General features: G+C 71.5%; 53 protein-coding genes and 3 pseudogenes (1 of these 56 running past the window's edge). 21 read left to right on the forward strand and 35 right to left on the reverse strand.

The annotated features are described in order from the left end of the window. Positions 1-101 (forward strand): annotated as a pseudogene (locus AC2A1K_RS29375) (IS982 family transposase); the annotation flags it as partial. A 20-nt stretch (positions 102-121) separates the two neighbouring features. Here the strand turns inward: AC2A1K_RS29375 and map are convergent. Then, entirely contained in the window at positions 122-907 is a 786-nt protein-coding gene (gene map, locus AC2A1K_RS29380; RefSeq protein WP_483899892.1) for a type I methionyl aminopeptidase, read from the reverse strand. Between the two features lie 121 nt (positions 908-1,028). After that, positions 1,029-2,540 (reverse strand): flavin-containing monooxygenase, encoded by a 1,512-nt coding sequence (locus tag AC2A1K_RS29385; protein WP_483899893.1) that lies wholly within the window; start codon positions 2,538-2,540, stop codon positions 1,029-1,031. 46 nt (positions 2,541-2,586) lie between these two features. On the opposite strand from AC2A1K_RS29385, the gene AC2A1K_RS29390 reads away from it, so the two are divergent. From AC2A1K_RS29390 to AC2A1K_RS29400, 3 genes are all read left to right on the forward strand, one after another. Continuing rightward, the gene (locus tag AC2A1K_RS29390; protein WP_483899894.1) at positions 2,587-3,429 is read left to right on the forward strand and encodes a helix-turn-helix domain-containing protein; all 843 of its coding nucleotides are present in this window, start codon (positions 2,587-2,589) and stop codon (positions 3,427-3,429) included. Next, the gene (locus AC2A1K_RS29395; RefSeq protein ID WP_483899895.1) at positions 3,426-3,809 is read left to right on the forward strand and encodes a VOC family protein; all 384 of its coding nucleotides are present in this window, start codon (positions 3,426-3,428) and stop codon (positions 3,807-3,809) included. Before AC2A1K_RS29390 ends, AC2A1K_RS29395 begins: the two co-directional genes overlap by 4 nt. A 213-nt stretch (positions 3,810-4,022) precedes the next feature. Continuing rightward, entirely contained in the window at positions 4,023-4,430 is a 408-nt protein-coding gene (locus AC2A1K_RS29400) for a VOC family protein (RefSeq protein WP_483899896.1), read from the forward strand. Between the two features lie 2 nt (positions 4,431-4,432). On the opposite strand, the gene AC2A1K_RS29405 is transcribed toward AC2A1K_RS29400, so the two are convergent. The 3 genes from AC2A1K_RS29405 to AC2A1K_RS29415 form a co-directional block, all read right to left on the reverse strand. Then, the gene (locus AC2A1K_RS29405) at positions 4,433-4,975 is read right to left on the reverse strand and encodes an amphi-Trp domain-containing protein (RefSeq protein ID WP_483899897.1); all 543 of its coding nucleotides are present in this window, start codon (positions 4,973-4,975) and stop codon (positions 4,433-4,435) included. Positions 4,976-5,067: 92 nt separating this feature from the next. Then, the gene (locus AC2A1K_RS29410; RefSeq protein WP_483899898.1) at positions 5,068-5,202 is read right to left on the reverse strand and encodes a hypothetical protein; all 135 of its coding nucleotides are present in this window, start codon (positions 5,200-5,202) and stop codon (positions 5,068-5,070) included. A 35-nt stretch (positions 5,203-5,237) separates the two neighbouring features. Continuing rightward, a complete protein-coding gene (locus tag AC2A1K_RS29415; RefSeq protein WP_483899899.1) occupies positions 5,238-5,657 on the reverse strand; it encodes a pyridoxamine 5'-phosphate oxidase family protein in 420 nt (139 codons plus the stop codon). A 226-nt stretch (positions 5,658-5,883) separates the two neighbouring features. On the opposite strand from AC2A1K_RS29415, the gene AC2A1K_RS29420 reads away from it, so the two are divergent. From AC2A1K_RS29420 to AC2A1K_RS29445, 6 genes are all read left to right on the forward strand, one after another. Then, on the forward strand, positions 5,884-6,705 hold the full coding sequence (locus tag AC2A1K_RS29420; RefSeq protein WP_483899900.1) for a helix-turn-helix transcriptional regulator: 822 nt from the start codon (positions 5,884-5,886) through the stop codon (positions 6,703-6,705). A 207-nt stretch (positions 6,706-6,912) separates the two neighbouring features. After that, positions 6,913-7,980 (forward strand): homocysteine S-methyltransferase family protein, encoded by a 1,068-nt coding sequence (locus AC2A1K_RS29425; RefSeq protein ID WP_483899901.1) that lies wholly within the window; start codon positions 6,913-6,915, stop codon positions 7,978-7,980. A gap of 71 nt (positions 7,981-8,051) precedes the next feature. Beyond that, complete coding sequence (locus AC2A1K_RS29430) at positions 8,052-8,783, forward strand: TetR family transcriptional regulator (protein WP_483899902.1); 732 nt, start codon at positions 8,052-8,054, stop codon at positions 8,781-8,783. Next, positions 8,780-10,201 (forward strand): hypothetical protein, encoded by a 1,422-nt coding sequence (locus AC2A1K_RS29435; protein WP_483899903.1) that lies wholly within the window; start codon positions 8,780-8,782, stop codon positions 10,199-10,201. The genes AC2A1K_RS29430 and AC2A1K_RS29435 overlap by 4 nt, the downstream gene beginning before the upstream one ends. Positions 10,202-10,228: 27 nt before the next feature. After that, entirely contained in the window at positions 10,229-11,428 is a 1,200-nt protein-coding gene (gene serA, locus AC2A1K_RS29440; protein ID WP_483899904.1) for a phosphoglycerate dehydrogenase, read from the forward strand. A gap of 157 nt (positions 11,429-11,585) precedes the next feature. Next, a complete protein-coding gene (locus tag AC2A1K_RS29445; RefSeq protein WP_483899905.1) occupies positions 11,586-11,795 on the forward strand; it encodes an alpha/beta hydrolase in 210 nt (69 codons plus the stop codon). 114 nt (positions 11,796-11,909) lie between these two features. On the opposite strand, the gene AC2A1K_RS29450 is transcribed toward AC2A1K_RS29445, so the two are convergent. Next, the gene (locus tag AC2A1K_RS29450; protein WP_483899906.1) at positions 11,910-12,110 is read right to left on the reverse strand and encodes a hypothetical protein; all 201 of its coding nucleotides are present in this window, start codon (positions 12,108-12,110) and stop codon (positions 11,910-11,912) included. An 86-nt stretch (positions 12,111-12,196) separates the two neighbouring features. Continuing rightward, positions 12,197-14,947, reverse strand: a complete 2,751-nt coding sequence (locus tag AC2A1K_RS29455) for a winged helix-turn-helix domain-containing protein (RefSeq protein ID WP_483899907.1) — start codon at positions 14,945-14,947, stop codon at positions 12,197-12,199. Between the two features lie 376 nt (positions 14,948-15,323). Between AC2A1K_RS29455 and AC2A1K_RS29460 the strand changes: the two genes are divergently transcribed. The 3 genes from AC2A1K_RS29460 to AC2A1K_RS29470 all read left to right on the forward strand — a co-directional run bounded on the left by AC2A1K_RS29460 (position 15,324) and on the right by AC2A1K_RS29470 (position 18,943). After that, positions 15,324-16,490: an AI-2E family transporter gene (locus AC2A1K_RS29460; RefSeq protein ID WP_483899908.1), complete on the forward strand. Its 1,167-nt coding sequence runs from the start codon at positions 15,324-15,326 to the stop codon at positions 16,488-16,490. Beyond that, positions 16,483-16,725, forward strand: coding sequence for a LapA family protein (locus AC2A1K_RS29465; protein WP_483899909.1), 243 nt, complete (start codon positions 16,483-16,485; stop codon positions 16,723-16,725). Before AC2A1K_RS29460 ends, AC2A1K_RS29465 begins: the two co-directional genes overlap by 8 nt. A gap of 304 nt (positions 16,726-17,029) precedes the next feature. Then, on the forward strand, positions 17,030-18,943 hold the full coding sequence (locus AC2A1K_RS29470; RefSeq protein ID WP_483899910.1) for an alkyl/aryl-sulfatase: 1,914 nt from the start codon (positions 17,030-17,032) through the stop codon (positions 18,941-18,943). A 147-nt stretch (positions 18,944-19,090) separates the two neighbouring features. Here the strand turns inward: AC2A1K_RS29470 and AC2A1K_RS29475 are convergent, their stop codons facing one another. Beyond that, positions 19,091-20,152 carry an alcohol dehydrogenase catalytic domain-containing protein gene (locus AC2A1K_RS29475; RefSeq protein ID WP_483899911.1) on the reverse strand — a complete coding sequence of 354 codons (1,062 nt, stop codon included), beginning with the start codon at positions 20,150-20,152 and terminating at the stop codon, positions 19,091-19,093. Positions 20,153-20,162: 10 nt separating this feature from the next. Next, positions 20,163-21,335: a serine hydrolase domain-containing protein gene (locus tag AC2A1K_RS29480; RefSeq protein ID WP_483899912.1), complete on the reverse strand. Its 1,173-nt coding sequence runs from the start codon at positions 21,333-21,335 to the stop codon at positions 20,163-20,165. A 144-nt stretch (positions 21,336-21,479) separates the two neighbouring features. Between AC2A1K_RS29480 and AC2A1K_RS29485 the strand changes: the two genes are divergently transcribed. After that, entirely contained in the window at positions 21,480-23,117 is a 1,638-nt protein-coding gene (locus AC2A1K_RS29485) for a flavin-containing monooxygenase (RefSeq protein WP_483899913.1), read from the forward strand. A gap of 51 nt (positions 23,118-23,168) precedes the next feature. On the opposite strand, the gene AC2A1K_RS29490 is transcribed toward AC2A1K_RS29485, so the two are convergent. The 5 genes from AC2A1K_RS29490 to AC2A1K_RS29510 all read right to left on the reverse strand — a co-directional run bounded on the left by AC2A1K_RS29490 (position 23,169) and on the right by AC2A1K_RS29510 (position 31,410). Next, entirely contained in the window at positions 23,169-25,883 is a 2,715-nt protein-coding gene (locus AC2A1K_RS29490; RefSeq protein ID WP_483899914.1) for a helix-turn-helix transcriptional regulator, read from the reverse strand. A 366-nt stretch (positions 25,884-26,249) separates the two neighbouring features. Further along, on the reverse strand, positions 26,250-27,440 hold the full coding sequence (locus AC2A1K_RS29495; RefSeq protein ID WP_483899915.1) for an acyl-CoA dehydrogenase family protein: 1,191 nt from the start codon (positions 27,438-27,440) through the stop codon (positions 26,250-26,252). Between the two features lie 67 nt (positions 27,441-27,507). Beyond that, positions 27,508-28,599 (reverse strand): SDR family oxidoreductase, encoded by a 1,092-nt coding sequence (locus AC2A1K_RS29500; protein ID WP_483899916.1) that lies wholly within the window; start codon positions 28,597-28,599, stop codon positions 27,508-27,510. A 182-nt stretch (positions 28,600-28,781) separates the two neighbouring features. Further along, positions 28,782-30,437 carry a class I adenylate-forming enzyme family protein gene (locus tag AC2A1K_RS29505; RefSeq protein WP_483899917.1) on the reverse strand — a complete coding sequence of 552 codons (1,656 nt, stop codon included), beginning with the start codon at positions 30,435-30,437 and terminating at the stop codon, positions 28,782-28,784. Positions 30,438-30,447: 10 nt separating this feature from the next. Beyond that, positions 30,448-31,410, reverse strand: coding sequence for a cyclase family protein (locus tag AC2A1K_RS29510; protein WP_483899918.1), 963 nt, complete (start codon positions 31,408-31,410; stop codon positions 30,448-30,450). 163 nt (positions 31,411-31,573) lie between these two features. Here AC2A1K_RS29510 and AC2A1K_RS29515 point away from each other — a divergent pair, with 163 nt between their 5' ends. Then, positions 31,574-32,497, forward strand: a complete 924-nt coding sequence (locus tag AC2A1K_RS29515) for a TetR-type transcription factor C-terminal domain-containing protein (RefSeq protein ID WP_483899919.1) — start codon at positions 31,574-31,576, stop codon at positions 32,495-32,497. Positions 32,498-32,626: 129 nt separating this feature from the next. Here the strand turns inward: AC2A1K_RS29515 and AC2A1K_RS29520 are convergent, their stop codons facing one another. From AC2A1K_RS29520 to AC2A1K_RS29550, 7 genes are all read right to left on the reverse strand, one after another. Beyond that, on the reverse strand, positions 32,627-33,751 hold the full coding sequence (locus AC2A1K_RS29520; RefSeq protein WP_483899920.1) for a hypothetical protein: 1,125 nt from the start codon (positions 33,749-33,751) through the stop codon (positions 32,627-32,629). Next, a complete protein-coding gene (locus AC2A1K_RS29525; RefSeq protein WP_483899921.1) occupies positions 33,744-34,922 on the reverse strand; it encodes a homogentisate 1,2-dioxygenase in 1,179 nt (392 codons plus the stop codon). The genes AC2A1K_RS29520 and AC2A1K_RS29525 overlap by 8 nt, the downstream gene beginning before the upstream one ends. Position 34,923: 1 nt before the next feature. Next, complete coding sequence (locus tag AC2A1K_RS29530) at positions 34,924-35,460, reverse strand: cupin domain-containing protein (RefSeq protein WP_483899922.1); 537 nt, start codon at positions 35,458-35,460, stop codon at positions 34,924-34,926. Continuing rightward, a complete protein-coding gene (locus AC2A1K_RS29535; RefSeq protein WP_483899923.1) occupies positions 35,453-36,493 on the reverse strand; it encodes an LLM class flavin-dependent oxidoreductase in 1,041 nt (346 codons plus the stop codon). The genes AC2A1K_RS29530 and AC2A1K_RS29535 overlap by 8 nt, the downstream gene beginning before the upstream one ends. A 99-nt stretch (positions 36,494-36,592) precedes the next feature. Further along, a complete protein-coding gene (locus tag AC2A1K_RS29540; protein ID WP_483899924.1) occupies positions 36,593-37,846 on the reverse strand; it encodes an NAD(P)/FAD-dependent oxidoreductase in 1,254 nt (417 codons plus the stop codon). After that, a complete protein-coding gene (locus tag AC2A1K_RS29545) occupies positions 37,843-38,163 on the reverse strand; it encodes a 2Fe-2S iron-sulfur cluster-binding protein (protein ID WP_483899925.1) in 321 nt (106 codons plus the stop codon). Before AC2A1K_RS29545 ends, AC2A1K_RS29540 begins: the two co-directional genes overlap by 4 nt. Further along, positions 38,163-39,341, reverse strand: coding sequence for a cytochrome P450 (locus AC2A1K_RS29550; protein ID WP_483899926.1), 1,179 nt, complete (start codon positions 39,339-39,341; stop codon positions 38,163-38,165). Before AC2A1K_RS29550 ends, AC2A1K_RS29545 begins: the two co-directional genes overlap by 1 nt. A gap of 119 nt (positions 39,342-39,460) precedes the next feature. Between AC2A1K_RS29550 and AC2A1K_RS29555 the strand changes: the two genes are divergently transcribed. The 4 genes and pseudogenes from AC2A1K_RS29555 to AC2A1K_RS29570 all read left to right on the forward strand — a co-directional run bounded on the left by AC2A1K_RS29555 (position 39,461) and on the right by AC2A1K_RS29570 (position 42,638). Then, positions 39,461-40,351 carry a LysR family transcriptional regulator gene (locus AC2A1K_RS29555; RefSeq protein ID WP_483899927.1) on the forward strand — a complete coding sequence of 297 codons (891 nt, stop codon included), beginning with the start codon at positions 39,461-39,463 and terminating at the stop codon, positions 40,349-40,351. Between the two features lie 216 nt (positions 40,352-40,567). Beyond that, entirely contained in the window at positions 40,568-41,173 is a 606-nt protein-coding gene (locus AC2A1K_RS29560; protein ID WP_483899928.1) for a TetR/AcrR family transcriptional regulator, read from the forward strand. A gap of 104 nt (positions 41,174-41,277) precedes the next feature. Continuing rightward, a pseudogene (locus tag AC2A1K_RS29565) lies at positions 41,278-41,802 on the forward strand (flavin monoamine oxidase family protein); the annotation flags it as partial. A 110-nt stretch (positions 41,803-41,912) separates the two neighbouring features. Next, a complete protein-coding gene (locus AC2A1K_RS29570) occupies positions 41,913-42,638 on the forward strand; it encodes a flavin monoamine oxidase family protein (RefSeq protein WP_483899946.1) in 726 nt (241 codons plus the stop codon). A 495-nt stretch (positions 42,639-43,133) separates the two neighbouring features. Here the strand turns inward: AC2A1K_RS29570 and AC2A1K_RS29575 are convergent, their stop codons facing one another. Continuing rightward, positions 43,134-43,508 (reverse strand): EthD domain-containing protein, encoded by a 375-nt coding sequence (locus AC2A1K_RS29575; RefSeq protein ID WP_483899929.1) that lies wholly within the window; start codon positions 43,506-43,508, stop codon positions 43,134-43,136. A 137-nt stretch (positions 43,509-43,645) separates the two neighbouring features. Between AC2A1K_RS29575 and AC2A1K_RS29580 the strand changes: the two genes are divergently transcribed. Further along, on the forward strand, positions 43,646-44,413 hold the full coding sequence (locus tag AC2A1K_RS29580) for an SDR family NAD(P)-dependent oxidoreductase (RefSeq protein WP_483899930.1): 768 nt from the start codon (positions 43,646-43,648) through the stop codon (positions 44,411-44,413). Here AC2A1K_RS29580 and AC2A1K_RS29585 read toward each other — a convergent pair. The 7 genes from AC2A1K_RS29585 to AC2A1K_RS29615 form a co-directional block, all read right to left on the reverse strand. Next, positions 44,383-45,897: a class I adenylate-forming enzyme family protein gene (locus tag AC2A1K_RS29585; protein WP_483899931.1), complete on the reverse strand. Its 1,515-nt coding sequence runs from the start codon at positions 45,895-45,897 to the stop codon at positions 44,383-44,385. The genes AC2A1K_RS29580 and AC2A1K_RS29585 overlap by 31 nt on opposite strands. Further along, the gene (locus AC2A1K_RS29590; protein ID WP_483899932.1) at positions 45,894-46,232 is read right to left on the reverse strand and encodes an EthD family reductase; all 339 of its coding nucleotides are present in this window, start codon (positions 46,230-46,232) and stop codon (positions 45,894-45,896) included. The genes AC2A1K_RS29585 and AC2A1K_RS29590 overlap by 4 nt, the downstream gene beginning before the upstream one ends. A 19-nt stretch (positions 46,233-46,251) precedes the next feature. Further along, positions 46,252-46,605 carry a nuclear transport factor 2 family protein gene (locus AC2A1K_RS29595; protein WP_483899933.1) on the reverse strand — a complete coding sequence of 118 codons (354 nt, stop codon included), beginning with the start codon at positions 46,603-46,605 and terminating at the stop codon, positions 46,252-46,254. 19 nt (positions 46,606-46,624) lie between these two features. Then, positions 46,625-47,254: a TetR/AcrR family transcriptional regulator gene (locus AC2A1K_RS29600; protein ID WP_483899934.1), complete on the reverse strand. Its 630-nt coding sequence runs from the start codon at positions 47,252-47,254 to the stop codon at positions 46,625-46,627. A 102-nt stretch (positions 47,255-47,356) separates the two neighbouring features. Continuing rightward, positions 47,357-48,127 carry an SDR family NAD(P)-dependent oxidoreductase gene (locus AC2A1K_RS29605; RefSeq protein ID WP_483899935.1) on the reverse strand — a complete coding sequence of 257 codons (771 nt, stop codon included), beginning with the start codon at positions 48,125-48,127 and terminating at the stop codon, positions 47,357-47,359. Then, a complete protein-coding gene (locus AC2A1K_RS29610; protein WP_483899936.1) occupies positions 48,124-49,167 on the reverse strand; it encodes a phosphotransferase family protein in 1,044 nt (347 codons plus the stop codon). The genes AC2A1K_RS29605 and AC2A1K_RS29610 overlap by 4 nt, the downstream gene beginning before the upstream one ends. A 37-nt stretch (positions 49,168-49,204) precedes the next feature. Beyond that, positions 49,205-49,990, reverse strand: a complete 786-nt coding sequence (locus AC2A1K_RS29615; RefSeq protein WP_483899937.1) for an enoyl-CoA hydratase/isomerase family protein — start codon at positions 49,988-49,990, stop codon at positions 49,205-49,207. 112 nt (positions 49,991-50,102) lie between these two features. On the opposite strand from AC2A1K_RS29615, the gene AC2A1K_RS29620 reads away from it, so the two are divergent. Beyond that, the gene (locus AC2A1K_RS29620) at positions 50,103-51,131 is read left to right on the forward strand and encodes an alcohol dehydrogenase catalytic domain-containing protein (RefSeq protein WP_483899938.1); all 1,029 of its coding nucleotides are present in this window, start codon (positions 50,103-50,105) and stop codon (positions 51,129-51,131) included. A 77-nt stretch (positions 51,132-51,208) separates the two neighbouring features. Here the strand turns inward: AC2A1K_RS29620 and AC2A1K_RS29625 are convergent. From AC2A1K_RS29625 to AC2A1K_RS29650, 6 genes and pseudogenes are all read right to left on the reverse strand, one after another. Then, positions 51,209-51,421 (reverse strand): annotated as a pseudogene (locus tag AC2A1K_RS29625) (hypothetical protein); the annotation flags it as partial. Positions 51,422-51,452: 31 nt separating this feature from the next. After that, the gene (locus AC2A1K_RS29630) at positions 51,453-51,806 is read right to left on the reverse strand and encodes a putative quinol monooxygenase (RefSeq protein WP_483899939.1); all 354 of its coding nucleotides are present in this window, start codon (positions 51,804-51,806) and stop codon (positions 51,453-51,455) included. A 56-nt stretch (positions 51,807-51,862) separates the two neighbouring features. Next, positions 51,863-53,413: an aldehyde dehydrogenase gene (locus AC2A1K_RS29635; RefSeq protein ID WP_483899940.1), complete on the reverse strand. Its 1,551-nt coding sequence runs from the start codon at positions 53,411-53,413 to the stop codon at positions 51,863-51,865. Positions 53,414-53,424: 11 nt separating this feature from the next. Beyond that, positions 53,425-54,696: a cytochrome P450 gene (locus AC2A1K_RS29640; RefSeq protein WP_483899941.1), complete on the reverse strand. Its 1,272-nt coding sequence runs from the start codon at positions 54,694-54,696 to the stop codon at positions 53,425-53,427. Positions 54,697-54,851: 155 nt separating this feature from the next. Then, positions 54,852-55,271, reverse strand: a complete 420-nt coding sequence (locus tag AC2A1K_RS29645; protein ID WP_483899942.1) for a nuclear transport factor 2 family protein — start codon at positions 55,269-55,271, stop codon at positions 54,852-54,854. A gap of 25 nt (positions 55,272-55,296) precedes the next feature. Further along, positions 55,297-56,036: the 3' portion of an acyl-CoA dehydrogenase family protein gene (locus tag AC2A1K_RS29650; RefSeq protein WP_483899943.1), read on the reverse strand. It continues 376 nt past the right edge of the window; only the last 740 of its 1,116 coding nucleotides appear in the window; the start codon falls outside the window, past its right edge — the gene reads right to left on this strand; the stop codon is at positions 55,297-55,299.

Genomic DNA, 56,036 nt, shown 5'->3' on the forward strand with positions numbered 1-56,036 from the left:
CACGCGTCGCCCAACGCCTCCTGGCCATGACCGCCGCCATCTGGCACAACCGAGCCACCGGCCAGCCCCTGACCCGATCACTGATCGCCTACGACCACTGATCGGGTTCGGACTTACTCGTCTAGGGCAGCGTGAGGATCCGCGGGCCGTCCTCGGTGATCGCGACGGTGTGCTCGGCGTGCGCCGCGCGGCTGCCGTCGGCGGTCCGCAGGGTCCACCCGTCGTCGTCGTGGACGTAGTCGTCACCGCCGCCGGCGTGCAGCATCGGCTCGATCGCGATGACCATGCCGGCCCGCAGCTTCATGCCCCGCCCGGCGCGGCCCTCGTTCGGCACGTGCGGCGACTCGTGCATGGCGCGCCCGATCCCGTGGCCGCCGTGGTCGGCGAGCATTCCGTACCCCGCCGCCCGCGCGACGCCACTGATCGCGGCACCCAGGTCGCCGAGCCGTGCGCCCGGCCGCGCGGTGGCGATTCCGGCCTCCAGCGAGCGCTCGGTGGTGGCGATCAGGTCCAGATCCGCCGGGTCGGGCTCGGCACCGACGACGGCGCTGAACGCCGCGTCGCCGCACCACCCGTCGAGGAACGCGCCGCAGTCGATGCTCAGCAGGTCGCCCTCGGCGAGCCGGTACGGCCCGGGGATCGCGTGCACCACCGCGTCGTTCACGCTCGCGCAGATGACGCCCGGGAACGGCGACGGCGCGAAGTGCGGGTGGTAGTCGAGGAACGCGGGCACGGCGCCGGCGTCGGTCATGACGTCGTGGGCGACGCCGTCGAGCTCCTTCAGCGACACGCCCGGGGCCGCGGCGGCGCGGACGGCGTCGAGGCAGCGGGCGACCACCCGGCCCGCCTCCCGCATGGCGTCCACCTCGCCGGAGGTCTTGAGCTCGATCTCGGCACGGCGCAACATGCCCCGACCCTAGACACCGCGTCCCTGACCACCGGAAATGACACCGGTGTAGTTCGTCCCCAGTGTGGACAAGGGCTGTGGACCGGTCGGTCGCGGCCAGGAGATCGCCCAGCAGATGCGACTACTTCCGGGTGGGGTGGAAGTCGTACTCCGTGGGGTCGAGCTGGGACACCGCACGGACGTACTGCTCCATGTACTTCGGCCAGTTGGCGACGATGCGGCCGGACTCGTCGCGATACCAGGAGTCGCACTGCGTCCAGGCCGTGCCCTCGAACTCGGCCTGCAGGCTCCGGTCGAACGCCTGCTCCACGTCACGCCGCACCTCCAGCGCCGCCGCCTCCCGCCGCACGGTCTCCTCGAGGGCCTGTCGCACGTAGGCGACCTGCGCCTCGAGGAACACGATGATCGAGCCGCCCGAGGTGTTGGTGTTCGGCCCGTAGAGGACGAACAGCGACGGGAACCCCGGCACGGTCATCCCCAGGTGGGCGTGGGCGCCGTCGCCCCACTCCTCCTGCAGCGTCCGCCCCTCCCGGCCGACGACGGCCATGGGGAACATGAACTCGGTCGTCTTGAACCCGGTGCCCCAGATCAGGACGTCGGCGGGGTGGTGGCGGCCGTCCTCGGTGCGCACGCCGTCCGCCTCGATGCCGGTGACCCGGTCGGTGACGAGCTCGACGTTCTCGCGCTCCAGCGCAGGCAGGTAGTGCGAGCTGAACAGGATGCGCTTGCACCCGAACGTGTAGTCCGGCCAGGCCTTGCGTCGCACCTCCGGGTCGCGCAGCTGGCGGCGCATGAACAGCGTCGAGTAGAGCCGCCCGAGGCGCCCGACCGTGTTCGGGTGCCGGATCATGATCGTCAGGGACTCGAGGTAGCCCTTGAGGACGAAGCGCCGGGCGCGCACGACGCCCGGGAAGACGCGGAACAGCTGCCGCAGCACCGGCGGGTAGTACCGGTTCCTGCGTGGGAAGAACCAGTTGCCGCTGCGCTGGAAGATCGTCATCTTCCCGACCTCGGGCGCGATCGCCGGCACGAACTGCACCGCGCTCGCCCCGGTGCCCACCACGGCGACGCGCTTGCCGTCCAGGGCGACGTCGTGGTCCCAGCGCGCGGAGTGCATCTGGGGGCCGGCGAAGTCGTCGGCACCCGGGATCGACGGGATCGCCGGGGTGTTCAGCTGGCCGGTCGCCAGGACGACGGCGTCGGCATGCCAGCTCCGGCCGTCCTCGGCGCCGACGGTCCACGTCATCGTGGTCTCGTCGAGCCGGACGGCCGAGACGCGCACCGAGGGCACGAAGGCCTCCCCCAGCCCGTACTCCTTGGCGACGCCCTGGAGGTAGGAGAGGATCTCCGGCTGCGGCGAGCAGAGCCGCGACCAGTCGCTGCGCTGGGCGAACGAGAACGAGTACAGGTGGCTCGGGACGTCGCAGGCCGAACCCGGGTAGTTGTTGTAGTACCAGGTGCCGCCGACCTCGGGCGCACTGTCGAGGATCACCACGTCGGTGATCCCGTGGCTGCGCAGCTCGATGGCCGCGGCGATCCCGCCGAAGCCCGCGCCCACGACCACCACGCGCCGCGTCGACGGTCCCGCTCCGCTGCGCTGCGTGTCCGTGTCCGTCCTGTTACGTGCCGTCACGGGCCGGACGGTATCCGCTCCGCGCCCCTTTTGGCAGGCTGCCAACGTGGCCCCCACCCCTGCTCTGCACCGGGATCGGGCGCTGGCGGGCCCGGTGCTCCGCTATCAGGCCTACGACGAGGTCTCCCCGTCGGCGCCGCTGCGCCGCCGCGAGGCGCCCCACGGCGCCTGCACGTTGATCCTCTCCTGGGCCGATCCACTGGAGACGGCCGGCCCCGGTGGCCGGACCCGCGCCGCGGCGTTCCTCGCGGGCATGCACGACGAAGCGGTCCTCACGGCGTTCGCCGGCCACCAGCAGGGCATCCAGGTCGACCTCACCCCGCTCGGCGTCCTGCGGTTGCTCGACCGGCCGACGTCGACGCTGACCAACGCCGTCACGCCGCTCGACACCCTCGACGTGCCGGCCCTCGCCGCCCTGCCCGAGCGTCTCGCGCACACGCCCACGTGGGCGGACCGCCGCGCGCTGGTCGACGCGACGCTCGCCGGTCTCCTCGACCGGTCGCGCACCCGCCCCGATCCCGAGGTCGCCCACGCCTGGCGGCGGCTGACGCGGGCGCGCGGGCGGGTGGCGGTGTCGACGCTCGCCGAGGAGACCGGCTGGAGCCGCCGGCACCTGCTCACCCGCTTCCGGGGTCAGGTCGGGCTCGCGCCGACGACCGCCGGGCGCGTGCTGCGCTTCCGGCAGGCCGCGATGCTGCTCGCCGCCGGGGACGGGGGCGGCATCGCCGACGTCGCCGCCGCCTGCGGCTTCGCCGACCACTCGCACCTCGTCCGCGAGTTCCGCGACCTCGCCGGGTGCACGCCGACCCGCTACGTGCGGGAACGGCTGGACGGGTTCCCGGACGTCCAAGACTCGGGCGGCGGCACGCTCCTAACCTCGCCGCCATGAGCGTCTACCCCACCCTGCGCTACCGCGACCCCGCCGCCGCGATCGCCTTCCTCCGCGACGCGCTCGGCTTCACCGTCGCCGCCGCCCACCGCGACGACACCGGCACGATCCAGCACGCCGAGCTCGTCCAGAACGGCGGCGCCGTGCTGGTCGGGGCCCACCGTGAGGGCGACCGTTTCGCCACGGGGCGGGCCGTCATCTACGTCGCCGTCGACGACGTGGACTCCCACCACGGCCGAGCGGTCGCCGCCGGGGTCACGATCATCCAGGGTCTGACCGACCAGGACTACGGCTCGCGGGAGTACGCCACGGTCGACGCCGAGGACAACGTGTGGAGCTTCGGCACGTATCGCCCCACCACGCGGGGTCAGGCACCCTGACCGTCACGCGGTCCAGGCCGGCGCCACCGGCTCGCGTCCCGGCCCCGAGGCGGTGTCGTGGCCCGGTCCGGTGACCACGGCCTTCGCGCCCGCGGCGGCCCGGTTCGTCTCGTCGTGAGCCGGAGAGGGCCCGTCAGGTGGCTTCCGCGCGTCGGTACCGGGGTCTAGCTTCACGCCCGTCGGGGCCCGACTCGTCGATCCACGGAGCATCACATGGGCGTCACGCTGAACCCGTACCTGCACTTCGACGGCGAGGCGGTGGACGCCATCGCCTTCTACGCCGAGGTCCTCGGCGGCACCACCAACGTCACGACGCTCGCGCAGATGGGCATGGAGGGTCCGGACGCGGACAAGGTCATGCACGGCCAGCTCGAGACCGACAGCGGCATCACGCTGATGGTCTCGGACATGCCGCCCGGGGAGACGCGGCAGCGCGGCAACGACATCACGATCTCGCTCTCCGGCGACGACGAGCCGACGCTGCGCGGATGGTTCGAGAAGCTGTCCGCGAGCGGCACGGTCGGGACACCGCTGGAGAAGCAGATGTGGGGCGACCTCTACGGCGACTGCACCGACCGGTTCGGCATCCGCTGGCTGGTGAACATCGCCGGCTCGGGCTGACCTCAGTCGCCGGTCGACGGGGAGCCCGCCGCCTTCGCGGTCTTCGCCGGTGCCTTCGACGCGGCCTTGGTGGTCCTGGCCGGCGCCTTCGTGGCGGGCTTCGTCGCGGGCTTCACGGTCGACGTCACGGCCCCAGTCGTCTCGGTCGCCGTGTCGGTCGCCGCATCGGCGGTGTCCGCCACCGTGTCGGTCGCCGTGTCGGTCGCCGTGTCGGTCGCCGTGTCGGTCGCCGTGGAGACCACCTCATCGACGACGTCTCCCCCGTCGTCCTCGCCGTCGTCCTCCTCGCCGTCCTCGCCGTCCTCGTCCTTCGCCTTGCCGCGGGTCGACCACGACAGCTCGAGCTCGAGCTCCACCTCGTCGCCGTCGATCTCCACCTCGATCTCGACGTCGATGTCGTCGGCGAGCGGCAGCGTCAGCACCGGGCCGGACAGCGACAGCTCCGCCGACCCGCCCTCGCGGATGGCGTCGGCGAGGTCGGCGAGCCAGTCCGCGACCTCCTCGCGCGACAACGTCAACTCGTGCTCGACCTTGACCTCACCCATCGCGCCGTCCCTCCGTCGGGACGCGGCCGGTGCCGCGCCTGCCCACGTCCACCTTTCCAGGAAACGGATGATCCGGACGTCACGCGACGGACTCAGGACAGCAGGCCGCCCTCGAGGACGGCGGTCGTGACCGGCGCCGCCGCATCGGCTTCGGCATGGCGACCGAGCGACATCGGCCGGCTCGCCGGCGACGGCTCGTCCCACGTCCACGGCTCGACGATCACCATCGACGGTGGCACCACGTCGGTGGACCCGAGCTGATTCACAGGGACATGCGCGTCACCCGCCGCGGGTGCAGCACGATCCGGCGCAGGTTCTCCTCCTTCGCGTACAGCTCGACCAGCTCGCGGTGCTCGGGCGTCGTGAGGTCGTCCCAGTAGCGCTCGGCGAGCCGCAGGGCGAGGTCGGCCGCGCCGTACTCGTGCACGGTCACGTCCGCCTCGACCGAGACCCAGGCCTCCGTCTCGGTCGCCGGGGCGACGACGACGAGCGAGGCCCGCGGGTCGGCCGCCAGGCGGCGGACCTTGAGCGCGTCCGCCATCGAGAACAGCTGCAGGTCGTCCTCGGGCGTCCTCTCGAACCACACCGGGCGGGGCGCCGGAAGGCGCTCACGGCCGGGCGGGATCGTCAGCAACCCGTGCAGCGGACGGTCGAGCAGGGCACGGTCGACGTCGGTGAACATCGGGTCCTCCCGTTCCGGGGTCGGTTCCAGGTACCGGGCGCGTGTCGACGAACGGGCCGCTCGGGCCCGGCGGCAGCGCGGCACCGCGGCGGTCCGGCGGCCCGACCTGCCGTTTCCGCCAGCACGGTGACATCCTCGGCCACGCCGTCCACGGTGTCCGGATCCGAGGGCGAATGCCCATCCGCGCGGCTCCACGGCACCTACGCGAGCGTCTAACCTCGAGCGCGTGGAGACCGTCGACGGACTGCTCGGCCCGGTCCACGTCGGCGAGCCGGAGTTCGCCGTCGAGCAGCTCGGGAAGGGGCCGGCGTTCGTCGCGAGCGGCCACCGATGGGGCCTGGTCGCGGTCGCCCGCGGGCGGGTCCGCCTGCTGGGCACGACGCTCACCCCCGGGGACGCCGTCCTGACCCGCGGCCGCGGCGACCTCCCCGCCGACGGCCTGGACGAGGACACGGCGCTGCTGGTCACCCGGTTCGCCCTGCACGGCACCGGCAACCGCATGCTCGCGCTACCCGACGACGTCGTGGTCTCCGCGGACTCCGAGTTCTGCCGCCTGCTGATCGAGCGGCTCGCCGACCAGTTCTGCGCCTCCCCCGACAGCGACGTCGTCTCCGTGCGCCTGCTGGACTGGCTGGTCACCTGCACCGTGCGCGACGTGCTCACCGCGGCGGCACCGGCCGGGACGGTCACCGACCCCGACGTGTCCGCGGCCCTGGCCGCCGTCCACGAGGACCCCGCGCGGGCCTGGACCGTCGAGGGTCTCGCGCGCCACACGGGCGTGGGCCGCGCGGCGTTCGCCCGCCGGTTCCGCGAGGCCGTCGGCACCTCGCCGCTGTCCTACGTCCGCGAGCACCGCCTCGACGTCGCCGAACGCGTGCTGATCACCGAACCCGACGTCACCGTCGCCGCCGTCGCCCGCCGTGTCGGCTACGCGAACCCCTTCAGCTTCAGCGCCGCCTTCCGACGCCACCGGGGCCTCACCCCGAGCGAGGTCCGCCACCGACCCTCGGCGTCGAGGGACGGTGGCGGAGCGCTGGTCGCGGACTGATCAGCCGCCTGCGCAGGAGTCGGCGCAGGAGTCGGCGCAGGAGTCGGCGCAGGGGTCGGCGCGGTTCGCGACCTGGCGGCGCGAGGGAGAGCCCCAGCCCCATAAGGCCGGCCTTCTGGGATCAGTGGCGGATCGCATCGATGGAGCGAGGTCGACTCCACGGCCAGCCGTGATCCTGGTGATGTCCGTCACGAGAGCGAGGCCGCCATGACCAGTCCGCAGCCGCTGCCGGCGTACTCCCGCGACCGTCTGCGCGAGCGACTCGCGGCCGGACCCGTCGTGTGCGGCGAGGGCTATCTGTTCGAGCTCGAGCGGCGCGGCTACCTGCAGGCCGGGGCGTTCGTGCCGGAGGTGGTCCTGGAGCATCCCGAGGAGGTCGCGGCGCTGCACCGGCAGTTCGTGCACGCCGGGTCCGACGTCGTCGAGGCGTTCACGTACTACGCGCACCGCGAGAAGCTGCGCGTGATCGGCAAGGACGGGATCCTCGAACCGCTCAACCGGCAGGCGCTCGAGATCGCCCGCGGGGTCGCCGACACCACGGGCACGCTGCTGGCGGGCAACATCTGCAACACCGGCGTGTACGACCCGGCCGACCCGGCGACGCACGCCGCGGTGCGCGAGATGTTCACCGAGCAGGTGGGCTGGGCTGCGGAGGCCGGCGCCGACTTCGTCATCGGTGAGACGTTCCGCTATCTCGGGGAGGCCCGCCTCGCCCTCGAGGTGATCCGCGCCGCGGACCTGCCCTCGGTGATCCTGCTCGTGGCCGGCGCCGAGCCGGTGACCCGCGACGGCGTGGACATCACCGAGGCGTGCCGCGAGCTCGCCGGGCTCGGCGCCGACGTCGTCGGACTCAACTGCGTGCGCGGCCCGGCCACGATGCTGCCGCTGCTGGGGCCGATCGCGGCCGCGGTGGACGTCCCGGTGGCCGCCCTGCCGGTGCCCTACCGCACGACGCCGGAGCAGCCGACGTTCCACGCGCTGCGGGACCCGGGTCCGACGCCGCTGCCCGAGGACCTGCCCTTCCCGACCGCGCTCGACCCGTTCACGTGCCACCGCTACGAGATCGCCGACTTCACCCGCCGGGCGCGCGCCGCGGGCGTGCGCTACTTCGGCCTGTGCTGCGGCGCCGCCCCGCACCACCTGCGGGCGATGGCCGAGACGCTGGGGCGCACCCCGCCGGCGAGCCGGTACTCGCCGGACATGTCCAAGCACGTCTACCTCGGCGCCGACACCCGGCTGCGGGCGGCCGACCAGGCGTACCGCAACTTGTTGTAGCCCGTTGCACAGGCGCTAACGTGACTCGATTCCAGTGGCTTCACCGACCAGGCCACGGGGAGGTGAGTGCCGTGAGCGCGACAGTCACGAACTGGTGGGACGTCCCCGTCGTCGGCTGGTCCGACGCGGGGTCGTCTCCCCAGAAGCGGGGCCGCGCCACCCGCCACACCCTGCTGCTCGAGGCGGCGCGCGCGTTCGACGAGCGCGGGTACGACGCCGCCTCCCTCTCGGACATCCTCGCGGCGTCCGGGCGCACCAAGGGCGCCATGTACTTCCACTTCCGCTCCAAGGAGCAGATGGCGATCGACCTCGTGACGGAGGTCGTCGACTCGTGGGAGCAGGTCCGCGCGACGATCGCGGCGCGCGGGCTCGACCCGCTGCGCACGCTCCTGGTCGAGACCGACGCCTACGTCAGCCGGTGGACCCACGACGTCGTGGTGCGGGGCGGGAGCCGGGCGATGTCGGGCACGGCGCACCTCGCCGAGCTGCACCGCGCCTGGTACGGCGACTGGGCGCGCTCGACCGCCGCGCAGCTGCGCGCCGCGCTCGAGCAGGGCCTCCTGCGCCCCGCGACCGACCCCGACCGGGTGAGCAGGCTCGTGGTCGCCGCCTCCTGCGGCCACCGCTCGTTCGCCGAGACCGTCATCGGGTCGCCCACGCACTTCGAGCGGATGACCGACACCTGGCTCGGGATCCTGCCGATCGTCGCGACCGACGCGTGGCTCGTCGACGTCCTCGAGTCGGACTGGGAGAAGCGCCCGGCCCCCGACGTGGCCGCCTTCGCGCGGGTCCGGGGGTCGTGAGCCGGCTCGTCCGTGCGTGGCCCGCGGCGTGGGGCGCGCTGCTCGGCGCGGTGCTCTTCCTCGTCGCCCGGCACGCGATGCCCGACGACGCGCTCATCTCCCTGTCGTTCGCGCGGAACCTCGCCGAGCACGGCCAGTGGGCGCTCACGTCGGGCATCGAGTCGAACACCGCGACCTCGCCGCTCAACATCGGCCTGCTCGCCGGCCTGCACCTGCTCACCGGGCACCGCGCCGTCGTCGCGGCCGGGCTGCTGCTGTGCCTGTGCCTCGCGGTCACCGCGACGTGGCTGCACCGGCTGGGCGGGCCGACGGCGGGGCTGCTCGGGCCGGCGCTGCTCGCGACGTCACCGGTGCTCACCTCGGCGGTCGGACTCGAGTCGTTCCTGTGCGCGGCCGTGCTCGTGGGGGTGCTGCGCTACGGCAGCGAGGGACGCTGGGTGGTGACGGGCGTCCTCGTCGGGGCCTCGTTCCTCGCCCGCCCGGATCTGGTCATCTCCGCCGTGGTCGCCGTCGGTTTCCTCGGCGTCGCGGCGCACCGCCGGCTGTTCCTGGCCCTGCCGCTCGGCGCGCTGGTCGCCCTGCCCTGGGTGCTCTTCTCGTGGTGGCACTTCGGGTCGGCGTGGGCGCACTCGGTCGCGGTGAAGTGGGCGCACGGCGCCTGGAGCGGCTGGACCCTGACGATGCCGGGCTACTGGTGGCCGCGGTTCGGATGGGCGGCGATCGCCGTCGCCGTGACCCTCGCGCTGGGCGTCCTGTCCGTGGTGATCGCCGTGCACCGCCGCCGGTGGCCGCCGGTCGCTCTCGGGCTCGGCGGCGCGGCGCACCTCGGGGCGCTGGCGAGCACCGAGACCCCACCGATCGAGTACTACCTGACGCCGGCGGTGGCCGGCCTCGGACTGGCGCTCGTCCTGGTCGTCGCGCAGTCCCCGCCGATCGCGGCGGTGGTGCCGGGCCTCCTCGTGGCCGGGTGCGTCGCGGGCTCGGTGGTCCACGGCACTCTGTGGTCCGACGGTCTCGCGCCGATGCGGCAGAACATGGCGACCGCCGCCGAGTACGCCGCGATCGCCCGCGACCTGCCCACCGACGGGGTCGTGCTGAGCAACGAGATCGGCTCGCTCGCCTTCTACTGCCAGGACCGGGGCTGCACCGTGGTCGACCCGGTGCTCTCGGACCCGGGCCGTGTCGACGCCTCGATCGCGCGGTGGCGCGCCTTCCACCCGTCGTTCGAGTTGAACTACCGGCACTACGCGGCTCCCCCGCCGACCCCGGTGCGCTATCGGCTGGAGGTCGGGCTCCCCGAGCCGGGCCCGGAGCGCTGGCCGGTGACCCGCACGCCCACCCGGCACGGATGGGCGCAGCTCGTCGCCGAGCCGGACCCGATCGGGACCGCGATGGGCGAGGTCGCCGCGCACGGGTGAGGCGCCGGGCGCCTACGCTTCCCCGGCGTGAAGGCCCTGCTCCTGGAGAACATCCATCCGGCCGCCGCCGAGGCGTTCCGCGCCGAGGGTGTCGAGGTCGACCTGCGCTCGGCTTCGATGAGCGGACCCGAGCTCGCCGACGCGCTGTCGGGGGTCTCCCTGCTGGGGATCCGGTCCAACACCACGATCACGCCCGAGGTGCTCGAGGCCGGCAAGGACCTCCTCGCGGTGGGGTGCTTCTGTATCGGCACCAACCAGGTCGACCTCCCCGCCGCGACCGAGCGCGGCGTCGCGGTGTTCAACGCGCCGTTCTCGAACACGCGCAGCGTCGTCGAGCTGGTGCTCGGCGAGATCATCGCGCTGGTCCGCCGGCTGCCGGAGAAGACCCAGCGGATGCACGAGGGCATCTGGGACAAGTCGGCCCGCGGCAGCCACGAGTTCCGCGGGCGGACCCTGGGCATCGTCGGCTACGGCAACATCGGCACCCAGCTGTCCAACATCGCCGAGGCGGTGGGCCTGCGTGTGATCTTCTACGACACCGCCGACCGCCTGGCCCACGGCAACGCCCGGCGCGTCGACTCGCTCGAGCAGCTGCTGGGCGAGGCCGACGTCGTGAGCCTGCACGTCGACGGCAGGCCCGGGAACGCAGGGCTCTTCGGTGCCGAGCAGTTCGCGCTGATGAAGCCGCGCTCGATCTTCATCAACGCCTCGCGCGGGATGGTGATCGACGACGACGCGCTGCGGGAGAACATCCTGTCCGGCCATCTCGCCGGCGCCGCGATCGACGTCTTCCCGATCGAGCCCAAGGCGCAGGGCGACACCTTCGAGTCCCCGCTGCGCGGGCTCGACAACGTCATCCTCACCCCGCACGTCGGCGGCTCCACCCAGGAGGCGCAGGAGGAGATCGGAAACTTCGTCTCCACGAAGCTGCTGAGCTTCGTCGCCACCGGTGTCACCGCCCTGTCGGTGAACCTCCCAGAGGTCGCACTGCCCACGGCACCGAGCTCCTTCCGGATGGGCTACCTGCACACGAACAGCCCGGGCGTCCTGGCCGGGATCAACCAGCTCCTGCTCGACAGCGGCGTGAACCTGGTGAGCCAGGCCCTGTCCACGCGCGGCGAGCGCGGCTACGTCCTGACCGACACCGAGGCCCCGGTCCCCGAGGAGGCGCTCGCCGAACTGCGCCGCTCGTCCCACACCGTCTGGCTGCGGACCTGGGGGCCGTGAGGCCGCAGGACGACCGCTCGGTTCGCCGCCCTGGTCGAGGAGGCCGGTGTCCTGCGTCCCGACCGCCCGCACGAGCTCCTGATCGGTGACGACCTCGTCGTCCTGTCGACGGCCCTGGGGTTCGTCGGCGAGCCGGTGCGGGCGGCGGCCGCCCTCGGTGAGGCCTACTACGGCCGACGTCCTGCGCGACGAGGGCGTGAAGTACGCCAACAAGCTGCGCGAGGCCGGCAACGACGTCACCTCCCTGCGCGTGCTGGGAATGGTCCACGACTTCCTGCTCCTCGACAGCCTCCGCACCACCGAGGCCGCGAACGTGGCGAGAAAGCTCTCGATCGACTTCCTCCGCGACGCCCTGCCCGCGACCTGACCTCGCCACCTCATCCGCAGCACCCGACGCGACCCCCCGGCTCGTCCGCCCGACGACGATCACCGAGAGGGCGGCGACGGCCTGGGCGGTGACCCGGATGCACCAAGGGACGGCTCAGTCGGGCAGCCGGTGCATGTCGACGACCTCGAGCCCGAGGTCGCTGAAGCGGGCCAGGAGCCCGTCGATGTGGGCCCGGTCGGTCACCGGCCCGAAGAGCGTCGTGCCGAGGCTGGGGGCCGAGGAGCGCTCGAGCTCGGGAAACGCGGCGAGCGCGGTCTCGGACATCCGTTGGACGACGGTGAACTCGTAGCGCATCGGGCCTCCTCCCGCGGTCCGGCGGTGTCCGGCCAGTCTGGGCAGGACTGGCGGCACCGCACGTCGCCCTTCTCGGGTGAGACGGCTCAGAGCAGGCTCATCCTCCGGGCCGTGAGGACGGCGTCGCGGCGGGTGTTGACTCCGAGCTTGCGATAGAGCGAGCGCAGGTGGCTCTTGACGGTGTTCACGCTCAGGGTGTGCTGCTCGGCGATGCCCTCGGTGGTGAGCATCGACGGGAGGTCGCGGAGCAGTTCGATCTCTCGCCCGGTCAGCGGCGCGACGAGCTCGGCCGGGCGCGTGAGGGCCCGCTCCACCGATGCATCGGTGGCGGTGCGCAGCTGCCACTGGCGGGCGGCGTGCCACGCGACGAGCACCTCGTTGAGGAAGTGCTCTCGCCGGCCGGCGCGGCCGATGAGCGCGACGAGCAGGTCGCGGACGGGTGTGCCCATGTCGTAGAACGCCCGCTTCACCCCGGTGCGCTCGCCCTCGTCGAGCGCCGCGAGCAGGGCCCGATGAGCCGCGTCGGGCCGCTTCGCCTCGGTGGCCAGAAGGGCCTCCATCAGCCAGGCGGTGATGCGTGTCGTCACGACCAGAGCAGGCCGCTCGCCCGAGAGCACGGGGGCGATGGCGGCGGCGGCTCGTGGCGGCCGGCTCTCGATCATGGTGAGCGCGGACAGGACCGCGGCGTCACCGTGGTCGGGAAGGGCGGCGTCCACCCGGCGGACGACCGCGGCGGCGTGGTCGCGCTCGCCGAGCTCGAGGGACATGCGGACCTCCCCGAGCGCGGCGAAAGCGACGAGGCCTGGGGACGGCTGCCCGCCCTCGGGGATGTCGTCCCAGAGCCACCGCAGCCGGCGGAGGGCCTGCGCGCGTTCGGGCAGGCGATCGAAGGCGATCACGGCCTCGCCCGAGCGGGCGACGGCCTCGACCTCGGGCGACACTCCGCCTCCCTGCAGCAGAGCCAGCGAGACGGCCGCCTGCTGAGCGGCGTCCTCGACGTCGAGCATGAGGTGGGCGGACCATGCGGCGAGCATGTGCGCGTAGGCCAGGCGCGGCGACGACCCCCACCCGCGCTCGCGGGCGAAGGCGATGGCCTGCTCGGCCCAGGCGCGGGAGGAGCCGATCTCGCTGAGGCCCGCCGCGGAGCCGGCGAGCTGGTTGAGGCAGTCGAGCGCGAGATGATCGAGACCCTGGTGCCGAGCCAGGGCGAGCGCGGCCTCGAGGTCCTCGCGGGCGTCGCCGTAGTGGCCGGCCGCGATGCGGACCGCAGCCCGGTTGGCGAGCATGAGCAGCTCGAGATAGACCCCGCCGGGCTCGGCGGACACGCTGCTCAGCCCGACCGCGGCCGAGGCCTGGATGGCACCCGGAATGTCGCCGTGCAGGCGGGCACGGCTGGTTTCGGCGAGCTCGAGCAGTTGTCGTGTGCGGCCGGTCAGTGCCTCCGGGCTCGCCGCACGGAAGCGGGCCAGAGCCTGGTCGCCGCCGACGAGGTCGCCGTCCTCGAGAGCGACGATCGCGACGATGAGCAGGACCTCGAGGTCGGCGAGCACGGTCGGCGAGCATCGAGCGAGGAGCCCGCGGAGCCGGTGCCCACCCCCGGTGAGCAACAGTTGCAGGCCGTGGCGTGTGAGGAGCGGGGCGACCTGGTCGTCGGCCGCTGCGGCGACGGCGTGCTCCAGCGCCGAGCCCGGGTCGCCGGCGTCGGCGAACCATGCGGCGGCCTGCTGGTGCCGGCCCCGCACGGCGAGCAGGTCCCGGCGTCGCAGCTCGGCCTGGAGGTAGGTGCGCAGCAGGGAGTGGAGGCGATACCAGTCCCCGGCCCCACCGAGGCGCTGCACCAGGGCGTTGGCGTGTTCGAGACGCTCCAGAACCGCGCCGGCGTCGGTACGCCCGGAGAGCCGGACGGCGAGCTCGGCGGAGAGCTCCTCGGCCACGCAGACATCGAGCAGGAACCGGACCACGTCGTCGGGGAGCCGCTGCAGGATCTCGGCGACGAGGTAGTCGGCGACCCCGCGGTCGTCCCCGGCGAACCGCGCCACGAACTCCGCGGGGGAGTCCTGCTCGCCCAGCGCGATGATCGCCAGGCGGGTGGCGGCCGGCCAGCCCTCGGTCCGCTGCCACAGCGTGAACAGGACGTCGTCGCAGAGCGCGATGCCCTGACGTTCGACCACCGCCCGCATCTCGGCGGGATCGAAACGCAGGGCCTCGGCTCGAATCTCGATCAGCCGGCCGTCGAGCTTGAGTCGGTGCAGCGGCCGCCCGAGGTCTCGACGCGTGCCGAGGACCACGCGGAGGTTGGTCGGCAGCGACTCGAGCAGATCCGCCAGCGTGGCTTGCGCTTCACCGTCGGGAAGCTCGTGCAGATCGTCGAGGACCAGGGTGATCGCGATCTCGAGGTCGTCGACGGCCTCGACGACCTCTGCCATGAACGCCGGCTCGGCGGTCCGGGGCGGCTCGAGCGTCTCGAAGACGTTCGGGCGATCCGCCTCGTCGAGGTCACGGTGGTGGCGGTGGGCGGCAGTTCCGAGCGCGGCGAGCACGGCGGTCCACCACCGCGGCAGGTCCGCGTCGTGGCGGTCGCACGAGACCCACGCGACGAGCTGTCCGGTGTCACGCAGCGCACGCGCGTACTGGGCGAGCAGTGTGGACTTGCCATACCCGGCGGGGGCACACACCTCGACGACCATCGGCGATTCGTCGGGCGCCGATCGGGCCTGCTGGCCGACACCGGGTAGAGACGTCAGGAGCCGGGTGCGAGGAAGACCGATGGACGGAACACGAGGAATGGCGATCTTCGCCCGCGGGATCGGCGTCCGTGAGCCCCGCTGCTGGAGCATAGATCCATCATGGTGGGTGATTCGGCGAGGCACAGCCCGATCTCAGACGATCTCGTTGAGCCGAATGCCCCGTCCATTGATCAGGCGACGATCTGGCGGTCGGCTTTCTCGAATCACCCGGAACGGGTGGCGCCCGGCTCGGCGGCATCGGACAGCGTCTCGACCGCCCCGCACCGGGGCGTCAGCGCAACGCCGAGGGGACCGCAGACGGCGACCTCGACGGTGTGGAAGGACGATTCGCCCGGCGGCGCGGACGCCGGCGGGCTGTCCGTCGAGGATCGAGGAGGTCACCTCACCCGATTCGGAGGGAGCGTCCTTCGGGCGACCAACCGCATCATCCCCGAACGTCTGCGCCGCCGGCCTCGAGGAGAGCACCATGACCGACGTCTCGGCGGCACCGCCGGCCCGTCTACGCCGCATGCCGCTCGAGGACTACGCAGCGATCACCGCGACCGTCCTGCTCGTCCTCGGGCTCGCCGCGGCGATCGTCGTCGCGCGGGGCGCGATCGTGCTGGTGTTCGTGGGCTTCTTCCTCGCCACCGGCATCGAACCGGGGATCCGGTGGTTCGTGGGCCACGGGCTGCGGCGCGGCCTGGCCGTGGTCGTCGTCGTGCTGCTCGTGCTGGTCGTCCTCGTAGGACTGGCCGCGGTACTGATCATCCCGGCCGTCAACGAGATCAGCTACCTGGTCACGGAGCTGCCGGACCGCCTCGCCGCCCTCGGCGAGCGCGTCGGCGGGCCCGGCAGCACCCTCGGTGCCGCGCTGGCCGACCCGAGCGGCCACCAGCAGCTCCAGCAGTCGCTGTCCGGGCTCGGCGCCCTGGTCGCGGCCGGGGCCGCCGCCGTCTTCAGCGTCCTCGGGACGCTGTTCGGCGGCGTGTTCGCGACCGTCACCGTGCTCGCGCTGCTCGTCTACTTCTCGCTGGCCATGCCCCGCATCCGGGCCGGTATGGACCGCCTGCTCGCCCGCGACGACCGCATCGCCGCCGCCGAGGCCGCGCTGGGCCGCATCGGTGGCTACGTCTCCGGCCAGCTGGTCGTCTCCGGGATCGCCGGGCTCGCCGCCTTCGTGTTCTTCCTGCTCGTCGGCATCCCCTATCCCGCACTGCTGGCCGTCGTGGTCGCCGTCCTCGACGCCATCCCTCAGATCGGCGCGACCCTGGCCTCGTTCGTCGCCGTCGCCGCGGCGCTCACGGTCAGCTTCCCCCTCGCGGTCGGGACACTGATCTACTTCGTGATCTATCAGGGCGTCGAGAACTACCTCATCGCACCGCGGGTGTTCTCCCAAGCCATCGAGCTCTCCCCCGTCGGCGCCTTCGTCGCCATCCTCATCGGCGGCGCCGCCGCCGGGCTGCTCGGCGCCATGACCGCTCTCCCCCTGACCGCCGCCGGCAAGGTCGTCATCCGCCACGTCCTGTCCGAACGGGCCCGGCGCAACGGGCGGGCCGTGTCCGCCCGCACCGCGGACCGCACGGGCACTGGCGACCACGACCGTGACCGTGACCGTGACGACCACATCGACCAGGAGACCGGCCATGCCTGACGCTTCACCCCGGAAGACCCCGAGCGCGAGCGGCGGCCCCGCTGGGCTGAACCCACGATGGATCGTCGGGGGCGTGCTGCTCGTCCTGGCCCTGGTCTTCATTCTGGAGAACCGGGACCCGGTCGGCATCCGGCTGCTCATCCCGCTGGTGGTCATGCCCCAGTGGGCCGCGCTGACGCTCACACTGGTCATCGGGTTCGTCGTCGGCATGCTGGTGTCGCGCCGCCGCCGGTGAGGCAGTAGTCGTGTGGTTCTGGCCGAAGGGCAGTCGGCTGGAGCGCATCGAGCAGATCCTGCGACGGCTGGACGCGAACCGCCGGGCCGACCGAGGCGACCGCCGGTCCGCCCACTCAGGTGACCTGCCCGCCGGGGCCGCGTCGTGACGGCGGCAGCAGGCCCGCTCGGGGGCGACCGGCCACCAGCGAGTCGATCCACCCGTTGCGGGTGACGCACAGCGCCCACCTCCGCGTGACCCTCGCGGGACGTCATGCCTCGCGTCTGGGCACGCGAGGCACCATCCGCGACAGGACGAGGACACCGTGGCCGACCGAGACGCTCCCAGCGCCCGCCCCGAGATCGTCGCCGCGGCCTCCGCCGCGGAGTCCCGCTATCCCTTCTCCGACACCTCGGACTTCGACGACGTGCGACGAGGCTTTCTCGGAACGATCTCCCCGAGCACGGTCCACGCCGCCGACGGACGGGTCGTCTGGGACAGCGATGCGTGGGCCGAGACCCTCAACCGCCCGCGCCCGGACACCGTCAACCCAAGCCTCTGGCGCCAGGCGCAGCTCACCTCGGTGCACGGACTGTTCGAGGTCACCGACGGCATCTACCAGGTCCGCGGACTGGACCTGTCGAACATGACCATCGTCGAGGGCGACAAGGGCATCATCGTCATCGATCCCCTGCTGACGGCGGAGACGGCGACCGCCGCCATCGGCCTCTACCGCGAGCACCGCGGCGATCGGCCCGTCACCGCCATCATCTACACCCACAGCCACGTCGACCACTTCGGCGGCGTGCGTGGCGTGATCACCGACGACGACGTCGCAAGCGGCCGTGTGCCGATTCTCGCTCCCCGAGGCTTCCTCGAGCACGCCGTCGCCGAGAACGTCTACGCCGGCGCCGCCATGGCCCGCCGCTCGGCCTACATGTACGGCGCGGCCCTGGCCCCGGGAGCGGCCGGTCAGATGGGCGCCGGGCTGGGTATGACCAACTCGACCGGCACGGTCACCCTGATCCCTCCGACCAGAGACGTCACCGACACCGGCCAGGAGGAGATCCTCGACGGCGTCCGGATCGTCTTCCAGGTCACCCCGGGCACCGAGGCTCCCGCCGAGATGAACTTCCTGTTCCCCGAACGTTCCGCGCTGTGCATGGCCGAGAACGCCACCCACAACCTGCACAACCTGCTCACCCTCCGCGGCGCGGTGGTCCGCGACCCCCACGCCTGGGCGCACTACCTCACCGAGGCCATCGACCTGTTCGCCGACCGCACCGACGTCGAGTTCGCGTCCCACCACTGGCCGACGTGGGACCGCGACCGCATCGTGGGCCTGCTCTCCGAGCAGCGCGACCTCTACGCCTACCAGCACGACCAGACCCTCCGGCTGCTCAACAAGGGCTACAACGGCCCCGAGATCGCCGAGGTCCTGGAGATCCCTCCTGCGCTGGAGAAGGCCTGGAACACCCACGGCTACTACGGGTCGATCAGCCACAACGTCAAGGCGATCTACCAGCGCTACATGGGGTGGTTCGACGGCAACCCCGCCCACCTCTGGCAGCACCCGCCCGAAGCCGCCGGGCGCCGCTACGTCGAGGCCATCGGCGGGCCCGACGCCGTGCTCGCCGCCGGCCGGCGCGGATTCGATGCCGGGGACTTCCGGTGGGTCGCCGAGCTCGTCGGCCACCTCGTGTTCGCCGACCCTGACAACGCCGCCGCCCGCGAGCTGGAGGCCGCCGCCCTCCAACAGCTCGGCTTCGGGTCCGAGAACGGCACCTGGCGCAACTTCTACCTGACCGGCGCCTACGAGCTGCGGGTCGCGAGCATCGGCACCCCGCTCTCGACCACCCCGCCTGACATGATCTCGGCCCTCACCATCGGCCAACTCTTCGACAGCATCGCCATCCAGATCGACGGACCGAAAGCCTGGGACCTCCAGCTCGCCATCGACTGGACCCTCACCGGGGCCGGGGAAGCAGGGAAGGACCTGGCCTACCGATCACGTCTGGCCAACGGCGTGCTCACCCACGGAGAAGGCGCCAACCATGACGGCGCGGATGCCCGCATCACCGTCGGCCGAACCGGCCTGCTCGCCCTGCTAGGCGGAACCCCACCGGCGGACCTCGTCACGTCGGGACAGCTCGCGATCGACGGCGACCAGGACTGCCTCACGACCCTGCTGGGCGTCCTCGACCCACCCGACCCCGGCTTCGCCATCGTGACCCCCTGAGGTGACCGACAACCGGGCACGGGACCTCATGGGTGCGGCCGTCGGAGCGGTCCCGCCGCTGGGCATCAGTGTCGCCCTGAGCCCGATCCCCAGCCTGCGCGGGTGGTCCTCGGCGTGCGATCACGATCCTCCGTGCCTCAGAAGGCCTCAGAAGGTGATCAGCGGCTTGATGATGCCGTCGCGTTTGTGGGTCATCATGTCGAACGCCTCCTCGACCTGGTCGATGCCCATGCGGTGGGTCGTCATCGGGGTCGGGTCGATCTTGCCGTTGACCATGAGGCGCATGAGCCGCTCCATGCGCAGCCGCCCGCCGGGGCACAGGTCGGTGACGATCTTCTTGGCCGCCATGCCGAGTCCCCAGGCGTCGAGTGGCATGGTGACCGTCGGGCCGGACTCGCCGTGGTAACCGACGTTGGACAGGGTCCCGCCGGGTCGGGTGGCGTAGAGCGCGGCCTCGAAGGTGACCTGGTGGCCGAGGGCCTCGACCGTCGAGTCGGCCCCGCCGTCGGTCAGTTCGATGATCTGCTCGGCGACGTTGCCCGACGCCGGATCGATCACCACGTCGGCCCCGAAGCGTCGCGACATCTCCTGCCGGCCCGGGATGCCCTCGACGGTGACGACCAGCCCGGCACCGCGCAGCTTGGCCCCGATGGTCGCCGAGAGCCCCACCGCGCCCTGGGCGAAGATGGCGACCGTCCCGCCGACGGGGATGCTGGCGTTCTCGGATCCGACGATGCCGGTCGAGAGCATGTCGCAGGCGTAGACCGCGGCCTCATCGGACAGGCTCTCGGGGATCGGCGCGAGGTTGTAGTCGGCGTCGTTGACGTGGAAGTACTCGGCCATGTTGCCGTCCTTCTGGACGGTGAACCGGTAGCCGCCCAGCGGGCCGCCGCACTGCGAGCTGTAGCCGGCCTGGCAGTTGTCGCAGGTCCCGTCGGGGGTCACGGCGTTGACCGCGACCCGGTCGCCCACCGCCACCGACGTGACGCCCTCGCCGACCTCGTGCACGACGCCGACGCTCTCGTGCCCGAGCAGCCGCCCCTCGGGCACCGGAAGAAGCCCGGCGACGGTGTGCACGTCGGAGGTGCAGATCAGCGCGGCGGTGGTCCTCACGACCGCGTCCCCCGGGCCGGCGGTCGGGACGTCGCGTTCGACCAGCCCGAACTTGCCGGTCCCGAGGATCGCGAGTGCCTTCATGGTGTCGGGCATGGGATCTCCTTCACAGGGCCGAGTAGAGGGCGGCCTCGAAGTCGCCGTAGAGCTGCCAGGCCTCGTCGGCGACGAACGGCAGGGAGTTGGTGTAGATCGACGCGCACACGCCCGTCGCGCGGTCGACGAAGAAGTGCGTGTTGAACAGCCCCGCCCACGCGCCCGTCCAGGCGCGGCGCGCGCCGGGGACGTCGACGGTGTTGAGCAGGAGGCCGTAGCCCCAGGTCCGGCCCTCGCCCACGGTGAAGGTCTGCGTGATGGGCGGGTCGGCGGTCGGGATCGCGGTGGGCACGGTGATCCCGTCGAGTTGGTCGGAGAACGCCGCGTCGACCGTGGCCCGGTCGAGGATCCGGACCCCGTCGAGCTCACCGCCGCGCAGCAGCGCGCGCTCGAAGCGGATGTAGTCCCGCGGGGTCGAGTGCAGGCCGTGGCCGCCGGCCCACCACTGCGGGTCGTCGGGCAGGATGTTGCCCGCGGAGGCCCACGTGCCGTCGTCACCGCGGACGTGCACCGAGGTCTTGGTGGCCTGGCGGCCCTCGTCCAAGGCGAACATGGTCTCTTCCATGCCGAGCGGGCCGGTGATCCCCTCCTTGATCACCACGTCCAGCGTCGTCCCGGCGACCTTCTCGACGACCTTGCCCAGCCAGTCGATGTTGATGCCGTACTCGAACCTCGTGCCCGGGTCGGCCACGAGCGGCGCCTTGAACGCCGCCAGGTCACCGGGCACGACATTGGGCGTGCCGGTGACTTCCTCGTAGCGCTTGATGTCTGCGTTGAAGAACCAGTACGACAGACCGGCTGTGTGGGTCAGAAGGTTCTTGACCGTGGCTTGCGACGCGGGCGCCCGCAGCATCGGGGTGTCGCCGTCGAAGCCGTCAAGCACCTGGAGCTCGCCGAACTCGGGCAGGTAGCTCGCCACGGGCGCGGAGAGGTCGAGCTCGCCGCGCTCGACCTGCTGCAGCGCCGCGGCGGTCGCGATCATCTTGGTCATCGACATGATGCGGAAGTGCGTCGATGTCGAGACCGGCTGCGGTCCGGAGTCGGTGAGACGGCTCCCGGCCGCACCTTCGTAGATGACGCCGTCGGCGTCGGCGGCGATCGCCGCTACATGCGGCACGCCGCCGCTGTCGACCGCGGCCGACAGGACCTTGTCCATCCCTGACCCGTCAATCGTTCTGCCCACGGAGCCTCCCCGGTCGCGATGTCCGTCCCGATCACACCGCCGAAGTGACCCACGTCTCCTACCCCAAAGGGTGGGCGTCTGCGGTCCGGGCGCCCGCAACCTCGCAGGAGCGGAGTTGCATCCCCTGAGGAGAGGACATCGGAGATGACGGCATCGGCCCCCGAGCACCCGACGGAACCGTCAGCGACCCTGGAGGTCGACGCGGTCGTCCTCGGTGCCGGTGTCGCCGGGCTCTACCAGCTCCACCAGCTGCGGGAGCAGGGCTTGCGCGTGCGCGCGTTCGACGCAGCCGGCGACGTCGGTGGGACGTGGTGGTGGAACCGCTACCCGGGCGCTCGGTTCGACTCCGAGGGCTACATCTACCAGTACCTGTTCGACGAGAGCCTCTACAAGGACTGGTCGTGGAGCCAGAAGTTCCCCGGTCAACCGGAGATCGAACGGTGGATGCACTACGTCACCGACCGCCTCGGCCTGCGCGAGGACATCCAGTTCAACACGAGGATCACGGTCGCCAACTACGACGAGGACCGCGGTCGATGGTTGGTGCACACCGACCAGGGCGACGTCGTCGACACCCAGTTCTTCATCTCGTGCGCGGGGATGCTCTCGGCGCCGCTGAAGAACATCCAGGGCACCGACGACTTCCAGGGAGAGCTGGTCTTCAGCTCCTCCTACCCGGCCGAGGGCCTCGATCTGGCCGGCAAGCGCGTCGGCGTGGTCGGGATCGGCGCGACCGGCATCCAGATCATCCAGTCGATCGCTCCCGAGGTCGAGCACCTGACGGTCTTCGCGCGCACCCCGCAGTACGCGCTGCCGATGAAGAACCCGACCTACAGCGAGGAGGACAAGAAGGCCTACAAGGCGCGCTTCGAGGAGCTGCGCGCAACGATCCCGCACACCTTCACCGGGTTCGAGTACGACTTCGAGCACGCCTGGGCCGACTGCACCCCCGGGCAACGAGAAGCGATTCTGGAAGAGATCTACCAGGACGGGTCGCTGAAGCTCTGGCTGGCCGGCTTCGGCGAGATCTTCTTCTCCGAGGAGGTCTCCGAGGTCGTCTCGGAGTTCGTGCGCAAGAAGATGCGCGAACGCCTGCGCCACGACCCGCACCTCGTCGACACCCTGGTGCCGACCGACTACGGGTTCGGCACCCACCGGGTCCCGCTGGAGAACGGGTACCTCGAGGTCTACCACCAGGACAACGTCGAGCTGGTCAACGTCCGCAACAACCCGATCGCGCAGATCACCGAGACCGGCATCGAGCTCGAGGACGGGACGCTGCACGAGCTCGACGTCATCATCCTGGCCACCGGGTTCGACGCCGGTACCGGAGCACTCACCCGCATCGACATCCGCGGGCGCGACGGCCGCTCCCTGGCCGACGAGTGGGGCCGCGACATCCGCACCACCATGGGCCTGGCCAAGCACGGCTACCCGAACCTGCTGACCACGGCCGTGCCACTCGCCCCGTCGGCGGCGCTGTGCAACATGACGACCTGCCTCCAGCAGCAGACCGAGTGGATCACGAACGCCGTCATGGACCTGCGGACGGCGGGGAAGACGACCATCGAGCCCACCGCCGAAGGCGAGGACGCCTGGGTCGCGCACCACGAAGAGCTCGCGAACGCCACGATCGTGCCGAAGACCACCTCCTGGTACCTGGGCTCGAACGTGCCGGGCAAGCCGCGGCGCCTGCTCTCCTACATCGGCGGAGTCGGCACGTACCGTCAGAAGTGCGAGGAGGAGGCGGCCGCGGGCTACCCGGCCTTCGCCCGCCGCTGAGGACGGCGACGGGGCGGCACCGAACTGGTCGGACCGCCGCCCCGTCCACCCTCACCCCGACACCACACCGGCGCGTCGTGCGACAGCGACGGCCTCGGTGCGGTTCGCGGCACCGAGCTTGGTGTAGATGTTCTTCAGGTACCACTTGACCGTGTTGACGGTGACGGCGAGCGCCCGCGCGACCTGCTGGTTGGTCCGGCCGACGGCGAGCATCTCCAGGATCTCGATCTCACGGCCGCTGAGGTCGAGCCCACCGGTCACGGGGACGCCCGCATCGAGCGTGGCGAGCAGGGCCTCGAGTGCCTCCGGCGGACACGGTTCCTCGCTCGGCACCGGCCAGGCACCGCCGCGGGCACGCGCGAGGAGGCGTTCCACCACGGCCCGGACCGGCGGCCCTCCGTCGAGGATCAGTTGCGGCGCGCCGGCGTCGAGCACCGGGCCGACCACGGCGGCGAGCGCGCGCTCCGCGGCGAGCCGACGCGCGGCCTGCTCCTGCACCGCCGCCAGCCGCACCGTCGTCACCGCCTCGGTGCGACGCTGTCCACGCGCTGCGGCGTCTGCGATCACGCCCTCGAGCAGGGCCGCGGCCCGATCGTGCTCGCCCTCGGCGACAAGCACGGCGGCCAGCCCCGTCGTCCGGAGCTGGTCGACGACGACGCCGATGCCGCCGCACGCGCTCGAGCCTTCGGGGAGTTCGCGGACGACCCGGCGTGCCGCGCGCACACGGCCGGTCGCCACCAACTGATCGATCCGCTCGACCCCGACCGCCGCACACAACCGTGGCAGGCCCAACCGCTCGGCGACACGATGCCCCTCCGCGAGCAGCTCGGCCGCCTCGGTCGCCGCGCCACGGCGTGCCTTGATCCGTGCGAGCAGCGCGTAGCTCGCCACCATGAAGTCCACGACGCCGCTCTCGGCGCCGAGCTCCCCGCTCTCGGCGAGCAACCGCTCGGCCACGTCGATCTCACCGCGCGCATGACTCAGCTCGCCGAGCAACGCGCCCGCGAGCTGCGCGGCGTGCGAACGGCGTCCAGCGGAGGTCCGGGCCAGCTCGACCGCGTCCTCGAAGTGCTCCTGCGCGCTGCACACGTCCAGCTCCGCGAACGCGGCCACCCCGGCGAAGCAGCGCCCGTACACCCCGGCGAACGGCCCCGTCGTGCGATCGTGGAACGGCCGCGCCCACCGCTGGCGCTCTCGCGCGGCCTGGTGGCGCAAGGCGTAGATGTCGCAGAAGGTCTGGATGTTGGCCGCGACGGCGACCACCCACGGACGGAAGCTGGGGGCGTGCTCCAAGCTGCGCTGCACGAGCGACTCGGCGCGATCGGTCCGGTCGCAGTAGATGTCGATGCAGGCCTGCACGACGTCGGCCTCGTTGTGCAGCTGCTCGTGGCCGTCACCAGGCGGTAGCGCCGGGCGCAACAGGTCGAGCGCCACCTGCGCCTCGTGCGTGCGCTGGAGCAGACAGTTCGCCCAGGCAACGGCCATCAGGAGGGCGGGCCGACCGTCGGCCGCGGTGGCCGGCAACCGCCCGATCAAGCCGAGCAGGCTCACCATGCGGCTGTGCTCGACCAGCGGCATCGCGTGCAGTTCGACGAGATCGGTCGCCCGCGTCACGTCGTCGCCGGCCAGTGCGTGCGACACCGCCTCGGAGACGAGTCCGTGATCGGCGAACCACTCCGAGGCGCGCGCGTGCAGGGATGCGACCCGGTGGGGCTGGTCGCGGGCCAGACGACGCCGCAGGTGGTCGGCGAACAGGTGGTGATAACGGAACCACTCGCGCTCGGTGTCGAGGGGCCGCAGAAACAGGTCGCGGCGCTCGAGCTCCTCGAGCATCGCCTGTCCGTCGGCCCGGTCGGTGAGCGCACCCGCCAGATCACCACACAGGCGGTCGGCGACCGACGTCGTCAGCAAGAAGTCGAGGATCTCCGGAGGAAGGGCGTCGAGGACGTTCTCGGCGAGGTACTCACCGACCGAGTGGTGGCGCCCCGAGAAGCCACGGATCAGCTCCGCAGGGTCGGCGGCCGCACGGAGGGAGAGCGACACGAGCTGCAGTGCGGCGACCCAACCGTCGGTGCCCTTGGAGAGTCGAGCGACGTCGTCGCCGTTGAGGTGCAGCCCGTTGAGGTCGACGAGGAACTCACGAGTCTCGGGAAGGTCGAATCGCAGGACATCCGCGTCGAGCTCGACAAGTTGGCCACGCACCCGTAACCGGCTCATCGGCAGCTCCGGGCGACGCCGGCTGGTCAGCACGATGGCCAGGTTGGGCGGTGCGAAGTCGAGCAGGTGCAGCAGCGCACGATGAACGTCGGCGTCGTCGACGAGGTGCCAGTCGTCCAAGGCCAGCACGATCGGCCGGTCATGGGCGGCGATCCGCTCCAGCAACGCCGAGAGCGTGTAACCCTGCATGTCCTCGGCGTTCTGCTCGATCAGTTCGATCAGGTCGCGGATCGCCTCTTCTTCGGCCGGCAGCGCACGCCGCACCGCCTCGAGCAGGTGGGACAGGAACCAATGCGACCCGTTGTCGTCCCGGTGCAGCCCGAGCCAGGCGACCACCGAGCCTCGAGCCTGGAGCCGGTCGAGCCATTGCACCGCCAGGGTCGTCTTCCCGTACCCCGCCGGCGCGTGGATGACCGTCAGGCGCCTGACGCCGTTATCCTGCATCAGGTCGAGCAGGCGACAGCGCTCGATCACGTTGTGGACATGGGTCGGCGCGCGGAAGCGGACCGAGGCCTCCTGCGGCACCGCGCGCCGTTGCGCGACCGTCATCGGCAGCCCCTGTCGTCGACCGAGTGACGAGCACCACGCTCTCATCTCGACCGCAACCGCCACCTACCCTTTCGGGTAGGGCGAAGCCCGGCGCCGTCGGCGTCTCGTGGACGAACGTGCGTCCCGTGTCACGTCCGGACACGGACGATCATCGTGAGAACGCACGCGCGTGTCGAAATCCCGCAGGACCCGACGAGCGCGACGTCGAACGCCTCCGCCACGGCCCCCTCGACGACGACGCCCTCGCCGGACCCGGCGGACGACCCTGCGTCGTGATGGCCCACGGCTTCGGCGCCCCCGCGACTCCGGGCTGCTCGGCTTCGCCCGACCCTTCGCCGACGCCGCCCGAGACGAGGACGGCGCCGGTCATGCGCGGTCCCGGGCGGCTCGGCGGGTGACCCGGCGCGCGATCGACCAGCGATGTGTCTCCGACGGTCCGTCGTAGATGCGGAAGGCGCGGACCTCCCGGAGGAACCGGGCCAGGGGGAGGTCCTCGGAGATCCCCGTCGAGCCGCAGATCTGCAGCGATCGGTCGACGACCCGCCAGACGGCTTCCGAGGTGAAGGTCTTGGCGATGGACGTGGACTCCGAGGCGGAGTGGCCCTGGTCGAGCTCCCAGCAGGCCTGCAGCACCAGGCCGCGGGCCGCGGCGATGTCGATGGCGTTGTCGGCCAGCATCGCCTGCACCTGTCCCAGGTCGGCGAGACGCGAGCCGAAGGCCTCGCGGTCGTTGGCGTGGGCGGCGGCGACGTCCTGGGCGTGACGGGCGATGCCGAGCCAGCGCATGCAGTGGGTCATCCGTGCCGGTCCGAGCCGGACCTGGGCGTACCGGAAGCCTTCGTCCACGGCGCCGAGGACGGCCTCGTCCGGCACCACGCAGCGGTCGAACTGCACCTCGAGGTGCCCGCCGTAGAGGGACTGGTCGAGAGTGTCGATGTGGCGGACGAGCTTCATCCCCGGGTTGTCGGCATCGACGAGGAACATGGTCGCGCCACCGGTGTCCCCGGGTGCTCCGGAGGTGCGGGCCATGCAGATCACGAACCCGGCGCCGTCGGCACCGGTGGCGAACCACTTGCGCCCGTCCAGGTGCCAGCCACCCGACGTGCGGGTCGCGGTGGTCGCCAGGGCCGAGGCGTCCGACCCCGCCCCGGGGGCGGGTTCGGTCATGGCGAACGCCGACCGGATCTCGCCGGCGGCCAGGGGCGCGAGGTAGCGGTGCTTCTGGTCGTCGGTGGCGATGGCCTCGAGCATGTGGACGTTGCCCTCGTCGGGCGCGGCGATGTTCAGTGCGAGCGGGCCGAGCAGCGCGTAGCCGGCCTCCTCGAACACCGATGCGCGCCCGCGCATGTCGAGCCCGTGGCCGCCCCACTCCGGGCTCGCGTGGGGTGCGAACACCCCGGCCTCGCGAGCGAGTCCCTGCAGGTACCTGCGCTGGTCCTCGGTGCGCAGGACGGCGTGGTGCTCGCGTTCCATCGGCAGGACGGCCTCCCGGACGAAGGAGGCGGTGCGTTCGGCGAGGGCGACGACGGGCGGGTCGTGGTCCAGGGTGATCGGCAAGGTGGACCTCCGTCGGTGTGGAGGAGTGGGTGACGGGCCGGTGCGGGTCGCGCACCGGCCCGCCGGGTCACGCGTGAGCGGGCGGCAGGACCCGCCGGTCCTGGAGCACCTTCAGCCAGTGCCGGAAGGTCTCCTCGGTGTCGTGAACCTCGGTGAAGCCGGCCTGCTTGATCTTGACCGTCGACACGAACGCCGGTGGCGGCGGCTCGTCCATCCCGTACGCCATGCAGAAGTCGGCGTAGTGGTGCGACTCGCCGAGGATCTCCTCCACGCCCAGGGGCTGGAGCCCGTGCTTGGCGACGATCTTGTCCCAGACGTCGGCCTTCTTCGGGAGGTACGCGCCGAGGGACACCGGCTCGTCCGGGCCGACCTCGACGCCGAGCACCTCGGCCAGTGCCGGCCAGAGGTCACGCCACTGGAACACCTCGCCGTTGGTGAGGTTGAAGTGTTGTCCGTGGGCGGCCGGTTCCTCGGCGGCCCAACGGATGGCGTTGGCGACCAGGCGGGTGTCGACCGCCTCCCAGACGTAGGAGGGGCCTCCCGGGAACGAGAAGGGCTTGCCCTCCTCCTTGCAGATGGCGGCGTAGACCCCGATGACGGGGGGCAGGTTCATGACGACGCCGACGTTGGGGCCCACGATCAGCTGCGGACGCATGATCGTGTAGCGGAAGCCGGCCTCGGCCGCCTTCGCGGTGAGGTAGTCCTCCTGGAGCCAGTAGAAGTTCGCGTGGTCGTCGCGAGGGAAGCGCTCGCGTGCCGGAACCCGCATCGGGTGCAGGTGGATGCCGTAGGCCTTGGTGCCCTGCAGGGTGGTGACGTGCTGCAGCTCGGCGACCTCGGCGAGCGGGTCGAGGAGGTTGCGCAGCATCGCGTCGTTGGTGTCCATCTGGTCCAGTTCGGTCCAGCCGGCGATCAGGCCAGGCTTCTCGAACACGGCGGTGTACACCACGTGCGTCACCTCGCCGAGGTCCTGGACACCGGTCCGGGTGGCGTCCCGGTCGCGCAGGTCCAGCGGAAGGTGGCGGAACGGCCTGTCGCTGAAGGTCTCGGGCTTGCGCCGGGACACCGCGACGACGTTCCAGCCGTCGTCGAGGAACCGGTCGACGGTGGCGGCGCCGACCAGCCCGCTGGCGCCGGCGATGAGGACGGTGTTGGACATCGATGCACTCCCTCGTGCGTCTCGCGCGCGTGAGGACCCTCGTCGCGCGGGCGCGCGCCGGCCCGACGGCGGACCGTGGTCGGTCCGCCGGCGACGAGGTGGTGGAGGGGTGCCGGCCTCGACGGCGTCGAGGCCGGCACCCGGTCGGGTGACGACGACGGGGGCGACCGGCCCCGCCGGCGTCAGCTCTTCGGCCGCAGCTCGCGGCGCAGGACCTTCCCGCTGACGGTCTTGGGGATCTCGTCGAGGATCTCCACCGAGCGCGGGTACTTGTAGGCGGCCATGCGTTCCTTGGCGAACGCGATGATCTCCTCGGGGGTGGCCTCGGCACCGCCCTTGAGCGAGACGAAGGCCTTGACGGTCTCGCCGCGGTACTCGTCGGGGACACCGACCACTGCGGCCTCACGCACCGCGGGGTGCTCGTAGAGCGCGTCCTCGACCTCGCGGGGCCAGATCTTGTAGCCCCCGGCGTTGATCTGGTCCTTCTTGCGATCGACGATGTAGAACCAGCCCTGGTCGTCCATGTAGCCGACGTCGCCGGTGTGCAGCACACCGCCGGGCAGGGCCTTCGCGGTCTCCTCGGGCTTGTTCCAGTAGCCCGCTACGACCTGGGGTCCGGCGGTGACCAGCTCGCCGATCTCGCCGGGTGGGAGGTCCGCTCCGTCCTCGTCGACGATGCGCACCACGGTGCTGTAGACGGGCACCCCGACCGACAGGGCACCGGACGCCGTGTCGACGGGTGCCTCGGCGTGGAAGGGCACCGCGTGCGACGGAGAGGTCGTCTCGGTGAGCCCGTAGATGTTGTGGATGTAGTGCCCGAACGCGTCCTGGAACGCCTGCACCGAGCTCGGCGGGATCGGCGCCCCTCCGGAGTAGACCTTGGTCAGGGTCGAGAGCTTCGACTTGTCGGCGTTGGGCGCGTTCATCAACGCGATGAACACGGTGATCGACCCGACGGTGAAGGTCGCTCCCTCGGCCTCGGCGGTGTCCAGGGTGAGCGCCGGATCGAGCCGGTACATGAGCACCAGCGGTGCCCCGGTGAGCAGTGAGATCGCGATGTGTCCCACCAGGCCGGTGATGTGGAACAGAGGCGCGATCCCGAGCACGACGTCGTCGCCGGACAGGCCGATCCAGTCGCGGTAGGTGTGGGCGTTGAAGACCACGTTGCGATGGGTGGTCATCGCGCCCTTGGGCGGACCGGTCGTCCCCGAGGTGTAGGTCAGGAACGCGACGTCGTCCGGGCTCAGGTCGACCGCCGGAGGCGCGACACCCTCGTACTGCTCCAGGAACGACAGCAGGTCGAGCGTGCCGGGACACTCGATGCGCTCGACCCCGGCGAACACCCCGGCGTCGTGCCGGCGGTGCAGGTCCAGTTCCGACGTGGTCAGCACTGTCCGCACGGCCGTTCCTGGCAGTACCGCGGCCGCGACGTCGCGGTACAGCGACTGCAGGCAGACGAGCACGGTCGCGCCCGAGTCACCGAGGAGCTCGGCGAGCTCTCGCTGCTTGTTCATGGGATTGATCGACACGGCGATGCCGCCGGCCTTCCAGGTCCCGATCTGGGCGATGACGAACTGCGGCACGTTCTGGGCGAAGATCGCCACCCGCTCCCCGGCCGCGAATCCTTCGGCCGCGAGCCCGGCCGCGAAGGCGTCGCTGAGGCGGTCGAGCCGATCGAAGGTGATCCTCCCGTCGAAGTAGCGGATGGCGTCGGTGTCGGGAGTACGGGCCACGGTCGCCTTGAACAGCGACAGCGCGTCGCCGAACTCGGGGTCGATCTCCGCTGGCTGTCCCGGGTCGTAGCGCCTTGTCCAGGGCTTGTCGTCGTAGACGCTCACGAGCGCTCCCTCAGCGGATGACGACCGGGTTGACCGGCGCGCCGGTCGCCTCGTGGATCTTCAGCGGCGCGGCGGTGTAGAGGAAGTCCCAGCGACCGTCGGCCGCGCACGCCTCGGCGAGGTCGTCCAGCCAGATGATCTCCGCGAGGCTCACACCCAGATTGCGCAGCAACGACGCGTGCAACGGCAGCAGCACCCCGGACTCGGGATCCGAGGTCACCTCGTTGGCGATCGTGTCGGTGACCAGGTTGGGGATCTCCTTGTGCTGGAACCACTCCACCAGCTCACGGGAGTAGGTCAGGCCGGGCTCGACGAAACCCTCGTAGAACTCGTCCGCGGGCGTCGCGTAGAAGTACTTCAGGAACCCGGTACGCACCAGCAGGATGTCGCGATCCTCGATCGTGACGCCCTGCGCCTTCGCCGCGTCCAGCAGATCGTGGTGGGTGAACGTCTCCCCCTTGTCCAGCCAGTCCTTGCCCCGATGACGCGCCATGTCGATGAGCACACCCCGACCGACGATCCCGCGGTTCGCGATCGGCAGCACCGACGCCCAGCTCATGCCACCACCGTTGGTGGTGTCGGCCGAACGCCCGTTCCAGATCAGGTCGTCGTACCAGGCGTGCCCGAGCGCGTCGTACTGCGACGAGCCCTGCAGGAAGATCTCGGCCTTGTCGTCCGAGGCCCGCAGACCCCCCGGGAAGCTCGGGCCGTTACCGGAGTCGAAGAGCTCCTGGTCCCAGACCATCTCGCGCTTGATGCCCTCGCGCCCGGGAAAGACCGGGTCACCGTGCGGGTGACCCATCGGGCACTGCAACGTGAACACCTGCCCGTCCTTCACGCTCGCCACGCCCCGCAACACCTGGGCAGCATCGAGGTAGTTCAGCGAGCCGACCTCGTCGTCGTCCCCCCACTTCCCCCAGTTCTGGGGCGGGTTGTCGCCGAGCAGTTCGCGCATCGTGGGCACGTCGGACATACCGTCTCCTTCGTCACTGAACGCTGACGGCGAGCGTTTGAGCGCTCGTTCGGTTGATGTTTAGGTATGGTGCAGAACACAACCATCCGTGTCAAATGGGCAGGTCACAGCGAGCGGCAATCAAGGGCGTACATTCACACTAAACACACCGAGGGAGTGGTCGATGAGTATCGACCGGCGGCGCCGTGTCGTCGACGAGCTGACCGGGGCGCAGGTCCGGGCCGTCCGGACGCGTCACGGGATCAGTCTGCGCACCCTTGCTCGCGCGATCGAGGTCAGCCCGGCGACTCTGAGCCAGATCGAGCTCGGGCGGACCCCGCTCACCCTCGGTCGCCTCGGAGAGATCGCCGACTCGCTCGGTGTGACGGTTCAGGACGTCCTCGACACGGACCCCTCGCCGTCGTCCGTGCTCGAGACCGGAGCGCCGGGTCGGGACGGTGTCCTCGGCCCGCACGACGCCCCGGCCGAGCGGTCGGGTCCGACGCTCGAGTGGCGCGTCTACGAGCCTCTTCAGTTCGACATCGTGCTCCGCGCGGCCCTCGACGAGTTCGTGCACATCGGCTACCACGGAGCGACCGTCCGTGAGATCGCCGGTCGGGCGAGCCTGTCCGTCTCCGGGATCTACCACTACTACGCCGGCAAGCAGCAGATGCTCATGGCCATCCTCGAGTACACGATGGCCGATCTGTTGGAGCGTGCCGAGGCGGCCCGCGCGGAGGGCGCCGATCCGGTCGAGCGCTTCAGCCTGCAGGTGGAGCACCTCGCGCTGTTCCACACGCATCGTGCCGTGCTCGGGTTCGTGGGTGCCACGGAGAAGCGGAGCCTGGACCCGGAGAACTCCCGCAAGATCGCGAACCTCCGGACCCGACAGCAACGGCTGGTCGACACGGAGGTCGACGACGCCGTCGAGCTCGGACTGTTCCGCCCCGAGATCGCCCACGAACGCGCGCGGGCAATCGTCACCATGTGCACGGCCCTGCCGACCTGGTGGCGACCCGAAGGCACGTACAGCCCCGAGGAGATCGCCGACCAGTACGTCGCCATCGCGAGGGACCTCATGCGGCAGCCCGGCGGCAGGTCGGGCTGAGCAGTCGGCCCACCGGCCCGAAGGCCCGGGCACAGATGGGTCGAGCTCGGCAGCGCTTGTCGGTGCCGCGGACGTGGTCGACGCCGGGGGCGTCGGCCGGAGTGCGGTCTCCGGCAGGGCGACAGCGGATCACCGCAACCAGTCGGCCACCTGGGCAAGCGTTTCGGTGAGCAGATGGGCCGGGCCCTCGAAGTAGTGCCCCGCGCCGGGGATCGGGAGCAGCTTCTTCTCCGGGTGCCGGACGGCTTCGTAGAGCGCGGTGGCCATGGAGGGGAAGCAGCCCCTGTCGCCGGTGCCGTAGGCGACGAGGACAGGAACCGAGACGCTCTCGAGGCAGGTCGGGCCGTGGGCGTTGGTGTCGGCGACGCTCCACTGCGACAGCCATGACCGCAGGGTGGTGAAGCTGCCGAGGGTGACCGGTCTCAGGTTGGCCGACTGCGGGTCGCCCCAGAGCGTGCCGGGCTCGCGGTCGGAGGGGTCGAGGGTGGTGTCGACGAAGCGTGGATCGGCGCAGGTCCCGTGCACCCGGAACGGCAGGTCGGGCACGGCGTCCCCGTAGCGATCGCCGAGCTCGCGCAACTGGTCCTTCGCCCACGCGGTGATGCGCGCCATGCGTGCCGCCTGCACCTGGCGGTAGGTCGCGACCCAGCCCCGGTCCAGCGGCAGGGCGCGCTCGGCGAACAGGTCGAGCTCGGGGTCCCGGCCGAAGGGGTCGTCCTCGTCGAGGATGGCCGGATCGAGCCAGCCCCGCAGCAAGTCGGCGCGGCCGGCGTGGGCGTTGAGCAGGACCAGGGCGTCGGCGGGCGGGAGGTCGGCGCGGGTGAGGTCGGTGCCGCCGCCTCCCGGCGCATCGGTCACGGTGGGCTTCTCGGCCTGGGCCTGGTAGAAGGCCGCGAGGCCGCCGCCTCCCGAGTTGCCGACGAGGACGACCCGGCGGTAGCCCTCGACGTCGCGCAGGTGCCGGATCATCGATCCGAGGTCGGCCACGCAGTTCTCGAGCACCACCTGGGTGTCGTTGCCGGCGTAGCGGGTGACTGCGCCGATGGCGTCGATGCCGAGCGCGGCGGTGGCATCCAGCGCATAGTGCCCGACGAAGTTCGAGCTCGGGTGGCAGTACAGCATCGCGGTGTCCGCGACCTCGCCGGCTCGGGCACGTTCGCGCCCGCACCATAGCCGGCCTGACGCCCGGGCGATGCCGGAGTAGACGTCACCGCCCATCTGGTCCTGCATCGCCGCGGGCATCAGCTCACGCACCGCTGGTCTCTTCCAGGGTTGCCCAGGTGAACGGGTAGTCGGCGTCGGTGCACTGGCGGCCGGCGGCTCCGACCAGCAGCGGCCGGTGGGTGTCGACCATGACCTGGTACTCGGCGGCGCGCTGCGCGCCGAGCGCGCGCTCGACGTTGCCCGGGTGCGGGCCGTGGATGAAACCGGCCGGATGCACGGTCACCGAGCCGACCCCCACGCCGGTGCCGCGGCGAGTGTTCGCGGCGCCACCCGCGTAGAACAGCACCTCGTCGGAGTCGACGTTGGAGTGGAACGGCGGGATCGGCACCGCGTCGGGGTGGTAGTCCAGCAGCCGCGGCACGAAGTTGCACATCACGAACCCCGGCGCCTCGAAGGTCTGATGCATGGGCGGAGGCTGGTGCAGGCTCCCGGTGACGGGTTCGAAGTCCTTGATGTTGAGCGCCCAGGGGTACATCCCGCCGTGCCACCCGACCACGTCGAACGGGTGGTGCTTGTGGGTGTTGCGAGTCAGCCCGGTACGGGTGCGCACCACCACGGGCACGTCGGTGCCCTCTCCCTCCACCAGCTCGGTCGGGCGGCGGATGTCGAGCTCGCAGTAGGGCGTGCCCTCGACGAACTGACCACGCGCCGAGAGGTAGCGCGGTGGCGGGTCGATGTGGCCGGTGGCCTGGACGAACAGCAGCCGCAGCTCGGAGCCCTCGGCTGCGGTCCAGCGGTGGATGATCGAGGTCGGCACGATGATGTAGTCGCCCTCGGTGATCTCGAGGCGCCCGAAGGTCGACTCGAGGGCGCCGTGCCCGCTCTCGACGTAGGCGAGCTCGTCGCCGACGCTGTTCTTGTAGAGCGTGCTGTCCTGCGTCGCTACCGCGTAGCTGATCTTGACGTCGTCGTTGCCCAGCAGCAGGACCCGGTCGAGCACCGCGTCGCCCTTGGCCGGCAGTTCGTGCAGAGCCAGGTGCATGGGCACCATCGGGTCATTGGGGACGAGGGTCTCGTCGGGACCGTCCACGGCCTCGATCGCGGTCAACGCCGACGGCGGGTTGCGGTGGTAGAGCAGCGAGGTGTCGCCGACGAAGCCCTCCTCCCCGATGAGCTCCTCCCAGTACAGGGAGCCGTCGGGCTGGCGGAACACGGTGTGGCGCTTGCGGGGGACGTCTCCGACGCGGGTGAAGAACGGCATGTCAGGCTCCCTGCTCGGTCTGAGCGCCGATGAGGACGGCAGCGAGGGTGACCGGCTTGTCCGAGCGGTTGCGCCAGCCGTGGCGGGTGGCGTTCTGCACGACCACGTCGCCGGTCTGCAGATGGGTCAGCTCGCCGTCGTCGAGCTCGAGCCACACCTCCCCGTCGAGCACGATCGTGTAGTCGACGGTGGGGGTGGTGTGCATGCCGGTCACCTCGAAGGTCTCGGCCAGGCCCGGCGAGTGGGTGAGCTGCTCGGCGCCGTAGGCGGCCCCGTCGAACTCCGGCGAGGCCATGGTGGCGTCGGGCGGCAGCGTGAGCACGATCAACCGGGTTCCGCCCGGTCGCGGCAGGAAGCTCTCGACCTTGCCGGTGGGGTCCTCGCCCACGCGGCTGGCGGGGACGTCGGGCTCGGTGGCCCACGTCAGCGACGAGCGGAACCCGGGGAACGAGGCGAAGTCGTGGGTTCGCGGCGGGGTGCCGTCGTGGATGACGACTGCGCGTCCCTGGGCATCGTGACCGGTGACGACCCTACGCATGCTGGACCTCCGAGGCGGGAGAAGCAGTGATGTTCGCGGTGGACGGGCTGGGGGTGTCGCGGAACTGCTCGGCGACCTCGAGGAAGGTGGCGAGCTCGCGCGGGATGTCTGGGCCCGCCGGCTGGTAGAGCACGGCGTTGGCGCCGGCGTCGGCCAGGCGCTGCAGCTGGGCGGCAATCTCGTCGCGGGTGCCGGTGAGGGTTCCGCGGCGGATCACGTCAGCGGTGAGGAATCGACGGTCCAGGGCGCTGGGCTCCATGAGGTGACCGCGGAAGAGTTCCAGGTGACGGTGGCGCTCGTCGACCTCGGCGATCGCTGCCTGGTAGCCCTCGGCCTCGGGCATGCCGGCCAGCGGCCCCCACTGGCCCATGTGCAGGGCGAGCCCGGCGCCGGGTCCGGCGGCTTCGATCGCACGCGGAGAGTCGATGGGTTCGTCGTCCTCGAGGACGGTGCCGTAGTAGGTGAGCTGGCACTGCCCGTCGAAAGGCACGGGCTCGTCGCCGTGCGTCGGGTTGGTGACCACACCGGCACCGAGCCGACCCGCGGTGGCGAAGCCCTTGGGGCCGTGTGCGGCAACCCAGAAGTCGACCTCGACCGGAAGGCTGATGCCGGAAGCGGGCATGTGCATCAGACTCAGAACGGTGCCGTCGCGCTCGACCTCGCCGCCGGCGAGCAGGGTACGCAGGCCCTCGACATACGCCTCGACGTTCGCCCACTTCGAGCCCCTGCGGCCGAGGTAGGTGGAGCTGGTGAACCCGGCGCCGACCCCGGCGTCGAAGCGCCCGGGTGCCAGTGTCGCCAGGTGCGCGATGAGGCCGGCGTTGGTCGTGATGTGGCGCAAGTGCTCGGTGAACACCGAGACGCCGAGTCGGATGGTGGACGTGCGGGTCGCGGCGAGTCCCAGCGTCACGCCGGTGTCGGCGTAGGACACCGGCACGTCGTAGACCCAGGCGCGCTGGTAGCCGAGCTCTTCGGCCAGGACGATGTGGTCGGGTGTGTCGATCGCGGGCGCGAAGACGCAGTTGATCTCCATAGAGGTGCTCCTCGGTGAGCGTTTCCGGCGGCTGACGGCGCGGCGCGCCGTCGTACGGGTGACGGCAGGGGTACGGCGGGGTGCGGATCAGGGACAGGTTCAGGGAGCGACGGCGAGCCCGGCGGCATCCTTTGCGAGGTTCTTGAGGTCGACGCTCGGGTCGGCAATCTGCTCCGGGGTCGGGCCCTGTCCGGTGGCGAGCAGGCGCCGGGCGGCGACGTGGTCGGCGGGCCGGTTCGTCGACTCGACGGTGGCCAGCTGGTCGCCACGGAAGCCGAAGACCGAGAACTTCCTGGTCCGCAGGTCGCCGCGGACCACCTCGGTGTCGATGTCGCCGCCCAGTCCCGCGATCTGCAGCTTCAGGTCGCCCTGGTGGGTCCAGAACCACGGCACCGCTCCGTAGGGCGCGGGGTTGCCGGCGATCCGGGCAGCGACGCAGCGCGCGTGGTCAGTCGCTGCCTGCACCGACTCCAGCCGCGCCATGCGGGCGCTGATCGGTTCGGGGAAGCGGGCACAGTCGCCCACCGCGGAGATCGTCGGGTCTGAGGTCACCAGATGCTGGTCGACGACGATGCCGTCGTCGGTCTGGAGCCCTGTGTCCGCGGCGAGGGCGATGTCGGGGACGACACCGACAGCGATCACGACCAGGTCGACGGTGACCGTCGCGCCGGTGCTGAGCACCGCCGACGAGACCAGGCCGTGGCGACCGTGCAGCGCATCGATCCCTGTCTCGAGGAGCACCTCGGTACCCCAGGCGCGATGAGCCTCGAGGAAGTAGGCGCTGGTGGTCGGCGTGACGACGCGTTCCATGACACGGGAGGCGATGTCGACGACCACGGGGTGCACGCCTCGGTGGTGCGCGGCCGCGGCGACCTCGAGTCCGATGAAGCCCGCGCCGATGGTCAGCACTGTCCGTGCCCGCTCGAGGTGGCGACGTAGGTTCCTGGCGTCGTCGAGTCCGCGCAGTACCAGCACGCCGTCGAGCTCAGCGCCCGCGAGGGGCAGCGTGCGGGCCCGGGTGCCGGTGGCCAGGACCAGGTGGTCGTAGGGGAGGTTCGTGCCGTCGTCGAGGGCAACCGTGGCGGCGCGCCGGTCGATGGCGGTGACCGCGCGCCCGAGGCGCAGTGCGATGTCGTGCTCGTCGTACCAGGCCGTGGTGCGCAGCCCGAGGTGTGCCTCGTCGAGGGGTGCTGCGGCGAGGTAGGCCTTGGACAGCGGCGGGCGTTCGTAGGGCGGGTGTGCCTCCTTGCCCACGAGGGTGATCCGGCCGGCGAAGCCCTCCTCCCGCAAGGCCGCCGCGACGCCGACACCGGCCTGGCCGGCGCCCACGATGACCACCCCGTCGCCGGTCACGGCCCCTCCCCCGGGACCACGACACTCAGCCCGTCGAGGTCGTCTCCGACCTCGAGCTGGCAGCTGAGCCGACTGCGGTCGGTGCGGGGGGCGGACGCGCAGTCGAGCATCTCGTCCTCCTCGTCCGACACCTCGGGCAGCGGACGATCGTCGTTCACCCAGACGTGGCACGTGGCGCACATGGCCTGCCCACCGCACTCGGCCAGGATTCCGGGAACGCCGGCGCCCACTGCCGCCTTCATCACGCTCATGCCGGCGGGCGCCTCTACCGTCTGCTCCCCAGCACCGTCGAGCTGCCGGAAAGTGATCGTGGGCATCAGGTTCTCCAGGTGGTGTCGAGAGACAGCGGCCCGCGGAAGACCCAGCCCGCCATACGGACGCGCTCGGGGTCGGCGAGGGTGAGGTCGGGCAGCCGGCGGAAGAGTGTCGGTAGGGCGATGTCGGCGATCGACACCCGAGCCACCCAGGTACCGAGGCAGAAGTGCGGCCCGCCGCCGAAGGCGAGGTGCGAGCCGGCGCCTCGACGGGTGTCGAAGGAGTCCGGGTCGGCGAAGACGCGCTCGTCGCGGTTGGCCGAGGAGATGACCACCCCGATCTTGTCGCCGGCCTCGAGGGTCCGGCCCGCGAGCTCGGTGCGCTCGGTGACCTGGCGCGGGTACATGCCGATCGGCGACACCCAGCGCACGGCCTCCTCGAAGACCGACTTCCACGTCGTGGGGCCGCCCAGTACGTCGTCGAGCTGCTCAGGGTGGGTCAGCAGGGCATAGGTCGCGACGCTGATCGCGTCCCGCGGCTCGTTGACCCCGCCCCCCAGGAAGATCCGCACGTTGGTGCGGATCTCCTCGTCGGTGAGCGGGTCCGCCGCGTGCAGCATCGAGGAGATCGCGGTCTGGTCCGGGTGCTCGCGCAGATACGGGATCACCTCATCGACCGCTTGGTCCACGGTGCGCACCGCCAGGGCGCAGCGCTCCCACACCTCGGGGTCCTCGCTGTAGTTGCCGCAGCCGTCGATGAATGCTTGCGACCACGCCTGGATGTCGGCCGGGGTGGCCGAGGCCAGTCCCAGGACCGTGCCCAGATTCATCGCGGCCAGCGGCCCGGCGAACTCCCTGACGAGGTCGGCCTGTCCGCGATCGACGAAGTTGTCGATCAACGCGTCCGCGTTGCGCTGGAAGCGCGGCAGCCACAGGTTCTTCACCGTGCGGGGTCGGACGGGGCCCTCTGCGGCGGCCCGCAGCCGCCCATGTGCGTCCCCGTCCTGGCGGAGCATGGTCGGGCCGATGGCCCGGTTCATCATCGAGCCGGCCTCGATGGAGCTGAAGACCTGCTGGTCACGCTCGACCGCGAGGACGTCCTCGTGGCGGGTGACCAGGAACCGCCCCGCCGCGGGCACCCACGCCACCGGGTCCTCGGCGCGTAGCTGGCGGAAGATCGGGTACGGGTCCTCGCCCAGCGCCTCCAGTGTGATGCCGGAGGCCACCGAGGTCGTCGCCATGGGATCGCCTCACTTCGTCCGCGGCGCTCCGCTGCGAGCGCCTGGATCAATCGTGATGGTCGACACAAACCTTGAATAGCCAAAGATGGTTGGTGTGGATGTAAGAGGTTCTTATGTCGGTGCGCTTCTCGTTGCGTCAGCTGGAGTTCTTCGTCGCCGTCGCCGACGCCGGCTCGCTCAGTGGAGGCGCCGAGCGCTGCGGCGCGTCCCAGGCCGGGGTCTCCCTCGCCGTCCGTGACCTCGAGCGGCACCTGGGCGTCCAGCTCCTCATCCGCCGGCGCGCGAGGGGCGCGGTGCTCACCGAAGCCGGTACACGGGTGCTCCTCGACGCTCGACGGCTCCTCGGGAGCGCCGATGACCTGCAGGCCGTCGCCACGGCCACGACCACCGAGATCAGCGGCACCCTGGTCGTCGGCTGCTACGTCACCCTGGCGCCGTTCCTCATCCCCCCGGTGCTCGACGACTTCGCCAGGCGCCACCCGACACTCGACGTGCGCGTCACCGAGGGCGCCGCCGACGAGGTGCGCGAGGCCCTGGCAGACGGGCGATGTGAGCTGGCGTTCCTCTACGACGTCGACGAGGGCGACGGCCTGTCCGCGGTGCCGGTCCGCACGAGCCAGCCCTACCTGATCCTCGCCGCCGACCATCCGCTGGCCGAGCGGGAGAGCATCAGCCTCAGGGAGGTCGCCGACGACCCCCTGATCATGTTCGACGTCCCCAGCGCACGCAACGCCGCACAAATGCTCGCCGAGGTCGGTCTCAGCCCACGCATCCGCCACCTCAGCTCCAACATCGAGGTCGTGCGCTGTCTCGTGGCACGTGGAGTCGGCTACTCGATCCTCGTCCAGCGCTGGCCGACCGACCTCAGCTTCGAAGGTCGGCCCGTCGTGTCACGACCCATCGCCGACCCGACCCGCGAACGTCGAGCCGTCTTGGCCTGGCCCGCCCGGACAAGACCCACCCGCCGCGCCCAGGCCCTCATCGACTTCTGCGTGGCGAGCTCGGAGTGACCAACGGACATCGGAGCGCCAAGCCTCGGGCACGAACGAACCGTTGCGGCGGTAGCCCCGCACCGGCAGCGATCCGCCGCCAGCCCGACTCCTTCGCGAAGCGACGTATCGAGGCGAACGGTCGCGGTTGAGCCTGGATGGGGCGCCCGCTGCGCTGAGCGCGACGCCGCGAGTACTCTGTGACACCATCTCGGTCAACCGACCGAAAGGGCTGTCGTGCCGTACGTCGAGGCGTCCGTCCGCCGCGGGCAGCTGATCGCGGCCGCCCGGACCACGCTCGCCCGCGAAGGCGTCGCGAAGGCGTCACTGCGCGCTGTCGCCGCCGAGGCCGACGTGCCGCTGGGCACGATGCAGTACGTCTTCCCCTCGAAGGAGAAGCTTCTGCAGGCGGTCATCGAGGACGTCGTCGAGGAGATCGCCGAAGTCCTCAAGGGCTCCGCCGAGCTCGATCGGGGCCTGGCGCACGCCGTCCGCCACGGCCTGCTGGCGTTCTGGACCAGCCTGGTCGCCGGTCACACAGGACTGCAGCTCATGCAGTACGAGCTCACGACCTACGCCCTGCGGACCGCGGGGCAGGAGCACCTCGCGCGGTGGCAGTACGAGCGCTACTGCCACGTGGTCGCCGAGTGGTGCGAGACCGCCGGGCGCCAGGCCGGTGAGACCTGCACCGTGCCCGTCGACCGGCTCGCGCGGGTGATCGTCGCGGGCATCGACGGACTGATCCTCCAGCACGTCTGCGACCCCGACGAGCAGCGCTCACGCGCGGACCTCGAGGCGATGACCGACATGGTCGTCGCGCTCGCCACGGTCGGCCGGGGCTGACCAGCGGTACCTCGACCTCTTGCGCAGCCGAGGCCATCCCTCTAAGTTCCGGACTCAGTCGTACGACCGACTTGAGACTGGGGGGCGTCGTGCCAGAGGTGGACGTGCTGGTCGTGGGGGCCGGATTGGCCGGCCTGAGCGCCGCCCGCGAGCTGGTCCGGGCGGGGCGAACGGTGACCGTACTGGAGGCCCGTGACCGGGTCGGCGGTCGCACCGAGGGCGGTGTGATCGAGGGCCAGCCGATCGAGCTCGGCGGCACCTGGCTCGGCGAGGGTCACACAGAGATGTACCGCCTGGTCACCGAGCTCGGTCTCGAGACGTTCCCGACCTGGAACGACGCCGGCTCCCTGCTCCTCGACCTCGGCGGCAAGCAGTCCCGGCTCTCGCCGACGAAGGGGGCGACACCGAAGCTCAACCCGATCGCGCTCGCCGATCTGGCCCAGGGACTGGCCCGCTTCGGAAAGCTGGCCCGCGGAGTCGACCCGGCCCGGCCGTGGGCGCACCCGAAGGCGGAGTTCCTCGACGGGCAGACGTACGAGTCGTGGATCCGCCGCAACCTACGGACCCCGACGGGACGCTCCTATTTCCGCGTAGTCGCCGAAGCGGTGTACTCCGCCGACGCCGCGGACCTCTCGCTGTTGCACACGCTCTTCTACACGGCGAGCAACGGTGACCTCGAAACTCTCATCTCGGTCGACCGGGGTGCGCAGAAGGACCGGGTCGTCGGCGGCTCGTCCGGATCGCTGAGCATCTCGCCGACGGCCTCGACGTCCGGCTGGACTCCGCTGTCGCCGGTATCGCCCACGACGACCAGGGCGTCACCGTCACGACCCGAGCCGGCGACCAGGTCTCGGCGCGTCAGGCGATCGTGGCGCTGCCGCCGACGCTCTCGGGTCGTCTGGACTACCAGCCGGTCCTGCCGGCCTGGCGCGACCAGCTCGCCCAGCGCGTCCCTGCTGGCACCGTCGTCAAGTGTTTCGCGGCCTACTCCACCCCGTTCTGGCGCGACCAGGGCCTGAACGGCCAGGCGATCTGCGACACCGGCCCCGTGAAAGTGACCTTCGACGTTTCCCCACCCGACGCCGCGCGGGGCGTCCTGCTCGGCTTCGTCGAGGGCGGCGAAGCCCGCCGCTGGCAACGGCTGTCGGCCGAACAACGGCGCACCGCCGTGCTCGAGAGCTTCGCGCGCTACTACGGCCCTCAGGCGGCAATCCCCGACTCCTACGTCGATAAGGACTGGAGCGCCGAGGAGTTCACTCGCGGCTGCTACGGCGCGCACTTCGCCCCCGGCACCTGGACCAGCTACGGCCACGTCCTGCGAGAACCGGTCGGTCGCATCCACTGGGCAGGCGCCGAGTACGCCACCGAGTGGAGCGGCTACATGGAGGGCGCCGTGCGCTCCGGTCGCTCCAGCGCCGCAGAAGTCATGGCCGCCCTCGAGCGGGACCGTGAAGTCGCAGCCTAGGCAGCCTCGACGGTCAGAGACCTTGACCGGCACGTGCCGCACCGTAACGACGACCACCGACACGCCCTCGCGACACGACCGGTGGCGCCAACGACGAACCCGGTGGACAGACGTGGCTGGCGTCGACGAGGAGCACCGCCGCGATCTCGTGCCACGTCCGGACACGGATTATGCGGTAGAGAGCGCATCACTGCAGGTCAGAAGTGGTGGAGAGGAAGGGAATCGAACCCTCGACCCCGCCTTTGCAAAGGTGGACGATGACGTTGACCAGGGCCTCGATCAGCAACGACGTCCTCGCGAGAGGTCACTCGGCGCTCTTCAGCATCGACAATCGACCCTGTTTCGTGTCACGAGCCGTGTCATGGCCGTCCGCGCCGGTTCCGACGAGGCCTGTCGTCGAGCGATCCTCGCGGGCCGCTCCCGAAACGAAGAAGGGTCGTCGCGGAGACGATCCGTGACGACCCCTCGTCGGACAACCGGGCTCCCGGGAGCGTGTCAGCTCCCGAGCTTCTCCTCGATGAGGGTGATCCGCTCGACGTTGTAGGTGTCGAAGTGGCTGACGAAGCCGATGTTGTCCTTCATCGCCTCGGCCCACTTATCGGTCGACGGCGCGGCCTCGAGAGCCTCCTGGGACTCGAAGCACATGATCGCGAAGGCGTCCGGGCGCGGCGCGCCCTCCTGCGTGGTCTGGGGGTCCTTGTTGAGGAAGGTGTAGTACCAGGCCACGCCCGGCATGTTGCAGCCGATGACGGGCGCGTGGTGGTTCAGGTAGTGCTCCCGGAACTCCTCGGGAGTGGTGCCCGACCAGCGGTAGAGCCCGAACAGGAAGATGGGCAGGTCGCCGTCGATCTTCATTGCGATTCCCTTCATCGAGAGACGAGCCGAAGCGGGGTCCGACACCCGGAGATCGGGTGCAGCGCACGCGGCGCCTCCCGCTGGACCTCGGTGTCGACGTGAGCGACATTAACAGAACTGAGTTCGATTTGGGATAGCGAGGAGGTCATCGCATGGCGCGCGACGACGGTGCAGCCCCACTGGCAGGGCGGAATGCGCTCGTCACGGGAGCGACGGGAGGGCTCGGCGCAGCGATCTGCGCGCGCCTGGCCGCCGACGGAGCACGCCTCGTGCTGAGCGACATCGACCCCGATGCCTGTGAGCGCCTGATCGGAGCACTTCCGGGCGGCCCGCACATCCACGTCGGGCTCGACGTGCGCGAGGAGGAGGCATGGGAACACGCGATGACCACCGCCACCGACGAGCTCGGTGAGCTCCACGTGCTGGTGAACAACGCGGGGATCGGCGCTCTCGGCACCGTCGAGTCGGAGACGCAGCACCGCTTCGAGAAGGTGGTCGCGGTGGACCAGGTGGGCGTGTGGCTCGGCATGAAGCACGCCGGCACGGTGATCGAGCGATCCGGCGGAGGATCGATCGTGAACATCTGCTCGGTGCTCGGCACCGTCGGCGGCTTCGGAGACAGCGTGGCCTACGCCGCGGCGAAGGGTGCGGTCCGCACCATGACGAAGAACGCCGCGCTGCACTGGGCCCGTCGCGGGGTGCGGGTGAACTCGGTGCACCCCTCGTACGTCGAGACCGAGGAGCTCGTCCACCACTACGGCGACACGGACCGATACCGGCGGATGGTGGCCGACACCCCGATGGGCCGGCTCGGGCGCCCGGCGGAGGTCGCCGGCGCCGTCGCCTTCCTCGCCGGTGACGACTCGACCTACGTCACCGGCTCCGAGCTCTACGTCGACGGCGGGTGGACGGCGCGCTGATCGTCGTCGTGAAGGCGGGCTGCCAATCGCGCCGCCTCCGGGCGGGACAGCTTGCCGACCCCGTTCTGCGGGAGGGCGTCGACCCGGAACAGGAACTCCGGCCACTTCGTGCGTGCGAGGCCACGGTCGGCGAGATGGCCGGTCACCGTGTCCAGGTCCAGCTCCGGGTCCGCCGTGACGACCAAGGCCGCGATCCGCTCCCCCAGTACCTCATCGGGCAGCGGGACGACGCAGAGCTGCTCGACCGCCGGGTGGCTGGCCACCGCCAACTCGACCTCGGTGATGTCGATGTTGCGGCCGCCGCGGATGATCACGTCCTTCTCGCGGCCGCGGATCGACACCGTGCCGTCGGGGTGCACGGCGGCGAGGTCGCCGGTCGGGAGGAAGCCGTCGACGCTGAGGTCCGGTGCGACGACGCGTCCGTCGCGGGCATAGCCGCGGAAGAGCGAGGGTCCGCGGACCTGGGCACGGCCCGCGGTACCCGCCGGCACCGGCGCGCCGTCGACGTCGACGGCCCGCACCTCCGTGCCGGGAAACGGTCGCCCGTCGCACCCGAGCCGGATGTCCGGCGGGTCCTCGGGGCGGGGCGTGGTGTGTCCCAGACACTCGGACATGCCGAACACCCGCAGGATGCGCGTGCCCAAGCGGTGCTCGGCCCGCTCGAGCGCGCCGGCGTCCATCGGGCCGCCCCCGACCGTCATGGCGCGCAGGGATCGCGGGACGACGCCGGCTTCGTCAGTCGCGGCGGCCATTTGCAGGGCCATCGTCGGGACGCACATCGTCCACGCGATGTCGTGGCCGGCGAGCAGGCGCACCGCGGCCGCGGGGTCCCACCGGTCGGCGAGCACCGCCGTGCCCCCGAGCAGCAAGGGCAGATGGAGGCCGAAGCACAGTGCGGCCGTCGACGACAGCGGCACGAGACCGGCGACGCGGTCGCCCGGGCGCAGCCCGACGGCCTCGATCGTCGCCGTGCCGGCATAGCGCAGCGCTTCCTCGGACTGCACCACGCCCTTGGGGCGGCCGGTCGACCCGGAGGTCAGGCCGATGACGGCTCCGCCGTCCCACCGCCCGCGACCCTCGCGCACCTCGCGGCACGCGCCGACCCAACCCTCGAGCGCTGCGAGCGGTGTCGCTGCGGCATCCGGCATCCACCGGGACGCCTGCTCGCTCGACACCAGAACGGCGTCGGGGTCGATGTCCTCACGGGCCGCCGCGAACTCGATCGGCGTCGAATGGCGGCCGATGACGGCGAGGACTCCGTCGAGGTACCCGGCGGCGACCGCCACGACGGCGGTGCGCCAGGTGTTGTCGGCCTGCACCAGCAGCGTCGGCTCGCGCCCGCACGCTCCGGCGAGCTCGGCGGCGAGGGCGCGACCCCGATGGAGGACCTCCGCGACGGTGTGCACACCCGAGGCGTCGACGACGAGCGGATCGCCGGCGGCTACGGCCTCGCGCCGCTCCAGGTCCGCGACGAGCAGCCTCATCGCCCGAGGTCCTCGACGGCCGGCACCATCTCCCGCTCGGTGCCCATCACCGCGATCCGCTTGCCACCCATCTTCCCGACGTGCGCGACGGCCCGCGCCCACTCGTCGCTGGCGAGCGCCGCACGCAGGGCGTCCTCGTCATCGAACCCGAGCACCGACATCCCGTCCCAGCCCTCGGAGCGCGGCTCGAAGGCCTTCTCGATCTCCGTGTGACGCCAGGAGCGCAGGCCGGGCAGGCCGTAGGTCATCTCGGCGTGCTCGCCGCGCCACCAGGCGATGAACTCGTCGTGGGTCCACTCCGGCGGCCGGGCCGCGAGAAGGATCAGGTTGAACATGGCACCTCCCTGTACGGGGCTACGCCGGCGGATACATCCCGAACTCGGCGTGGAAGAACGACTGGTAACGGGCGAGGCGCCCGGCGGGCGACACGAGGCCGATCGAGACGAACGAACCGATGGATCGCCCGGCCTCGACGACCTGGCCGTAGACGGTCTCGAGGTCACGGTCGGTCGCGCGGCGCAGGATGCGGTGCTCGCGGTCCGGCGGCGCCGCGCGTCCGTCGATGTAGGCGCGGTACGCCTCGCGGCTCCGGCCGCGCACCTCCCCCGAGGGCAGAGCGAGCAGGAACTCGAGGTCGGGTTCGAGCAGTTCCAGGGCCTCGAGCGGCCTCGGACCGTCGAGCAGCTGCATGTAGCGCGGGATCAGCACGGCGAGACCCGTGCGGCCGTCAGCCGGCCTGCACCATCCGCACGCAGCAGCCCTCGATGACGTCGGCGACCTCGGCCATGGTCATGGGCCCGCCCGGCCGGTACCAGCGCCAGACGCTGACGATCAGCCCGAGGACGGCCCGGGCGAGCAGCAGCGGCGGTCGGCGAGGGAAATCGCCCGCCGCCATGCCGCGCTCGATGAGCTGCTGCCAGTTGGCCTCCACTCGCACGACGAGGTCCCGGCAGGCGAGCCGCTCCTCCTCTTCGCGGGCCGACTGCCGCGGCGTCGCCAGAAGCGAGATGTTCGCCTGCAGGATCCGCAGCTGCAGGACGTCTTCCTCGGCGACGTCGTAGGCCCCCCGGACCGCGCGTCGGAACGCCTCGGCGGGGGTGTCCGCCTCGTTCTCGACCTCGCGGAACTGCTCGTCGGCCTGGAGCAGCGCCAGTCGCATGATCGTCAGGAGGCAGTGCGCCTTCGACTCGAAGTAGTGGTAGAGCGCCGTCTGCCCGATCCCCACCCCGCGGGCCACCTCGGACCACTTCGTGGACTCGTATCCGACCTCCCCGAACTGCGTCACCGCAGCGCGCAGGATGGCCGTGCGCTTCGAGCGCGGACCCTCGTCCGCCCCGTTCAGCACCTGCCTGGTCATTCCGCTCCCCTCGTGGCGCTCGATCCGTCGGAGCGGATTCCCCACGCGTCGAGGCTAGTGGAACCGACGTCGGTTCAGGCGCCGTGGTGCGGTGGCACGCGATCATCGGGCTGTCCACCCCCCGTCGACCGTGAGCACCTGGCCGGTGACGTAGGACGAGGCGACGGAGGCGAGGAAGAGCAGCGCGCCGTCCAGCTCCTCCGCCGACCCGGCGCGGCGCAGCATCGTGTTGCGGCCGATCCACCGCGCCGAGGCCGGGTCGTCGAAGAGCGCGTCGTTCAGCTCGGTGCGGAACCAGCCGGGCGCGAGCGTGTTCACGCGCACGCCGTCCCCGCCCCAGTGCCCGGCCAACTCACGGGTCAGCCCGAGGACGCCGGCCTTGGACGAGGCGTAGCCGGCCCCTCCGAGCGGGGCCGCCGACACCGAACCGAGGATCGATCCGACGTTGACGACGGAGAGCCCGTCCGGGCCCGGGCGCGCCGCCGCGAGCTGGGCGAGGTGGAACGGCGCGACGAGGTTGACGTCGAGGACGGCCGAGAACTCCGCCGGACTCTCCGCCGCGGGGCGGGACCCGCTCTCCGTCCCGGCGTTGTTGACCAGGACGTCGACACCGCGCTCGGCTGCGGCCGCCTCGACGAGCGCGACACGATCAGCCTCCACGGCGACGTCGCAGGTGAACGGGCGCAGCCGCGGATCGGTGTCGGCGAGCTCGTCGAGACGCTCCCGGCGCCGCGCCGCCACCCAGACCGTCGCGCCGGCCGTGGCGAGCACGCCCGCGAATCGCCGCCCGAGCCCGGACGAGGCGCCGGTGACGATCGCGGTGCGCCCCGTCAGGTCGAACAGCGCGCCAGGAGTCGCCGGCGCGGTGGTCACGGAGCCCCTCCGGTGTCCGTGGTCACTGCCCGCCCGAGCCGCTGTCGGGCCGAGTCGATGAGCGCTGCGATCGTCGGCGGGAGCGCCTCCTGCACCGGGTCGTGGTGGGTGCCCTCCCGATGCCTCTTCAGGTTGTGGCCCATGATCGCGGCCATCTTCATCTCACCCAGCGCCCGGAACCACGACGAGGCGGGCGCGGTCCCGATGCCGCGCGACGTCGCGTAGCGGTCGAGCAGGTCCGCGGCGTTGGGCAGGCCACCGGGCACGGGGTGGCCGACGCCGGGGAAGAGGGCGGAGTCGGTGAAGGTGAGGAACCAGCCGAGATCGATCCGCGGATCACCGATGCTCCAGATCTCCCAGTCGACCAGCGCCGACGGCGCCTCGCCGACGCAGAGCAGGTTGCCCAGGCGGAAGTCACCGTGCACGAGGACCGGGTCGACCGGCGCGGGCACCTCCTGCCCCAGCGCGGCCAGGAGATCCTGCGAGCCGGGACGGAGCTCCGCCGGCACCGCGTGCATCGTGGTGCTCCACCGTGCGAGCTCGTCGGCGGGCCCGTCCGGGGCCGGGGCGGTGACCCCGGCGGCGGCCAGGCGTCTGACGAGGTCGGCGACCGGGATCGCGTGCAGGGCGCCGAGAACGTCGGCTGCGGCACACATCCGCGCCCTGGCGAGCCGTCCGTCGAGGACGGCCCCGTCGGCGTCGCGGTCGAGGATCGGTTCGACGGCCGCGCCGTCGGCGAAGGTCATCGCGAACCACCCGGGCGACTCGTCATCGGACGCCGTCACGGTCGGGACGGGGAGGCCGGTGCCGTGCAGGGCGCGCAACAGGGACGCCTGTCGCAGGACGTCGTTGCGCCCGACCGCCCGGCGGCCCGGCGGCACGGCCTTCACGACGAACCGGCCGGCGGACCCACGGAGCGTGTAGGTCAGCCCGGACCGCCCACCCTCGAGCCGGACGAGCGTCCCGTCCATTCCGAGGGCTCGACGGACCCGTCCCGCCAGCTCGTCGTCCGCGTCGACCTCGGGGGCCACCACGGCCACCTCCCCACCTCGTCGAGGGTCCGAATCGGGGCACGCCTCAGCGGCCGGTCCACTTCGGCTCGCGCTTCTCCAGGAAGGCGGACACGCCCTCGGCGGCGTCCTGCGAGTTGAGGGTGACGCCCACGGCGAGGTGCTCGAGCACCATGAGCGAGGCGATGTCGGCGTCGAGGCCGCGGTCGACGGCCATCTTGGTGAGCTTCATCTGGAACGGGCTCTTGTCGGTGAGGTGGCTGATGAACTCCTCGACCGTCTCGTCGAGCTGCTCCGCCGGAGCGCTCGCGTTGACCAGGTCGAAGTCCGCCGCCTCGGCGCCAGAAAGGAGCTTGCCGGTGAGCATCAGCTCCTTGGTCTTGCGCACCCCGAGCATTCGCGGGAGCCGGTAGATCGGGCCGGCGCCGCCGAAGAGCGCCCGGCGGATGTGGAAGTCACCGATCTGCGCCGCGTCGTCGGCGATCGCGAAGTCGCAGGAGATCATCACCTCGAAGCCGCCCGCGGTCACGTAGCCCTCGAGGACCGCGACCGTCGGGGTGCTCATCGAGTACAGCCGGTCGCACACCTTGGCCGACACGACCGCGACGTCCATCGCGGTGCTGGACCCGATGTAGTCGGACTTGAGGTCGTCGAGGTCGAAACCCGAGGAGAAGGTGTTGCCCTTCCCACGCACGACCACGACGCGCAGCTCGGGGTCGGCGTCGACCTCGGTGATGATCTCGTCCAGTCGATCGAGCATGGCGACCGTGATGCAGTTCCGCTTGTGCGGGCGGTTCAGCCAGATGCGCGCCACATGCCCGTCGCGCTCGAGGAACAGGTCGTCGTCCGCCATCGGGGTCTCCTATGATTCGAACTGAATTCAGCTCACATCGTGCGGAGCCCGGGACCTGGTTGTCAAGCCGGGTGCCGATCGGTCCGCACGGCCCCCCGACGAGAGGGAACCCATGCGCGCTCTGCGCCTGTTCGGCCCGGGCGACACCCGCCTGGTGGTCGTGGACGACCCCGAGCCCGGTCCGGGGGAGGTTGTGCTCCGCGTCCTCGCTGTCGGTGTCTGCCACTCCGACCTGCACGTCCGCGCCGGCGCCGCGGGCACCGGGTGGGGGCTGCCCTTCACGCTCGGGCACGAGGTGTGCGGAGTGGTCGAGAGCCTCGGCGAGGGCGTCGAGGACGTGGTCCTCGGCGAGCAGGTCCTCGTACACGGGCCGACCGGGTGCGGCACCTGCCGGCGCTGCCGGATGGGCGAGGAGAACCTGTGCGATCGGCGCGGCACCGTCGGAGCCGCCGGGGTCGGGCTCGGGCGGGACGGCGGGATGGCCGACCGCCTGGTCACCGACGCTCATCGTCTGGTGCCCGCGCGCGGTCTGGACCCGGTGGCCGCCGCTCCCCTGACCGACGCGGCCCTGACCTCGCTGCACGCTGTGCGCAACTGCCGCTCGGTATCCGACGGGGACCCGGTCGCCGTCGTCATCGGCGCCGGTGGACTGGGGCACGTCGCCGTCCGTCTTCTGCGCTCCCTGACCCCGGCGACCGTCGTCGCGGTCGACACGCGACCGGCCGCGCTCGAGCTGGCCGCGCGCGCCGGCGCGCACATGACGCTCTCAGCGGGACCGGGGGTCGCCGACGAGCTGCAGCGGTCCACCGGAGGACGAGGGGCCGATGCGGTGCTCGACTTCGTCGTCACCGACGCGACCACGACGACGGGCGCAGCGGCCCTCGCGTCGGGCGGGGACCTCGTGCTGGTCGGCGGCGGGGGCGGCGGACTGACCGTTCGTAAGCCGGGCGTCCTGCCGCCGGACGCCCGCGTCTCGGTGCCCTACTGGGGCAGCCGCGCCGAACTGACCGAGGTCGTCGACCTCGCCCGGGCCGGGACCGCGGTCGTCGAGACCACGGCCTTCGCTCTGGCCGAGGCTCCGCGCGTCCTCGAGGCCCTGGATCGCGGGCAGATCGTCGGCCGGGCGGTCCTGGTGCCCTGAACCGTCGAGGCCCGGCACCGCGTGCAAGGTGCCGAGCCACGGTCGCCGACCGACTTGTTGACCTGCCCCGCGTCGATCGGGAGCTGGACGCCGGTGATGTACCGCGCCTCGTCGGATACCAGGAACGCGATCGTGTTCGACACGTCCTCCGGGTCGGTCGACCCGTACGGCAGCGCGTTGAGCGCGCGCAGGCCCTCCCTCGCGCGCCAGCCGCACGGCGTGGGCGCGTCCTTGCCCCCGTGCCGCCCCGGTGCTGAACGCGACCTGGCCCTCGAGCCTGCCCACGTCAGTCCTCTCCGTCGTGCCTATCCGGCACCGGTCCTACTTCTCGATCAGCGGGGTCCAGTAGGTGACCGCCCCGAACCCGGCGAGGGCCTCGCGCAACTCGGGCGTCGTCTCGCCCGAGACGTCGAGCGGTCCGAGGTCGGCGATCTCCAGGAGCCGACGCACGGAGTCCTGGTCCATCGCCCCGAGGTGGTCGAGCATCGTCGCGGCGTCCGCGTAGTGCTCCTGGACCTGGATCGTGCTGCGGTCGTCGTCGACGTAGTACGAGTAGCCCAGGACACCGGGCTCGCTGCTGCGCACCCGCGTCACGAAGACCTCGAAGATGCCCCTCGCCTCCTCGACGTCCTCGGGCTTGACGGCCATCTTCACGGTCGCTCGGACCTGGCTCACGACGTCTCCTTCTGCGCGGATTCGGTTCGGGTTCGGGTTCGGGTTCGGGTTCGGGTTCAGACGCCGTCGACGACGGCGTCGGCGCTCTTGACGACCTGCTCGGGCAGCGACAGCGTCGGGTCGATCGAGATCGTCTTCTGGCGCAGGTAGCCCTCGAGGCCCGCGACGCCGTGCTCGCGGCCGATCCCGGACTGCTTGAACCCGCCGAAGGGCGAATTGAAGTCGGCCGAGAACGAGTTGACCGAGAAGACGCCGACGCGGATGCGGCGGGCGAGCTCGAAGCCGTGGGCGACGTCAGCGGTGAAGACGCAACCGGCGAGGCCGTAGCGGCTGTCGTTGGCGATGCGGACCGCGTCGTCCTCGTCGTCGTAGGCGATGACGGCGACGACCGGCCCGAACACCTCCTCCTGGGCGATCTCGGAGTCGGGCCGGACCCCGGTCAGCAGGGTCGGCTCGACGTACCAGCCGCGGTCGAGACCGGCTGGCACCCTGCCGCCGTAGGCCACCGTCGCGCCCTCGGCCACGGCACGCTGCACGAAGCCCAGGACCCGCTCCCGGTGCGCCTCGCTGATCACCGGGCCCACGGCGACCTCGGGGTCGTTGGGGTCGCCCACCTTGACCTGGCCGAGCGCGGCGACGAGGCGCTCGACGATCTCGTCGTGCTGGGACCGCGGCACGAGGAAGCGGCTCTGGCACACGCAGCTCTGACCGCTGCTCGGGATCACGCTGATGCCGAGCAGGGCCGGCACCGTCGCGTCGAGGTCGGCGTCGGGCAGCACGATGGCCGCCGACTTCCCGCCGAGCTCCAGCACGGTCGGGCGGATGCGGGAGCCGCACGTCTCACCGATCCGCGCGCCGACGGTGGTCGAGCCGGTGAAGCTGACCATGTCGACGCCGGGGTGCGTGACCAAGTGCTCCGAGGCCTCGGGGCCGGCGGCCACGATGTTGAGCACGCCCGGCGGGAAGCCGGCCTCGGCGATCAGGTCGCCGAGGGCGAAGATCGCCAGAGGGTCCTGCTCGGGCACCTTGAGGACGACTGTGCAGCCGGCGGCGATCGCCGGGGCGACCTTCTGGGCCGAGCCGGGCAGCGCGAAGTTGAACGCGACGAGGGTCGCGACGACGCCGACCGGCTCGTCGACCACGAGACTCTGGGTCTTGAAGGGCATGATCATGCCCCCCGCCGCCCCGCCCGCGAACGGACCGAGGTCGGCGGTGCGGACCTGGGTGAAGGGGTGGCTCCGGGCGACCGCGGCGTTGTAGTTCCAGTGCAGGGTCGGCGCGGCGGCCTGGTAGACCTCGGCCAGCATCCGGGTGCAGCCGAGCTCGTCGACGATGAGGTCGACGAACTCGTCCTTGCGGTCGTGGATCTTCTGGGCCAGCGCCTCGCACAGTGCGGCGCGCTGCTCGACCGGGCGCCGCGACCAGTCGGTCTCGTCGAACGCGCGGCGCGCCGCCGCGACGGCGGCGTCGATGTCCGAGGTCGAGGCAGACGGCACCGATCCGATCGGCTCGCCGGTCGCGGGCGAGATGACGGTGAACCGGTCGGCGCCCTCGGCCGCGCGCCAGGTCCCATCGATGAAGAAGCTCTCGTGCTCGCGGGGAAGCATTGCCGTCCCTCTCAGGTCGTATCGAAGCGGACCCGCAGCTCCGCGGGCCCGTAGAACAGGAAGCTCTTGACCGAGCCGGCGGGCTCGCCGACCGGGTGCACGGCCGTGAACGTGCGCGTCAGCGCCTCGAGCACGACGCGCAGCTCCATCCGCGTCAGCGCCGCACCCGGACAGAGGTGGGGGCCGCCGCCGAAGCTGAGGTAGTCGGTGGCGCTGCCCTGGCGGGCCATGTCCTTGTCGTCGGGATTGGTGAACACGGCGGGGTCGCGGTTCGCCGCGGCGAGGCTGACCCAGACCATGTCTCCCTCGGAGAGCTGCTGCCCGCCGAGCTCGGTGTCGCGAGTGACGTAGCGGAACATGCCCTGCACCGGCGACTCGGTGCGCATCATCTCCTCGATGAACCCAGGGATCGCGGCAGGCTCCTCACGCAGCCGGGTCCACTCGGCGGGGTGGCGAGCGAGGTGCTCGACCATCTTCGACAGGGCGGTGGACGAGGTGTCGCTGCCGCCGACCATCGTGAGCTGGAGCACCATGAGCAGCTCGTCGCGCGAGAGCGGGGTCTCGGAGCCGGCGTTCAGGTCGACGACGCGGCCGATGAGGTCCTCGCTCGGATGCGACCCGCGCTGCGCGAGCTGCTCGTCGAAGTAGATGTCGAACCCGAGCCGCACGTCGACGAGGGCGTTGACCTCGTCCTCGGTGAGGTTGGGGTTGCCGACCATCGAGTTGAACCCGCGGGTCCAGGCCAGCATCTGCGGCACCTGGTCGCGGGGAAGGCCGAGGATGTCGGCGATGACCGTCATCGTGTATCGGGTGGCGAACTCGGAGACGAACTCGACCTCCGGCTCCTTCTCCAGGTCCCGGACGAAGATCTCGGCGGTCTCGCGCACCCTTGGTTCCCACGAGGCGATCGCCCCGGCGCTCAGTGCGCGCGTGATCAGCCGGCGGTGCCGTGTGTGCTCCGGGGGGTCGGCGAAGAGCAGCGTCTTGCGTGGGCTCTTGCCGTAGTCCTCACCGAGACGGGCGCGGCCCTCCTCGGTGGCCGCGGCCATGTCGATCATCTGCTGCCACTCGGCCGACACCTGGGGGCCCAGCATGTACTTCGTGGAGAACGTCTGGGCGTCCCGCAGCACGGTGCTGACGTGCTCGTGGTCGCTGACCACCCAGAACCCGAGCGGCCCGCCGAAACTCACCGGGCACTCGCTGCGCGCACGGCGGAAGTGCTCGTAGGGGCACTTGAGCGCCTCGTCGTCGAGGGCGAACACGCTCTCGTAGCCAACGGTCATGTCTGCGACTCCTTCGTCGTCGCCCGGTTCGGGGCGCCCGGCGGCCGGCCGGTGAGGGGCGGATCGACCCACGCCCGCTCTCGGCATTCTGAACTGAACTGAACTGAGTTCTGTTTGGACGATAGAGAGCTGCGTCACCACGGTCAAGAGTCGGCTCAGAACACGACGCGCTCGTCGCCCGCCGACCAGACCACCGACTGGGTCCGGCGCGTGATGCGCCATCCCTCGGGGCCGCGGTTCACGTGGTCGTCGTAGCGCCCGGCGACGAGGAGCTGGTCGCCGGCGCGGACGTGCTGGGCCTGGAAGTAGCTCGTGCACCGGGCGGCGTCGCCGTCGACGACCGGCAGGATCGTGCCGACCAGGTGCTGGCTCGCGTCCAGCTTCTCCAGGGCCCCGCGGCAGGTGTCCGCAATGGCATCCACCCCGTGCACGTCGCCGACGTGGGCGAACGTCATCACGGCGTCGGCAGCGAACACCGACCGCAGTGCCGGCCACTCCTGGGCGTCCAGCGCGAGCGCGTACCGCGCGCAGAGGTCGCGGATGTCCTCCCGGTCGGCGGAGCTTGTCTCGGTCATCGGAATCCTCCTGGTCGAGTCGTGGTCAGGGCAGCCCGAGGGCACCGAGAAGGCGTTCCCGGTGCGAGCGCCCGTCCCCGAGGAGGACGGCGCTGGTGGCGGCACGGCGGACGTGCAGGTGCGCCGGGTGCTCCCAGGTGAACCCGATGCCGCCATGCACCTGGACGGTCTCGGCGGCCACCCACGAGTAGGCGTCGCCGCACGCGAGGGCGGCCGCCGCGGCGGCGAGCGGAGCGCGTTCGAGCTCCTCGGCGACGGTCGCGGCCACCCACCAGGCGGCCGACCGTGCCTCCTCGACACGCACCGCCATGTCGGCGCACCGGTGCTTGATCGCCTGGAAGGTGCCGATGGGGCGTCCGAACTGCACGCGCTGACCGGCGTGGGTCACGGCGAGATCGAGGGCGGCGGCCGCGCCCCCGGCCTGTTCGCAGGCCAGTGCCGCGAGCGCGCGGTCACGGACCTTGTCCACGACCTTGTCGGCCGGGCCGCCGAGCCGGCGGGCCGGCACTCCGTCCAGCGCCAGCTCCGCGAGTTGTCGGTTGGGGTCGAGCGCGGGCAGCGGTGTCCTCGCGAACCCCTCGGCGTCGGCCTCGACAGCGAACACCGCGGACCCGTCGTCGGTGGTCCCCGTGACCAGGAGCAGCTCGGCGGTCGCGCCCTCCACGACGAGGGTCTTCGCGCCGGTCAGCCGCCACCCCCCGGCGCCGTCGGGGACGGCGGTCGTTCCCGGCTCTCGGCCCGGCCGATCTGCGTCCCGGAAAGCCA

The sequence above is a fragment of the Actinomycetospora sp. 2LY8.5 genome (genome assembly GCF_057180585.1).

Excerpts from the sequence above, each read along its gene's own strand:
- AC2A1K_RS29465 (WP_483899909.1), top strand. The coding sequence starts at position 16,483 with ATGCCTGACGCTTCACCCCGGAAGACCCCGAGCGCGAGCGGCGGCCCC.
- AC2A1K_RS29590 (WP_483899932.1), bottom strand. The coding sequence starts at position 46,232 with ATGTTCAACCTGATCCTTCTCGCGGCCCGGCCGCCGGAGTGGACCCAC.
- AC2A1K_RS29425 (WP_483899901.1), top strand. The coding sequence starts at position 6,913 with ATGACCAGTCCGCAGCCGCTGCCGGCGTACTCCCGCGACCGTCTGCGC.
- AC2A1K_RS29525 (WP_483899921.1), bottom strand. The coding sequence starts at position 34,922 with ATGCCGTTCTTCACCCGCGTCGGAGACGTCCCCCGCAAGCGCCACACC.
- AC2A1K_RS29415 (WP_483899899.1), bottom strand. The coding sequence starts at position 5,657 with ATGTTCACCGACGTCGACCGTGCCCTGCTCGACCGTCCGCTGCACGGG.
- AC2A1K_RS29635 (WP_483899940.1), bottom strand. The coding sequence starts at position 53,413 with ATGCTTCCCCGCGAGCACGAGAGCTTCTTCATCGATGGGACCTGGCGC.
- AC2A1K_RS29475 (WP_483899911.1), bottom strand. The coding sequence starts at position 20,152 with ATGCCCGACACCATGAAGGCACTCGCGATCCTCGGGACCGGCAAGTTC.
- map (WP_483899892.1), bottom strand. The coding sequence starts at position 907 with ATGTTGCGCCGTGCCGAGATCGAGCTCAAGACCTCCGGCGAGGTGGAC.
- AC2A1K_RS29545 (WP_483899925.1), bottom strand. The coding sequence starts at position 38,163 with ATGCCCACGATCACTTTCCGGCAGCTCGACGGTGCTGGGGAGCAGACG.
- AC2A1K_RS29410 (WP_483899898.1), bottom strand. The coding sequence starts at position 5,202 with ATGGTGATCGTCGAGCCGTGGACGTGGGACGAGCCGTCGCCGGCGAGC.
- AC2A1K_RS29645 (WP_483899942.1), bottom strand. The coding sequence starts at position 55,271 with ATGACCGAGACAAGCTCCGCCGACCGGGAGGACATCCGCGACCTCTGC.
- AC2A1K_RS29620 (WP_483899938.1), top strand. The coding sequence starts at position 50,103 with ATGCGCGCTCTGCGCCTGTTCGGCCCGGGCGACACCCGCCTGGTGGTC.
- AC2A1K_RS29640 (WP_483899941.1), bottom strand. The coding sequence starts at position 54,696 with ATGACCGTTGGCTACGAGAGCGTGTTCGCCCTCGACGACGAGGCGCTC.
- AC2A1K_RS29395 (WP_483899895.1), top strand. The coding sequence starts at position 3,426 with ATGAGCGTCTACCCCACCCTGCGCTACCGCGACCCCGCCGCCGCGATC.
- AC2A1K_RS29450 (WP_483899906.1), bottom strand. The coding sequence starts at position 12,110 with ATGCGCTACGAGTTCACCGTCGTCCAACGGATGTCCGAGACCGCGCTC.
- AC2A1K_RS29535 (WP_483899923.1), bottom strand. The coding sequence starts at position 36,493 with ATGGAGATCAACTGCGTCTTCGCGCCCGCGATCGACACACCCGACCAC.
- AC2A1K_RS29460 (WP_483899908.1), top strand. The coding sequence starts at position 15,324 with ATGACCGACGTCTCGGCGGCACCGCCGGCCCGTCTACGCCGCATGCCG.
- AC2A1K_RS29455 (WP_483899907.1), bottom strand. The coding sequence starts at position 14,947 with ATGCTCCAGCAGCGGGGCTCACGGACGCCGATCCCGCGGGCGAAGATC.
- AC2A1K_RS29615 (WP_483899937.1), bottom strand. The coding sequence starts at position 49,990 with ATGGCGGACGACGACCTGTTCCTCGAGCGCGACGGGCATGTGGCGCGC.
- AC2A1K_RS29485 (WP_483899913.1), top strand. The coding sequence starts at position 21,480 with ATGACGGCATCGGCCCCCGAGCACCCGACGGAACCGTCAGCGACCCTG.
- AC2A1K_RS29405 (WP_483899897.1), bottom strand. The coding sequence starts at position 4,975 with ATGGGTGAGGTCAAGGTCGAGCACGAGTTGACGTTGTCGCGCGAGGAG.
- AC2A1K_RS29510 (WP_483899918.1), bottom strand. The coding sequence starts at position 31,410 with ATGTCCGACGTGCCCACGATGCGCGAACTGCTCGGCGACAACCCGCCC.
- AC2A1K_RS29550 (WP_483899926.1), bottom strand. The coding sequence starts at position 39,341 with ATGGCGACGACCTCGGTGGCCTCCGGCATCACACTGGAGGCGCTGGGC.
- AC2A1K_RS29585 (WP_483899931.1), bottom strand. The coding sequence starts at position 45,897 with ATGAGGCTGCTCGTCGCGGACCTGGAGCGGCGCGAGGCCGTAGCCGCC.
- AC2A1K_RS29575 (WP_483899929.1), bottom strand. The coding sequence starts at position 43,508 with ATGAAGGGAATCGCAATGAAGATCGACGGCGACCTGCCCATCTTCCTG.
- AC2A1K_RS29530 (WP_483899922.1), bottom strand. The coding sequence starts at position 35,460 with ATGCGTAGGGTCGTCACCGGTCACGATGCCCAGGGACGCGCAGTCGTC.
- AC2A1K_RS29400 (WP_483899896.1), top strand. The coding sequence starts at position 4,023 with ATGGGCGTCACGCTGAACCCGTACCTGCACTTCGACGGCGAGGCGGTG.
- AC2A1K_RS29500 (WP_483899916.1), bottom strand. The coding sequence starts at position 28,599 with ATGTCCAACACCGTCCTCATCGCCGGCGCCAGCGGGCTGGTCGGCGCC.
- AC2A1K_RS29580 (WP_483899930.1), top strand. The coding sequence starts at position 43,646 with ATGGCGCGCGACGACGGTGCAGCCCCACTGGCAGGGCGGAATGCGCTC.
- AC2A1K_RS29515 (WP_483899919.1), top strand. The coding sequence starts at position 31,574 with ATGAGTATCGACCGGCGGCGCCGTGTCGTCGACGAGCTGACCGGGGCG.
- AC2A1K_RS29600 (WP_483899934.1), bottom strand. The coding sequence starts at position 47,254 with ATGACCAGGCAGGTGCTGAACGGGGCGGACGAGGGTCCGCGCTCGAAG.
- AC2A1K_RS29490 (WP_483899914.1), bottom strand. The coding sequence starts at position 25,883 with ATGACGGTCGCGCAACGGCGCGCGGTGCCGCAGGAGGCCTCGGTCCGC.